Source organism: Clostridia bacterium (assembly GCA_036654455.1).
Lineage (GTDB): Bacteria > Bacillota > Clostridia > Christensenellales > CAG-314 > JAVVRZ01.
This window is the reverse complement of sequence record JAVVRZ010000003.1, coordinates 57,672-115,342: the sequence shown is the minus strand read 5'-3', so window position 1 is coordinate 115,342 and position 57,671 is coordinate 57,672. Positions and strand designations below refer to the sequence as shown.

At 37.7% G+C, this 57,671-nt stretch carries 49 protein-coding genes, 1 tRNA gene and 1 other RNA gene (2 of these 51 cut by a window edge); 34 read left to right on the top strand and 17 right to left on the bottom strand.

What is annotated here, in order from left to right; all coding sequences use genetic code 11:
- On the top strand, positions 1 to 448 hold the end of the coding sequence (locus RR062_04365; GenBank protein MEG2026942.1) for a YafY family protein. Its footprint begins 500 nt before the window's first position; only the last 448 of its 948 coding nucleotides appear in the window; its start codon lies off the left edge, out of view; it ends in the stop codon at positions 446 to 448.
- 164 nt (positions 449 to 612) lie between these two features.
- Here the strand turns inward: RR062_04365 and RR062_04360 are convergent, their stop codons facing one another.
- Together RR062_04360 and ffs are read right to left on the bottom strand one after the other, a co-directional pair.
- Positions 613 to 1,986, bottom strand: coding sequence for an aldehyde dehydrogenase (locus RR062_04360; GenBank protein ID MEG2026941.1), 1,374 nt, complete (start codon positions 1,984 to 1,986; stop codon positions 613 to 615).
- A 194-nt stretch (positions 1,987 to 2,180) separates the two neighbouring features.
- Positions 2,181 to 2,445: signal recognition particle sRNA large type (gene ffs / locus RR062_04355), an RNA gene on the bottom strand.
- A 633-nt stretch (positions 2,446 to 3,078) separates the two neighbouring features.
- On the opposite strand from ffs, the gene ileS reads away from it, so the two are divergent.
- Genes ileS through RR062_04340 form a run of 3 tightly spaced genes read left to right on the top strand, consistent with a single transcriptional unit; the run spans position 3,079 to position 7,753 of the window.
- Positions 3,079 to 6,180 carry an isoleucine--tRNA ligase gene (gene ileS / locus RR062_04350; GenBank protein ID MEG2026940.1) on the top strand — a complete coding sequence of 1,034 codons (3,102 nt, stop codon included), beginning with the start codon at positions 3,079 to 3,081 and terminating at the stop codon, positions 6,178 to 6,180.
- On the top strand, positions 6,177 to 7,025 hold the full coding sequence (locus RR062_04345) for a class I SAM-dependent methyltransferase (GenBank protein MEG2026939.1): 849 nt from the start codon (positions 6,177 to 6,179) through the stop codon (positions 7,023 to 7,025). The genes ileS and RR062_04345 overlap by 4 nt, the downstream gene beginning before the upstream one ends.
- Positions 7,026 to 7,027: 2 nt before the next feature.
- Positions 7,028 to 7,753 carry a pseudouridine synthase gene (locus tag RR062_04340; protein ID MEG2026938.1) on the top strand — a complete coding sequence of 242 codons (726 nt, stop codon included), beginning with the start codon at positions 7,028 to 7,030 and terminating at the stop codon, positions 7,751 to 7,753.
- Between the two features lie 223 nt (positions 7,754 to 7,976).
- Here RR062_04340 and RR062_04335 read toward each other — a convergent pair whose 3' ends face one another.
- Both RR062_04335 and RR062_04330 read right to left on the bottom strand, forming a co-directional pair.
- The gene (locus tag RR062_04335) at positions 7,977 to 8,975 is read right to left on the bottom strand and encodes a GGGtGRT protein (protein ID MEG2026937.1); all 999 of its coding nucleotides are present in this window, start codon (positions 8,973 to 8,975) and stop codon (positions 7,977 to 7,979) included.
- A gap of 4 nt (positions 8,976 to 8,979) precedes the next feature.
- Positions 8,980 to 9,675 (bottom strand): hypothetical protein, encoded by a 696-nt coding sequence (locus RR062_04330; protein MEG2026936.1) that lies wholly within the window; start codon positions 9,673 to 9,675, stop codon positions 8,980 to 8,982.
- A gap of 115 nt (positions 9,676 to 9,790) precedes the next feature.
- Between RR062_04330 and RR062_04325 the strand changes: the two genes are divergently transcribed.
- From RR062_04325 to RR062_04290, 8 genes are all read left to right on the top strand, one after another.
- The gene (locus RR062_04325; GenBank protein MEG2026935.1) at positions 9,791 to 10,609 is read left to right on the top strand and encodes a PHP domain-containing protein; all 819 of its coding nucleotides are present in this window, start codon (positions 9,791 to 9,793) and stop codon (positions 10,607 to 10,609) included.
- Positions 10,610 to 11,905, top strand: coding sequence for a VanW family protein (locus RR062_04320; GenBank protein ID MEG2026934.1), 1,296 nt, complete (start codon positions 10,610 to 10,612; stop codon positions 11,903 to 11,905).
- A 141-nt stretch (positions 11,906 to 12,046) separates the two neighbouring features.
- The gene (locus RR062_04315; GenBank protein MEG2026933.1) at positions 12,047 to 12,940 is read left to right on the top strand and encodes a DUF6273 domain-containing protein; all 894 of its coding nucleotides are present in this window, start codon (positions 12,047 to 12,049) and stop codon (positions 12,938 to 12,940) included.
- A 214-nt stretch (positions 12,941 to 13,154) separates the two neighbouring features.
- The gene (gene dnaB, locus RR062_04310) at positions 13,155 to 14,747 is read left to right on the top strand and encodes a replicative DNA helicase (protein MEG2026932.1); all 1,593 of its coding nucleotides are present in this window, start codon (positions 13,155 to 13,157) and stop codon (positions 14,745 to 14,747) included.
- Between the two features lie 63 nt (positions 14,748 to 14,810).
- Positions 14,811 to 16,439 (top strand): glutamine--tRNA ligase/YqeY domain fusion protein, encoded by a 1,629-nt coding sequence (locus RR062_04305; GenBank protein ID MEG2026931.1) that lies wholly within the window; start codon positions 14,811 to 14,813, stop codon positions 16,437 to 16,439.
- A 63-nt stretch (positions 16,440 to 16,502) separates the two neighbouring features.
- Positions 16,503 to 17,417: a zinc ribbon domain-containing protein gene (locus tag RR062_04300; protein MEG2026930.1), complete on the top strand. Its 915-nt coding sequence runs from the start codon at positions 16,503 to 16,505 to the stop codon at positions 17,415 to 17,417.
- A 12-nt stretch (positions 17,418 to 17,429) separates the two neighbouring features.
- Positions 17,430 to 18,371 carry a zinc ribbon domain-containing protein gene (locus tag RR062_04295; GenBank protein ID MEG2026929.1) on the top strand — a complete coding sequence of 314 codons (942 nt, stop codon included), beginning with the start codon at positions 17,430 to 17,432 and terminating at the stop codon, positions 18,369 to 18,371.
- Positions 18,372 to 18,436: 65 nt separating this feature from the next.
- Positions 18,437 to 20,224 carry an alanine--tRNA ligase gene (locus RR062_04290; GenBank protein ID MEG2026928.1) on the top strand — a complete coding sequence of 596 codons (1,788 nt, stop codon included), beginning with the start codon at positions 18,437 to 18,439 and terminating at the stop codon, positions 20,222 to 20,224.
- A gap of 117 nt (positions 20,225 to 20,341) precedes the next feature.
- Here RR062_04290 and RR062_04285 read toward each other — a convergent pair whose 3' ends face one another.
- On the bottom strand, positions 20,342 to 21,547 hold the full coding sequence (locus RR062_04285; protein ID MEG2026927.1) for a hypothetical protein: 1,206 nt from the start codon (positions 21,545 to 21,547) through the stop codon (positions 20,342 to 20,344).
- Positions 21,548 to 21,792: 245 nt separating this feature from the next.
- On the opposite strand from RR062_04285, the gene udk reads away from it, so the two are divergent.
- The 12 genes from udk to RR062_04225 all read left to right on the top strand — a co-directional run bounded on the left by udk (position 21,793) and on the right by RR062_04225 (position 35,107).
- On the top strand, positions 21,793 to 22,425 hold the full coding sequence (gene udk, locus RR062_04280) for a uridine kinase (protein ID MEG2026926.1): 633 nt from the start codon (positions 21,793 to 21,795) through the stop codon (positions 22,423 to 22,425).
- Positions 22,426 to 22,489: 64 nt separating this feature from the next.
- A complete protein-coding gene (locus tag RR062_04275) occupies positions 22,490 to 23,605 on the top strand; it encodes an EamA family transporter (GenBank protein ID MEG2026925.1) in 1,116 nt (371 codons plus the stop codon).
- 116 nt (positions 23,606 to 23,721) lie between these two features.
- Positions 23,722 to 24,216 carry a hypothetical protein gene (locus RR062_04270; GenBank protein MEG2026924.1) on the top strand — a complete coding sequence of 165 codons (495 nt, stop codon included), beginning with the start codon at positions 23,722 to 23,724 and terminating at the stop codon, positions 24,214 to 24,216.
- Between the two features lie 177 nt (positions 24,217 to 24,393).
- Positions 24,394 to 24,636: a Veg family protein gene (locus RR062_04265; protein ID MEG2026923.1), complete on the top strand. Its 243-nt coding sequence runs from the start codon at positions 24,394 to 24,396 to the stop codon at positions 24,634 to 24,636.
- 178 nt (positions 24,637 to 24,814) lie between these two features.
- Positions 24,815 to 26,317, top strand: a complete 1,503-nt coding sequence (locus RR062_04260) for a hypothetical protein (protein MEG2026922.1) — start codon at positions 24,815 to 24,817, stop codon at positions 26,315 to 26,317.
- A 117-nt stretch (positions 26,318 to 26,434) separates the two neighbouring features.
- A complete protein-coding gene (locus RR062_04255; protein MEG2026921.1) occupies positions 26,435 to 27,295 on the top strand; it encodes a hypothetical protein in 861 nt (286 codons plus the stop codon).
- 136 nt (positions 27,296 to 27,431) lie between these two features.
- Complete coding sequence (locus tag RR062_04250) at positions 27,432 to 27,956, top strand: stage II sporulation protein R (protein ID MEG2026920.1); 525 nt, start codon at positions 27,432 to 27,434, stop codon at positions 27,954 to 27,956.
- A 256-nt stretch (positions 27,957 to 28,212) separates the two neighbouring features.
- On the top strand, positions 28,213 to 28,881 hold the full coding sequence (gene sleB / locus RR062_04245) for a spore cortex-lytic enzyme (protein ID MEG2026919.1): 669 nt from the start codon (positions 28,213 to 28,215) through the stop codon (positions 28,879 to 28,881).
- A 9-nt stretch (positions 28,882 to 28,890) separates the two neighbouring features.
- Positions 28,891 to 30,528, top strand: coding sequence for a germination protein YpeB (locus tag RR062_04240; protein ID MEG2026918.1), 1,638 nt, complete (start codon positions 28,891 to 28,893; stop codon positions 30,526 to 30,528).
- A 286-nt stretch (positions 30,529 to 30,814) separates the two neighbouring features.
- Positions 30,815 to 32,314 (top strand): transcription termination factor Rho, encoded by a 1,500-nt coding sequence (gene rho / locus RR062_04235; GenBank protein ID MEG2026917.1) that lies wholly within the window; start codon positions 30,815 to 30,817, stop codon positions 32,312 to 32,314.
- 3 nt (positions 32,315 to 32,317) lie between these two features.
- Positions 32,318 to 33,394, top strand: a complete 1,077-nt coding sequence (gene mnmA / locus RR062_04230) for a tRNA 2-thiouridine(34) synthase MnmA (GenBank protein MEG2026916.1) — start codon at positions 32,318 to 32,320, stop codon at positions 33,392 to 33,394.
- Positions 33,395 to 33,457: 63 nt separating this feature from the next.
- Positions 33,458 to 35,107, top strand: a complete 1,650-nt coding sequence (locus RR062_04225) for a hypothetical protein (protein ID MEG2026915.1) — start codon at positions 33,458 to 33,460, stop codon at positions 35,105 to 35,107.
- 214 nt (positions 35,108 to 35,321) lie between these two features.
- On the opposite strand, the gene RR062_04220 is transcribed toward RR062_04225, so the two are convergent.
- On the bottom strand, positions 35,322 to 36,548 hold the full coding sequence (locus RR062_04220; GenBank protein ID MEG2026914.1) for an aminopeptidase: 1,227 nt from the start codon (positions 36,546 to 36,548) through the stop codon (positions 35,322 to 35,324).
- 278 nt (positions 36,549 to 36,826) lie between these two features.
- Between RR062_04220 and RR062_04215 the strand changes: the two genes are divergently transcribed.
- Both RR062_04215 and RR062_04210 read left to right on the top strand, forming a co-directional pair.
- On the top strand, positions 36,827 to 38,326 hold the full coding sequence (locus RR062_04215) for a cation:proton antiporter (GenBank protein MEG2026913.1): 1,500 nt from the start codon (positions 36,827 to 36,829) through the stop codon (positions 38,324 to 38,326).
- A gap of 58 nt (positions 38,327 to 38,384) precedes the next feature.
- Complete coding sequence (locus RR062_04210; GenBank protein ID MEG2026912.1) at positions 38,385 to 38,633, top strand: cysteine-rich small domain-containing protein; 249 nt, start codon at positions 38,385 to 38,387, stop codon at positions 38,631 to 38,633.
- A 175-nt stretch (positions 38,634 to 38,808) separates the two neighbouring features.
- Here RR062_04210 and RR062_04205 read toward each other — a convergent pair whose 3' ends face one another.
- The 4 genes from RR062_04205 to RR062_04190 all read right to left on the bottom strand — a co-directional run bounded on the left by RR062_04205 (position 38,809) and on the right by RR062_04190 (position 42,332).
- Positions 38,809 to 40,224, bottom strand: coding sequence for an NAD(P)(+) transhydrogenase (Re/Si-specific) subunit beta (locus RR062_04205; GenBank protein ID MEG2026911.1), 1,416 nt, complete (start codon positions 40,222 to 40,224; stop codon positions 38,809 to 38,811).
- Between the two features lie 2 nt (positions 40,225 to 40,226).
- Positions 40,227 to 40,526: an NAD(P) transhydrogenase subunit alpha gene (locus RR062_04200; protein MEG2026910.1), complete on the bottom strand. Its 300-nt coding sequence runs from the start codon at positions 40,524 to 40,526 to the stop codon at positions 40,227 to 40,229.
- Between the two features lie 90 nt (positions 40,527 to 40,616).
- The gene (locus RR062_04195; GenBank protein ID MEG2026909.1) at positions 40,617 to 41,780 is read right to left on the bottom strand and encodes an NAD(P) transhydrogenase subunit alpha; all 1,164 of its coding nucleotides are present in this window, start codon (positions 41,778 to 41,780) and stop codon (positions 40,617 to 40,619) included.
- A gap of 57 nt (positions 41,781 to 41,837) precedes the next feature.
- The gene (locus tag RR062_04190; protein MEG2026908.1) at positions 41,838 to 42,332 is read right to left on the bottom strand and encodes an Lrp/AsnC family transcriptional regulator; all 495 of its coding nucleotides are present in this window, start codon (positions 42,330 to 42,332) and stop codon (positions 41,838 to 41,840) included.
- A gap of 270 nt (positions 42,333 to 42,602) precedes the next feature.
- On the opposite strand from RR062_04190, the gene RR062_04185 reads away from it, so the two are divergent.
- The gene (locus RR062_04185; protein ID MEG2026907.1) at positions 42,603 to 44,531 is read left to right on the top strand and encodes a cation-translocating P-type ATPase; all 1,929 of its coding nucleotides are present in this window, start codon (positions 42,603 to 42,605) and stop codon (positions 44,529 to 44,531) included.
- Between the two features lie 156 nt (positions 44,532 to 44,687).
- On the opposite strand, the gene RR062_04180 is transcribed toward RR062_04185, so the two are convergent.
- From RR062_04180 to RR062_04165, 4 genes are all read right to left on the bottom strand, one after another.
- The gene (locus RR062_04180; GenBank protein ID MEG2026906.1) at positions 44,688 to 46,067 is read right to left on the bottom strand and encodes an NAD(P)H-dependent oxidoreductase; all 1,380 of its coding nucleotides are present in this window, start codon (positions 46,065 to 46,067) and stop codon (positions 44,688 to 44,690) included.
- A 162-nt stretch (positions 46,068 to 46,229) separates the two neighbouring features.
- Complete coding sequence (locus RR062_04175; GenBank protein MEG2026905.1) at positions 46,230 to 46,523, bottom strand: hypothetical protein; 294 nt, start codon at positions 46,521 to 46,523, stop codon at positions 46,230 to 46,232.
- A gap of 36 nt (positions 46,524 to 46,559) precedes the next feature.
- Positions 46,560 to 47,912 (bottom strand): carboxypeptidase-like regulatory domain-containing protein, encoded by a 1,353-nt coding sequence (locus RR062_04170; protein ID MEG2026904.1) that lies wholly within the window; start codon positions 47,910 to 47,912, stop codon positions 46,560 to 46,562.
- Positions 47,913 to 48,041: 129 nt separating this feature from the next.
- Positions 48,042 to 49,331, bottom strand: coding sequence for a glycosyltransferase (locus RR062_04165; protein ID MEG2026903.1), 1,290 nt, complete (start codon positions 49,329 to 49,331; stop codon positions 48,042 to 48,044).
- Between the two features lie 85 nt (positions 49,332 to 49,416).
- On the opposite strand from RR062_04165, the gene RR062_04160 reads away from it, so the two are divergent.
- The gene (locus tag RR062_04160) at positions 49,417 to 50,571 is read left to right on the top strand and encodes a choice-of-anchor A family protein (GenBank protein MEG2026902.1); all 1,155 of its coding nucleotides are present in this window, start codon (positions 49,417 to 49,419) and stop codon (positions 50,569 to 50,571) included.
- Positions 50,572 to 50,685: 114 nt separating this feature from the next.
- Here RR062_04160 and RR062_04155 read toward each other — a convergent pair whose 3' ends face one another.
- The gene (locus RR062_04155; GenBank protein ID MEG2026901.1) at positions 50,686 to 52,068 is read right to left on the bottom strand and encodes a glycine--tRNA ligase; all 1,383 of its coding nucleotides are present in this window, start codon (positions 52,066 to 52,068) and stop codon (positions 50,686 to 50,688) included.
- Between the two features lie 172 nt (positions 52,069 to 52,240).
- Here RR062_04155 and RR062_04150 point away from each other — a divergent pair, with 172 nt between their 5' ends.
- The gene (locus tag RR062_04150) at positions 52,241 to 53,680 is read left to right on the top strand and encodes an MFS transporter (GenBank protein MEG2026900.1); all 1,440 of its coding nucleotides are present in this window, start codon (positions 52,241 to 52,243) and stop codon (positions 53,678 to 53,680) included.
- Positions 53,681 to 53,872: 192 nt separating this feature from the next.
- Here RR062_04150 and RR062_04145 read toward each other — a convergent pair whose 3' ends face one another.
- Positions 53,873 to 54,685 (bottom strand): SDR family NAD(P)-dependent oxidoreductase, encoded by an 813-nt coding sequence (locus RR062_04145; protein ID MEG2026899.1) that lies wholly within the window; start codon positions 54,683 to 54,685, stop codon positions 53,873 to 53,875.
- A gap of 133 nt (positions 54,686 to 54,818) precedes the next feature.
- Here RR062_04145 and RR062_04140 point away from each other — a divergent pair, with 133 nt between their 5' ends.
- The 4 genes from RR062_04140 to RR062_04125 all read left to right on the top strand — a co-directional run bounded on the left by RR062_04140 (position 54,819) and on the right by RR062_04125 (position 56,466).
- Positions 54,819 to 55,316: a helix-turn-helix transcriptional regulator gene (locus tag RR062_04140; GenBank protein MEG2026898.1), complete on the top strand. Its 498-nt coding sequence runs from the start codon at positions 54,819 to 54,821 to the stop codon at positions 55,314 to 55,316.
- Complete coding sequence (locus RR062_04135; GenBank protein MEG2026897.1) at positions 55,313 to 55,471, top strand: hypothetical protein; 159 nt, start codon at positions 55,313 to 55,315, stop codon at positions 55,469 to 55,471. The genes RR062_04140 and RR062_04135 overlap by 4 nt, the downstream gene beginning before the upstream one ends.
- Positions 55,461 to 55,955: a hypothetical protein gene (locus RR062_04130; protein MEG2026896.1), complete on the top strand. Its 495-nt coding sequence runs from the start codon at positions 55,461 to 55,463 to the stop codon at positions 55,953 to 55,955. The genes RR062_04135 and RR062_04130 overlap by 11 nt, the downstream gene beginning before the upstream one ends.
- Before the next feature lie 437 nt (positions 55,956 to 56,392).
- Positions 56,393 to 56,466: transfer RNA gene (locus RR062_04125), tRNA-Gly, on the top strand.
- An 81-nt stretch (positions 56,467 to 56,547) separates the two neighbouring features.
- Here RR062_04125 and RR062_04120 read toward each other — a convergent pair.
- Complete coding sequence (locus tag RR062_04120) at positions 56,548 to 57,063, bottom strand: DUF2871 family protein (GenBank protein ID MEG2026895.1); 516 nt, start codon at positions 57,061 to 57,063, stop codon at positions 56,548 to 56,550.
- A 198-nt stretch (positions 57,064 to 57,261) separates the two neighbouring features.
- Here RR062_04120 and RR062_04115 point away from each other — a divergent pair, with 198 nt between their 5' ends.
- Positions 57,262 to 57,671, top strand: partial view of a YbaK/EbsC family protein gene (locus RR062_04115; GenBank protein ID MEG2026894.1) — the 5' portion only. Its footprint extends 64 nt past the window's final position; only the first 410 of its 474 coding nucleotides appear in the window; its start codon is at positions 57,262 to 57,264; the stop codon falls past the right edge of the window.

The window sequence follows — 57,671 nt, the reverse complement described above, 5'->3', positions numbered from 1 at the left end:
CCTACTTCTTAAAGGCGGTTTGTGGTACATTTATGCTTTTTGTCTTCTTAGGCAAGATTTTAGATTTTTTAAGATTACCCGCATCGCCGAATTGACTATTAGTAATCTCGAATTTAAACCAATCGAATATGATATTTCTAAGGCAAGCCAGTTGCATACTCCTACTATCGAGCCGGATATAGAGTTTTCATTTGATTTTAAGGCTATTATTAAGACTAAGGTTGAAGAGTGGCTAGGAATTGAGGCGGTAACAAGCACAGACAAGGGCTATACGGCAAGCGCAAAATTACCCTTTGACGATTTATTACTGTCAAAATTAGTTAGTTTTACAAGTAATATTAGCAACGTTTTTCCAGAGCAACTTGCCTATAAACTTAAAGCCATTATGATTGACGCTTTGAGAAATTATAGCTTTAAGGTCATTTCAAGAAACGACGCTAAAAATTAGATAATTTGACTAAATTAGTTAAGTTCTATGCGTTGGTAAATTAACCTAATTTTACAAAAAAATATTAAATTTTTACAAAAAAATAAAGACTTAGTTACAAGTCTTTATTTTAATTTATACAAACGCTTACTTAATTTTACTTAGTTAAAATTACTTAAAAAATATTAAAGTAATTTTTTAATTATCTTTTCGCCCTTTGTCATACTGTCTTTATTTGGATAACGAATAGTAATATCTAGGTAATTTTTCTTGTTAAGTATGCTCTTGTAGTGGGTAAACAAGTCAAAACCCGCTTTGCCGTGATAACTTCCCATACCGCTTTGCCCAACTCCGCCGAAGGCGAGGTGGTCGGTTGAGAGGTGAACTATGGTGTCGTTGATACAGCCACCGCCAAACGCTACCCTTGAAAGGACTTGCTTTTGAGTATTTTTATCGCAAGAGAACAAATATAACGCAAGCGGGTGAGTGTTTTGTTCTATTATTTTGTAAATTTCTTCAATATTATCAAATGGAATAATCGGCATAATCGGGCCAAAAATTTCTTCCTGCATAACTGCGTCTTGAATAGAAACATTGTCCATTATAGTGGGACATATTTTACGTTTTGTCGGTTCGCCATAACCGCCGTAGACTACTTTTTGGGGATTTATTAGACCAATCAAACGTTCATAATGTTTATCGTTAATAATTTTGCATAAGTTAGGGTTATCAATCGGCTTTTGACCATAGAAAAGTTCGATATAATATTTACAGCGTTCAATAAACTTATCTTTAATTGTCTTGTCTACTAAGATATAGTCGGGCGCAACGCAAGTTTGACCAGCATTAATAAATTTGCCCCAGCTTATTCTTCTTGCCGTCAACTCAATATTAGCCGTTTTATCAACTATGCAAGGACTTTTTCCGCCAAGTTCAAGCGTTACTGGGGTTAAATTTACGCTTGCTTTTTCCATTACAAGTTTGCCAACGGATTTACTGCCGGTAAAGAAAATATAGTCCCATTTTTGTTCGAGTAGCGCCGAATTTACCTCTCTACCGCCCGTAGTCACCGCAACAAATTCGGGTGGAAAAATCGATTCTATCAATTCTTTAATCAATGCGCTAGTATTTGCCGAATAATTGCTCGGCTTAATTACTGCGGTGTTTCCGCTTGCAATTACCGACACAAGCGGTTCGATTGTAAGCATAAAGGGGTAGTTCCAAGGACTCATAATTAGAACTTGTCCATAAGGTTGGGGATAAATATAACTTTTTGCAGGAAATTGCGCTAGTGGCGTAGGAACACGTTTAATGCGAGCTAATTTGTTAAGATGTTTGAGCATATAGCGTATTTCGCCAAGCACAAGTCCCATTTCTGTCATATAGCAGTCTTTGCTACCTTTGGATAAGTCGGCATATATTGCAGACTTAATTTTGTCTTCCATTAATATAATCTGGTCACGTAGCTTTATTAAAGACGAACGTCTAAACGCTAGACTCTTAGTTGCTCCTGAGGCGAAAAACTCTGCTTGTTTAGCAATTACTGATTGATAATCCATATATTTTTCCTCCAAGACGAATAAATTTGCATATTTAATATTTTTGAGTATAGCACAAATTATTTAATTAGTCAATATCACTAAAAAGTCAATTTGCCTGATTTGCGTATAGGCATAAAGATTATTGTTAAAGTAAACACAGCTTATTTATATAGAAATTTATATAATTTAATTAAAAAAGCGTAAAAAAAATACTGTGCAATCTAGGTTGACTAGACAACGCCGAACAGGTATTTAAGTAGGTAATTACTCCAAAGTTTCCTTATAACACACAAAACAATCTGCTTAATGCTGCTACTTCCGTCCTGACATATTTCACAGCGTCCTGTTGTACAAGACCTTGTTATCAACACCCCTTGCTTAATCCACACTTCCCACATTGTAGCCGTCCAAAGACATTCGGCCTCGCTGTAGTGGATTGCGAGTGACAGGGCACCACTAGCTCCCCGCCTAGCACAGTAGTGATATTATATAGTATAAATTATATAAACGCAAGAGTTTTATTTAAACATAAGATGAAAATTAGATAAATTAAATAAGATATTTGTAGAAAATTAAATATTTATATTAAAAATTAATACATATAAACAGTTGTAATGCTTACAAATCTTTTTAAAAGTAAAACAAATACAATTTTTAAGGTCTATTCGCTTTACAAATTATCAAAAATTGATTAAAATTAAAATAATATTTTTAAATGCGTCAAGAGTTAGGACAAGACTATTTGGTATCTTAGTATTAGAGAGCGGTAAGCGTGGTGAAATACCGACTAAGCGACCTTACAAGCTATCGCCTAACCAGCAGATTAGCCCAAACAACAGCTTTAAAAGCGTTGTAGTAAGCTAATACGGTTGCTACCCCGTTATAAGTGGGCGGTATAAATGTAAATTTGTACGGTTTGAAATGGTAACTTTGTTGTGTCAAGTTTTTCTAACCAACAGAGTTTTTTTGTTGTAAAAAATGTCTTAAACCGACTAATTTATACCAAAATAGATTTAGCTAGTTATAACAAAACAACCTCATAACAATAAATTAATAATTAATCAATAAAAGAAATATACGGCATTAGTAATCTTTTAAAGGAGAAAAAAGATGTACAAAAAAGTTGATAGTTCGCTTAACTTTGTAGAAAGGGAAAAGGAAACGCTTAAATATTGGCAAGATAATAACATTGTCGAGCAATCTTTTGCAAGAAACGCAGGGCAAAAGAGTTTTGCCTTCTACGACGGACCGCCAACGGCTAACGGTAAGCCTCACATAGGTCACGTCTTGACTAGGGTTATTAAAGACTTAATACCTCGTTATAGAGTTATGAAAGGCTACTCGGTGCTAAGAAAAGCCGGTTGGGACACACACGGTCTGCCCGTTGAGCTTGAAGTTGAAAAACAATTAGGTCTTGACGGCAAACAAGATATTGAAAAATTTGGCATCGAGCCTTTTATAAAAAAATGTAAAGAAAGCGTATGGAAATATAAGGGCGAGTGGGAAAATTTATCTCAACGGGTCGCCTACTGGGCGGATATGAAAAATCCTTATATTACTTACGACAACAACTATATTGAGTCGGAGTGGTGGGCTTTTAAAGAAATTGACAAAAAAGGACTACTTTACAAGGGGCATAAAATTGTGCCTTATTGTCCTCGTTGCGGTACGGCGCTATCTTCTCACGAAGTTGCGCAGGGTTACAAGGACGTTGAAGAAACTTCGGTAGTTGCAAGGTTTCTAAGCGTTGACCAACCTAACACCTATTACCTTGCTTGGACTACAACTCCTTGGACTTTGCCTAGTAACGTTGCGTTATGCGTCAATCCCGACGAGATATACGTAACAATTAAGCAAGACGATAAATACTACATTCTTGCAAGAGATTTAGTTATAAACTTCTTTGAAAATTGCGAAATTGTCAAAGAACAACGAGGCAAAGAGCTTGAAGGTAAGAAGTATATTCCTCTTTTTGCTTATCAAAAAGAAGTCAATGCTTACCGCATTGTTTGCGACGGTTATGTAACGCTTACCGACGGCACGGGTATTGTGCATATTGCGCCGGCTTTTGGCGAAGAAGACTCCCGAGTGGGCAAGAAATATGACCTTCCGCTAGTACAAATGGTGGATACAAGGGGTAAATTTGTTAAAGAAGCTACTGGTCTTGCCGACATATTTTGCAAAGACGCCGACAAACTTATAATTGCAGATTTACGTAAGCGTGGACTGCTCCACAAAGAATTACTATACAAACACAGCTATCCTTTTTGCTGGCGTTGCGATACTCCGCTAATCTATTACGCTCGCAAAAGTTGGTTTATCAAAGTTACCGATATTAAAAAGCAACTTATTGAGAGTAACAACTCGGTTAATTGGTTACCCGAGAGCATAAAAGAAGGCAGAATGGGCAACTTCCTTGAAAACGTTATAGACTGGGGCGTAAGTAGGGAAAGATATTGGGGTACGCCGTTGCCTATTTGGGTATGCGACAAATGCGGTAAAACTCATATTGTTGGCAGTAGGAAAGAGCTTGACGAATTGTCACACTGCGGACAAGTCGAACTTCACCGTCCCTATATAGATAAAGTTACTTGGAAATGCGATTGTGGCGGAAATTATGTAAGAACGCCCGAAGTTGCGGACTGTTGGTTTGACAGCGGTTCTATGCCTTATGCGCAGTTCCATTATCCCTTCGAAAATGTCGAACTTTTTGAAAAGAACTTTCCAGCCGACTTCATAAGCGAGGCAATCGACCAGACAAGAGGGTGGTTTTATACTCTACTTGCCGTATCGACTTTATTGTTCGGCAAGGCTAGTTTTAAAAATTGCGTCGTACTTGGGCTTGTTGGCGACAAAGACGGCGTAAAAATGAGCAAACACAAGGGCAACGTTGTCGACCCTTGGGTACCGCTAGAAAAACAAGGCACAGACGCCGTAAGGTGGTATTTCTATACGGCTTCGCAACCCTATTTGCCTAGTCGCTTCTATGACGAAGCGGTAAGCGAAGCGCAAAGAAAATTTTTAGGCACATTTTGGAACACTTACGCTTTCTTTGTTTTGTATGCCGATATAGATAAATTTAATCCTAGCAAATATAATATAGAAAATTGTAAACTTTCAGCAATGGACAAGTGGATACTTAGCAAAGTTAATTCGCTAGTTAGAGTTGTTGACGAAGGACTCGAACATTATCAAATAACCGACTCGGCAAGGGCGATTGAGGAATTTAGCGATTTGCTATCTAACTGGTATGTTCGTCGTTGTAGAGAAAGATACTGGGGCAGTAGTTGGACAGAGGATAAACAGTCGGCTTACGTAGTTTTGCATAAAGTTCTTGTAACGCTGTGCAAGGTTTCAGCGCCATTTGTACCCTTTATTACCGAAGAAATGTACTTAAATCTAGTACCCGAATTTTTTGCCGATGCGCCTAAATCAGTGCATCTATGCGACTTTCCCGCAGTAGAAGAAAAATATATTGATAAATCTCTTGAAAAAGGTATGGATATTGTTAGAGATATAGTAGCTCTCGGGCGAAATTGTAGAAACGCAAGCAATATAAAGAATCGTCAACCTTTAAGCAAAATGTATATTGTAAGCGACTATAAAATAGACAAATTTTTGCAAGACATTATTAGCGAAGAACTTAACGTTAAAGAAATTTTGACAGCCGAAGGGGGCGAACAATTTATTTCTTACGAGCTTAAACCGCAATTAAAGACGCTTGGACCAAAATATGGCAAACTTCTAGGTAGTATTAGACAATTTTTAACCACTTGTAACGCAATAGATGTTGTTGATACGGTAAGAAGCGGTAAGACCTATGTCGTAACCCTTCAAGGACAGCAAGTTGAGTTTACCGCCGACGACCTACTTATTACAACTCTTAGTAAAGTCGGTTACGCAACTGCAAATATTAGAGATATTACCGTCGCTCTTGATACGACGCTAAGTAAAGAGCTTGTCGAAGAAGGACTGCTAAGAGAACTTATTTCAAAAATACAAACTATGCGCAAAGAATGCGGTTTTGTAGTAACCGACCATATTGGCATCAGCCTTTCGGGCGACAAAGAAGTGGTCGAAATTGCAAACGCAAAGGCCGAAATTCTTAAAAAGGAAACGCTTGCCGACGCTATTGGCATAAACGACGGACAAATTAAAGAATTGGATATCAACGGACACAACGTTAAAGTATCCTTAGTGGTGATAAAGTGATAGCGCAAGATTGGAAAGATTATTTAGTGCTTACAACCGGCGAAGGGCAAAAAGTTGAAAAATGGGGCGACATTATTTTGTCACGCCCCGACCCACAAGTTATTTGGAAGAATTGCGGTGTTTCGATAAGTCCGCACGCAATATACCACCGAAGTTCAACCGGCGGAGGCGAATGGGAATATCTTAAACCTATGCCTGATAAATGGACGGTAGGGTGGAAAAATTTAAAATTTATAGTTAAACCTATGGGCTTTAAACATACCGGATTGTTCCCCGAACAAGCTGTAAATTGGCAAATTATGATTGACTTAATCAAAAATGCCAACCGTAAAATCAACGTGCTTAATTTGTTTGCCTATACGGGCGCAGCGACAGTTGCGTGTAGTTACGCAGGAGCTAACGTTTGCCACGTAGATAGCGCAAAAAATATGGTTGAACGTGCAAAAGAGAATGTTGCGCTCAATAAATTATCCAATATGCCTATAAGATATATTGTAGATGATTGCGCAAAATTTGTTAAACGAGAAATAAATAGAGGAGTTAAATACGACGCTATTATTATGGACCCGCCTAGCTACGGCAGGGGCGCAAATGGCGAAATATGGAAGCTTGAAGACAATTTATATGACTTTGTCAATTTGTGTTGTCAAGTTTTAAGCGACAAGCCTCTATTTGTTTTGATTAATTCCTATACGACAGGGCTTCAACCTATGGTGCTTGAAAACATTTTGAAACTAAATTTACAAAAATATAAAGGCAATATTACGGCGTACGAGGTAGGTTTACCTACGCAAGAGGGCATCAACCTTCCTTGCGGAGCGTCGGGATTATTTGTAGGGGTGTAATAATGAAAGAATTTACTATTGACGACGTTCCAATACTTTACGAAGATAACCATATTCTTGTTGTGGTCAAACCTCAAAATATACCTACCCAAGAAGACAAATCTGGCGATTTAGACCTACTCACCTTACTTAAAGGCTATATCAAACAAAAATATAATAAAGAGGGCGAAGCCTACTTAGGGCTTGTGCATAGACTTGACCGTCCAACAGGCGGAATTATGGTATTTGCCCGCACAAGTAAAGCCGCCGCAAGACTTAGCGCTACTTTTGTCACTCACGAAATTGAAAAGCGTTACTTAACCGTACTTTGTGGCGAATTGCATATTCCACAAGGCACACTAACCTCTTACCTTAAAAAGAACGCTCTAACTAACACCGTTTACGTTTCTAACGTCGGTACTGCGGGGGCAAAGAAAGCCACGCTAGATTATAAAGTTCTTGATTATGCCGAAAATCTTAGCTTGGTTGACGTCGTACTCGAAACGGGTAGAAGCCACCAAATAAGAGTTCAATTTGCTTCTCAGGGCAATGCGGTGTTTGGCGACGTTCGTTATGGCGGAGATAGGTTTGGCAAAGGTAACCTTGCTTTATTTGCTTATCAGCTTGTGCTAACGCACCCTGTTACAAATAAACGTATGGTGTTTGTATGCTATCCGCCCGAAGACTTTCCTTTCAATCTTTTTGACGTCAATAAATATATCGACTATTTCCATCAAGACGAATATTAAACGATGTCAATTAAATCAACAATTTAACATAAATTTCAAATAACTATTTTAATCAATAATTTAATAATTAAGGGAGAACATTTTTGTTCTCCCTTAATGAGTTAAAATACTAAAATATATAACTATTGTGTGGCTGAGATATCATAAGCTAAAATTAGGCGTTTGCTCATAGCCGAGCAAACGCCTAATACATACAAAATTGTTCTAGGGGGGGGCGTTTTTGTTACTTTTGGGCTACCGCTACCGCTACTGCGCAAGCGACTGTTGCGCCGACCATAGGATTGTTGCCCATACCAATAAGTCCCATCATTTCTACGTGGGCAGGCACGCTCGAACTACCTGCAAATTGCGCATCGCTGTGCATTCTGCCCATAGTGTCGGTCATACCATAGCTAGCAGGACCTGCCGCCATATTGTCGGGGTGAAGCGTTCTGCCTGTGCCACCACCGCTTGCAACCGAGAAGTATTTAATGTTGTTTTCAACCGTCCATTTTTTGTAAATACCTGCTACCGGGTGTTGGAAACGAGTGGGGTTTGTGCTGTTGCCCGTAATAGAAACGTCAACGTGTTCGTGTTGCATAATAGCTACGCCTTCGTTTACGTCGTCTGCTCCGTAACAACGAATATTAGCTCTTTCGCCCTTGCTAAACGGTATTGATTTAATTATTTGTAGTTTTTCCTCTTCGTGGTCAAAATATGTTTGAACATAGGTAAAGCCATTAATACGACTAATAATGTAAGCTGCGTCTTTGCCCAAACCGTTAAGAATAACTTGTAGAGGGGTCTTGCGCACTTTGTTTGCTGTTTTTGCAATGCCAATAGCGCCTTCGGCTGCGGCAAAACTCTCGTGTCCTGCAAGGAAGGCAAAACAAGAAACGTTTTCGCTAAGAAGCATAGCGCCAAGATTGCCGTGACCTAGTCCCACCTTGCGGTGGTCGGCAACGCTACCCTTAATGCAGAATGCTTGTAGCCCTACGCCTATTGCTTGCGCAGCGTCGGCGGCGGTTATACATTTAGAATTAATTGCAATAGCGCAACCTACCGTATAAGCCCAAACTGCGTTATCAAAGGCGATAGGTTGAATTGACTTAATTATTTCTTCGCAATTTATACCTTTATTTACGCAAATATCTTTTGCCTGTTGAAGGTCTTTAATGCCATATTGAGCTAAAACTTCGTTTATATGGTCTATTCTACGATTATAACTTTCAAATGTAATCATTTTTCTACTCCTTGCGTGGATTGATGACTTTTACAGCTTCATCAAATCTTCCGTATGTGCTTGTAGCCTTTGCCAATGCGTCTGTACCCGACATACCTTTTTGCACGTAATCCATCATTTTGCCAAGACTTACGTCCTCGTACCCGATAATCTCGCCGTTTGCGTCAAGCGCTAACTTAGTAATGTAGCCTTCGGTCATTTCTAGATATCTTACGCCTTTTGCTTTTGTAGAATAAATTGTGGCTATTTGACTACGTTGTCCTTTGCCTAAGTCTTCTAGTCCTGCGCCAATAGGTAGCCCTGCGTCCGAAAAAGCCGATTGCGAACGACCATAAACAATTTGCAAGAACAATTCTCTCATAGCTACGTTGATAGCGTCGCAAACAAGGTCGGTATTTAAGGCTTCAAGAATAGTTTTTCCGGGTAGAATTTCTCCTGCCATAGCTGCGGAGTGAGTCATTCCGGAACAACCCAACGTTTCGATTAAGGCTTCTTCAATTATGCCTTTTTTAATATTAAGCGTAAGTTTGCAAGCGCCTTGTTGAGGGGCGCATCTGCCAACACCGTGTGTAAGACCAGAAATTTGGCTAATCTCCTTGACTTGTGTCCACCCGCCCTCTTGTGGAATAGGTGCGGCGCCGTGGTCGCAACCCTTTGTCACGCAAGTCATATTTTCAACTTCGTGTGTGTAATTTGGCATAGTATTTCCTCCTAATTTATTTAATATCGTCATTATTATATAATTTTATAAGCGTTTGGGCAAGTGATTTTGTATTATATATTGACTTGACGATTTTTTATGATATAATCTAGCTATGATATGTGATTTACATCTTCACTCCGTCTATTCGGACGGAAAATTAACGCCCGAAAAATTAGTAAGAAGAGCCAAAGACCGAAATATCGACTGTATCTCGCTTACCGACCACGACACAATTAGCGGAGTTAGCCAAGCTATTAATTGCGGAGAAATGTTGGGCGTACAAGTTTTAAGCGGAATTGAAATATCTAGTTACGAGGAAATTGAAATTCATATTTTAGCGTACAATATTGACTACGCTAACCCTTGTCTTGCTCGTGAACTTGAAGAATTGCAAGATTTACGCAAAGTTCGCAATTACTGTATAGCTGAAAAGCTTGCTACTTTTGGTATTAACATAGATATGGACGAAATATATTCTCAAACGTCTAATAAGACTATCGGTAGACCCGACATAGCCGACGAGATGGTAAAACAAGGCGTAAGTCCAACTCGCAACGCCGTTTTTGACGAATATTTAGGCTTTGGCAAAAAGGCTTATGTTAGGTCAAAAAGGCTTACTCCAAGAGAAGCGATTGAGTTAGCCACAAGATACGGCGGTTCGCCTGTTCTTGCCCACCCCAAAAATCTCAAATTAGCCCAACACGTAGTAGCCGAACTTGTAGCCAATCTTAAAGGTTTTGGTTTGCAAGGTATTGAAGCCGATTATTATGCGCATACTGATTTTGAGCGTAAGTTTTACCGTTCGCTTGCCGACAAATACAAATTAATTGTAACTGGCGGTAGCGATTATCACGATAGCACTCACGGTGGGGACGGAGTATTTACCCCCAATAAATTGACAAGAAAGGTGCTAAATATTAAGGAAGTATAGATGAAAGAATTTACAAAAAAAATCGTAATTATTCTTATGCTCACAATTTGTTTTGTGAGTATTTTTTTGCCAAATTTTGCAAATGCGGAAATGACGTGGAATGTAGCCGTAAAGGTAATTTATAATGATAAAACGTGGAAATATAGTCTTAACCAACACTTAACTTCTTTAAGCGAATTTAGAATTAAAAACGCTCAAATTTATAGTTCGGTTAAGACTAAACGTAAAATAATTACCGAGTTAATCAATCAAGGCTACACCTGCGAACAAGCAGTATGCTATGTTTTGCCAAGTATAAGGGAATTTGTTTCTTCGATAGAAAAAGAAGTCAACTTTGCGCCAACAAACGCAACCGCTTCTTTTACTAGGCAAGGTAATTTCAATTATACTAAGGATAAAGACGGAATTAAAGTAGATAAGACAGCCTTTTTCCAAAATTTAATTGAAAATTTAGACAATTCTTTAACTTTATACCTTCCAACTATAAATATTGTCGCCGAAAAAACATATCAAGATATGTTAAACGCCACCACTTTAAGGGGTCAATTTAGCACGACTTTTTATAGTAGCGGACAAGCGAGAAGCGACAATATCGCCAGAGCCTTGTCAAACTTTAACGGTTTGATTATACCTAAAAATAAGACAATTTCTTTTAACGACATAGTTGGAGAACGCACCCAAAGAAACGGCTATAAGATGGCTAAAATAATCGTCGACGGCAAATATGTCGATGGCGTAGGCGGAGGAGTCTGTCAAGCCTCAACCACGCTTTATAACGCTCTTTTGCTTGCCGATATTACTGTAAACAAGCGTTCGCCACACTCTTTAACAAGTAGCTATGTCGCCCCAAGTTTTGATTGTATGGTAAGTTCTACGTCTAATTTAGTATTTGTCAACAATACGTCAAGCGATATTTATATCTACGCTTGCGTAAGCGATAAAAAGGCTACTATAAAAATTTTTGGCGAGAAGCTCGATTACGAGATTAAGCGAGTTAGCAAAATTTTTCAAAAAGAAAGCTGTAAAGAAAGCGTAATTATAGATAGAGAGGGCAAATATTTAGATAAAGTTAAATACGACGACGAGCGGTATATTTTGTCTTACGGTAGCGATGCGGTTACTTCAATAGGCGAATTACACTATTTTAAAAATGATAAGTTGGAGAAAATAAAATTTTTATCAAAAGATAAATATAGAGGTTGCGACCGAATAGTGGTAGTTGGGACGCAAAAACGACCGCTAAATATACCTAAAAATATTTTGCCAAATCAAATCGAACCAATACCAAACGAATAAATCAGTAATTATATCAATTAACAAACTAAATATGTCTAAACCTATATTTTTAAAAAATAAAATTTAAAATGTAAATTTTTAAAAAAGATTGTTCAACCTCGTGTTATTTGTGGTAGAATTATAAGTAGCGGAGGTTATCAAATGAAAAAATCAAGATTAATTACCAGCGTACTTCTAGTTATAATTTTATCGCTCACTGTTTTTGTCAGCGCTTGCGGAGTAGACGGAGAAGACATTGTCACTAAGGGCGAATATATGGAGTTTGGGCTGTATCCGCAAGCAATAAAAGCCGATAATGTCACAGTTGAGCAAACTGCCGGCGAAGACGGATATTTTTTAGGTAGCGACGGCTTCAAATATGCTAAGCGTACGGCAAAATTATATGATAAAGACAAGCAATATAAGTTTAGCGACGGAACAATAATTGTTGAAGGGCAAGATTACTATTTTAAAGTCGAGCCTATTAATTGGCGAATTCTTTCTAAGGGCAGTTCGATTATGTTACTTACCGACAAAGTTATAGATTGCGTAAGTTATAGCGACGACCAAAAAACAGGACAAAACCCTAACAATTATGAAAAAAGCTCATTAAGACATTGGCTTAACAATAGTTTTTATGGTCAGGCATTTGATTCTAGCCAGCAGGACAAATTACGTTTAACCGAATTAGATAACAAAAAGACGGCGTATAGAGGCGAAAACAACAAATATGCGATTTGTCAAGCTAATACTTTTGATGCAGTCTTTTTACTTAGTTTAGTAGACGTTCTTCAAACAAAATATGGTTTTTCTACGGCTATGCAAGTAGGCAAGGTTAGGGCAAAAGTTTCTAGCGACTTTGCAAGATGTAACGGATTATGGATTTCAACCGTTCAAGACACCTATGGAACTTGTTGGTGGTGGCTACGCTCGGCTGACCCCGACAGCGACAAACGTGTTTCGCACGTAGGCAATATGGGCGCTATTTCTAATTATTGCGACGTTATTGAAACAAGCGTGGGAGTTGCGCCGGCAATAGTAATTTCAAATTACTAATTAGCCTATGTAAACTAAATAATGTGCAAGGTAAACATTTTTGGCTATAAGTAAATCTTATAGCTTTTTTAATTAATTTAAACCGAATAAAAAAATATAAATTAATAAACTGTAAAATAGTTTGTCAAGTTAAATTGAGTTAAAGTTGAAAAATTCTTGTAAAATAAGTTGAGATGTTGTATAATAATCATTAACCTACTTAGGAGAAAATAAAATGGCAAAAGCTATCGCAAAAAAAGAAAACGACATAGAAGGACAAATAGCAAAAGGCAGAACGTTACCTCATAGCGTTGAAGCCGAGCAAAACTTACTAGGTTGTTTAATCAATGACAACGAAATAGCTACCGACGTTATGGGCGAAATATCCATTGACTGGTTCTACTTGCAGTCGCATAAAGATTTATTTAACGCAATGTATCAAATACACTTGTCAAATAATCCTATTGAGCTTGCAACGCTTACAGACGAACTAGAACGCAACGGCAAACTTGCTCAAATTGGCGGAATAGAATATTTATTGACTTTAACCGATAGTATGCCCAGTTCGGCAAATTATAAGGTATATAAGACCATAGTCGAACGATGTTTTATCTTGCGTAATTTAATTCGCACTTGCGCAGGCATAATCGAAGACGCCTATGTTTCTTCTAGCCACGAGGCTTCTACTGCAACCGCCGAACAAAAAATTTACGATATTAGTCGTGGCAAAGTAAATAAATCAATTATAAATATTGCCGACACAATTAGCGATGTTTTAGTCAAATTTGACCAAGCGCATAGAGATAAAGGCGCAATAAATGGTATTGCCAGCGGTATAATCGGGCTTGACTCTAAGACAAGAGGGTTTCAAAAAGGTAATTTAATTATTCTTGCCGCCCGTACGGGTATAGGTAAAACTTCCCTTGCTATGAATATGGCAGAACACGCCGGTCTTTTAGGCAAAAAAGTCGCTATCTTTTCGCTAGAAATGCCCAATACCGAGATTGCTCAAAGATTGCTTTGTTCGCTTTCGGGCGTATCAATGGAAAAAGCCTTAAAAGGTAGACTTAACGAGTTTGACTGGGCAAAAATTAATAAAGCAAGCGACTTACTTAACAAGATAAAAATATTCGTCGATGATTCCTCGGTTACTACTCCTAGCCAAATACTTGCAAAGTGCAGGCGATTAAAGGCAAGAGAAGGGCTTGACTTTGTAATAATCGACTATCTTCAACTTATGACTATGGACGCAGGCAGACCTGCCGAAAGTCGTCAAAGAGAAATTAGCGAAATATCTAGGTACCTCAAAATTATGGCAAAAGACCTAGAAGTTCCTGTACTTGCCTTGTCGCAACTGTCAAGAGAAGCGGACAAGCGTGAGAATAAAGAAGGCAAGAAGCCAATCTTGTCTGACCTAAGAGAATCAGGCTCGATTGAACAAGACGCCGATATGGTTCTATTTATTTATCGCAAACAAGGCGAAGAAGTCGTAGCTACCGATAGCGAACAAGACGCCGAAATAAATATAGCCAAGAATCGTAACGGAGCAACAGGCACAATTAACGTTAAGTGGCTACCGCAAATAGTACGATTTGTCAACGACGACGCCGAAGCAAAGCAAAAGTTAGACGGTTCAAGCAAAGAAATAGTAACCGATTATCAAGGCGAAGACGTAGCCTTGCCTAACGAAAACGACGCTCCTATCGAGCAAGACGACAATCAACCTATTCAAGTTAATCTCGAACAAGTCGAACTCGCAACCGACGCAAAAGTCCAACATAAGCCCGACCAAGACACAAAGGGTTCTAACGGCGGGCTAGACTATTAACAATTAAATTAACAAACACAAACAGTATAAAAAGTAAGAATAATTTTGGAGAATATTTAAACTATGTCAACAAATTACATCGAAGCAATCATTGAAAGCGATATAGAGAGTAAAAAGACCGAGCAAGTTCAAACACGTTTTCCGCCCGAGCCAAACGGTTACCTACACATAGGTCACGCTAAGTCGCTATGTATAAATTTTGGTATGGCGGACAAATATAACGGTACTTGCTACCTAAGATATGACGATACTAATCCAAGCAAAGAAGGCGAAGAATTTGTCAAGTCAATAGAAGAAGATATAGCGTGGTTAGGTTTTAAGTGGAAGGAGATTAGATTTGCTTCTAGCTATTTTGACATTACCTATGCCCTTGCCCTTGATTTAATAGACAAGGGTCTTGCCTATGTTTGCGACTACTCTGCCGAGCAAATAAAACAAACAAGGGGAAATTTAACCGAGGCAGGGCAAAATAGCATTTTCCGCAGTCGTAGCGTCGAAGAAAATCGTCAACTATTTATAGATATGAAGAACGGTAAATTTGCCGACGGCGAAAAATCGCTTAGAGCAAAAATTGATATGGCGTCGCCCAACCTAAATATGCGTGACCCTATAATTTACCGCATTTTAAGGGCAACCCACCACAATACAGGCGATAAATGGTGCATCTATCCAATGTACGACTTTGCCCATCCAATAGAAGACGCAGTCGAAGGCACGACACACTCGTTATGCACGCTGGAATTTGAAGACCATAGACCGCTGTATAACTGGGTAATCGAGAATTGTACTCACAAATACTTTAAATCTATTCCTCAACAAATTGAGTTTGCAAGGCTTAACCTAACCGATACAATTATGTCAAAGCGGTTTTTAAAAGCGCTTGTCGACAACAAAAAAGTTATGGGTTGGGACGATCCAAGACTACCCACATTATGCGGAATAAGAAGAAAAGGTTTTCCAAGTCAAGCCATTAAAGACTTTTGCAATCGTATCGGCGTAAGCAAGGCAAATAGCGAAGTCGAGTGGGGCTACTTAGAAAGTTGCGTAAGAGAACATCTCAATACGTCTTGCGACAGAGTTATGGCGGTTGCAAATCCAGTAAAAGTTACAATCATTGATTGCCAAGACGAGTTGCTTGATATTGAGAACAATCCTAACGAGCAAGTTCAAACTTACCGCAAAGTAAGCTTTGGCAGTCAAATATATATTGACGGCGCAGATTTTGCCCTTGTTCCTCCGCCAAAATATTACAGGCTTAAACCCGATGGTTACGTAAGGCTTAAAGGCGCTTACATTATCCATTGCGACAGCTATAAATTAGATAAAGAAGGCAACGTTATCGAAGTTATTTGTTCAAAAGTGCCAAATAGCAAGAGCGGTCAAGATACTAGCGGAGTTAAAGTAAAAGGCGTTATTCAATGGGTAGACGCTACAAATTGCTTAACCGCAACGGTTAGACACTTTGGAAAACTTCTTAGAGAGGGTAGCGAGGAATTACCTCTACTTGAAAGGCTTAGCGATAATTCGCTTACCGAAAATGAAATTTTAGTAGAAAATTCTTTGAAAAATTCTAAGGTAGGGCAGTCATATCAGTTTATTAGAAACGGATATTATTGTTTAGATAAAGACGCCTGCAAGGATAAATTAATCTTTAACGAAATTGTTCCGCTCAAAGATAATTTTAACAAATGATGTTGACATTATGTGCAAAGAAAGTTATAATATATAATATTACAGTTAACAAAAGGGAAAAATATGAAAAAATGTCTTAATTGTGGCGAGCTTAATACTAATGATTCTCTTTTCTGCGCTAATTGTGGCAATAAGGACTTTGACCTAACAAACCAAATTATGTGCCCAGTTTGCAAAGAGATGGTTAGCGACAGCTTCGATTATTGCACCCAATGTGGCGCAAAGTTAAGACCGCTAGAAGATAAGCCTGCAAGCGTAGACGCTAAGCCGTCCAACGTAGATTTAGGCGCTCTTCGTGGCAAAGTTAATACAAATATAGTTACAGCCATAGGTCAAGTAACGCCTTCTGTAATTTCGCCTAACACAAACGCAATCGACACAAAAAAGGACGCCGAAATAGCTAACTTTGAAGACCAAATTGTTTGCCCTCATTGTAACCAACCATTGACGCTTTCTAATGTTTACTGCACTCGTTGCGGTAAGGCGGTAGACAGCCTCAGTCAAGGCAAACTTGTAAAGAGAAAAATTTGTCCTCATTGCAAACGCCCGAATCAAATGTCAGCCGAGTTTTGCAGTTACTGTTTTACAGCCCTAGATAACGTTGATTTTGACGAATTTATGGTAAATTACAAGTCAAACGATAAGGAAGACGACATTAAACAATTAGTTCTTCAATCAAGTAGCAACAAGAAGTCTAAGGTTTGCCCCGAATGTGGGTCGCTTAACGACATAGACACTAAATATTGTTATAAATGCGCCACTAAGCTAATAGCTCAAACTCGCAAGAAGTATTGTTTTATCTGCGGAGCGGAGAACACTTATGACGCAGAATTTTGCACTAATTGTCAATATTCTTTTTCCAAAAAGACTGCAAATAGCGCCGAAGTCGGCGTTAGATGCGAATGTAACTATCTCAATGATTTAGGCAGTTTGTTTTGTACCAAATGCGGTAAAAAACTTATCGATAAGCAAAAGTAAAGGGAGGAAATTATGAGCAACCTTAACAACTTTAATACGTGTCCACGTTGCGGAACACCTAACCCGTTGGTTTCAAAGTTTTGTTTTCAATGTGGTTCTCAGTTAAAATCGCCGGATACGCCGATTGTATGCAACAAGTGTAATACAATCAATAGCGGTAGGGCTAGCTATTGCAAGACTTGTGGCAATAAACTAGTAGGCGGTAGTATTACTAAACCTTGCCCACGTTGCAATACCAGCGTTGACGCTAACGCTTCAATATGCAATAAATGCGGATTTATGTTCGCCTCAGTCGGTATGGTCAAGCCAACAGACCCTTCGGTCAAAGCCGGACTTATAGCAAAGAGCGAAAAGAAAGCAAAAGCCGTTAGCAAAGCATCGCCAAAAGCAAGATTTAGCGGAGTTATCACAACGCTACTTGCGCTTGCGTGGTTATATTTTATGCTTATGCCTTCGTTTATGGCTTTACCAATGTGGCAATCATTCCCCTTTATGGTAGTCGACGGCGTCGCAACGAGCGGATTTTCACTGATTGTTTTGCTTATTAAAAATATTTCTACAATATTTACTACATTTTCGCCATTTGACTATATCGTGCTTGCGGTATTTGCGATTATGCTAATATTTGCAGTCGTAGAGTTAATAGTCGGCATTGTCAAAATAGTAAAGGGCAATTTAGCTGTCAAGCCCAAGACATTTGTACTAATACTGGCAATTATAGTTGGACTTTTAGTTGCATTTATTACCATAGTACAATTTAGTTCGCAAATCAACATCGGTTTCTTGCAAGGTATCTTTAACTGGTTTACAAGTATGAATGTAAGCAGTTTTGGAACTGTTATTATGTCTTACCCGTTCTATACTGCGCCTGCATATTTGGGCATTGTTTGGTTATTGTCGCTGTGTTTTAGAATGAGCAAGAAAGAACTAGAAGTTAAACTAATAGAAAGATAAATTTAATAAAAATAAAATAGTAGGACAAAAAGACCGAACAATATCGGTCTTTTTGAGTAAAAAATATGAAATATACATCAAATCAACTTAGAAAAGCATTTTTAGACTTCTTTAAGAGCAAAGGTCATAGCATTATAAATAGCGCTAGTTTAATACCCGACAACGACCCTACGGTATTATTTACCACCGCTGGTATGCACCCGCTTATACCTTATTTAATGGGGCAAACTCACCCTTCGGGCAAACGCTTAGCCGACGTGCAAAAATGTGTGCGCACCGGCGATATTGACGAAGTTGGCGATGCGGGACATTTAACTTTTTTTGAGATGTTAGGTAACTGGTCGCTAGGGGACTATTTTAAGCAAGATGCCATAAATTATAGTTATGAGTTTTTAACTTCAAGTAAATATTTAAATATTGACAAAGAAAAACTTGCCGTATCGGTATTTGCCGGCGACGACGACTGTCCAAGAGACGAACTAAGCGCATCTATTTGGCGTCAATGCGGTATAGACCAAAGCAAAATTTTCTTTCTTCCCAAAAAGAACAACTGGTGGATAGCCGGCGTAAGCGGACCTTGCGGACCAGACACCGAGATATTTTTTGACACCGGCAAACCAAAATGTTGCGACGATTGTTCGCCTGCGTGCGACTGCGGTAAGTACTTAGAAATTTGGAATAACGTTTTTATGCAATATAACAAAACTGACGAGGGTAAGTACGAGCCATTGCCTCAATGCAACGTAGATACCGGTATGGGACTAGAAAGAACAGTATGCGTTCTCAACGGTTTTAAGTCGGTTTATGAGATAGACGGATTTACTCCCGCCATACAATTAATCGAGAAATTTTCCAACAAAAAATACGGAGAAACACCTGAAATTACACGGGCTATGCGTATTGTTGCCGACCATATACGAACCGCAACCTTCATTCTAGGCGACCAGATAGGCGTGACGCCGAGTAATGTCGACAAGGGTTATGTCCTAAGGCGTCTAATTAGACGTGCTGTACGGTACGCAAATAGTCTACAAATGGAGGCAATCGCCCTAAACGAACTAGCTAAATTATATGTCGAACAGTATAAGGATATCTACGCCGAACTTGAAGAAAATAAATCAAGAGTAATCGACGAACTTGCGCGTGAAGAAGAAAAATTTAGCAAAACGCTAGTTTTAGGCGAGAAGGAATTTAACAAAGTTATTCAATATGTCAAGGACGGAGTAATCGGCGGAGGTATCGCTTTTAAACTTTACGACACTTTTGGTTTCCCTATCGAAATGACAGTCGAACTTGCCAAAGAGAAAAATATGACAGTGGATATTGTCGGCTTTGAAGAAAAGTTTGCTAAGCACCAACAAGTCAGCAACGCTACTTCGTCGCAAGTTTTTAAGGGAGGGTTAGCCGACAACAGCGAAATGACTACCAACCTACACACGGCAACCCATCTAATGCTTAAATCGCTTAGGACAATTCTTAAAAGCGACATCAAACAGCGTGGTAGCAACATCACTCCCGAAAGACTTAGATTTGACTTCTCTTTTGACCGTCCGCTAACCGAACAAGAAATTGCCCAAGTGCAAGATATGGTAAACGACGCAATCAATAGACATCTACCTATTACTTGTCAAGAAATGCCTATCGAACAAGCACGTGAAAGCGGAGCAATCGGCACGTTTGGCGACAGATACGGCGAAATAGTCAAGGTCTATTCTATGGGTGATTTTAGCAAAGAGATTTGTGGCGGTCCGCACGCAAGCAATACCGGCGAACTAGGTAAATTTATAATTGTTAAGGAACAATCTAGTAGTAGCGGAGTAAGAAGAATTAGAGCTGAACTTCATAAAGACTAAGTTAGATTTAATATATCTCTCATAAAGACCAAGTTAAGATTAATTTTAATATAAAAATAGGCTTGTTACTAAAATGTAACAAGCCTATTTTATAATTATTTGTTTAATTTTGCTAGATTATTTTGCTTTGTTGTTTGCTATCATAGTGGCTTTAATCTCAGCAAGTCTGGTTTCAATAGCTGTAATTTGTTTGGTAAACTCAGTTTCAAATTTATCAAAGAAGTGGGTTTTTGTGTTATTAATTGCTTTTTCAATTTCAGCTGTCTTTGCGGTTAACTCTGCGGTAATTTCAGCTGGGAAAGTCTTTTCAAAGGCTACTAATTGTGTTTCGATTGATTTAAGCGTAGCTATTACGCCGTCAAATGTAGCGTTGATGACTGTTAAAATGCCTTCAAGAGTTTGTTTTGCAAAGTCATACGCCTTTTCTTTAACCATTAATTCGCCCTTAGCTATTTCTTTTGCAAGACCTTCTTCAAGTTGAGCGACAACGTTCTTTTGAGCGATTAGGTCGGCTTTCTTTTCAATTAAAGAATAGATTGCTTTTTGATAATCTGATTCGGGGTTTACAAAATAATCATATTTTGCTTTTTCAATTTGCTCAATACCTTTTTGGTAGCTGTCTAATAACTTAGAATAATTTTCAACTACGACCGTATAAGCATTGCCAAGACCATTGATTAGTTCCTTAGTTTGTTGCTTTTGAGAAAAACTTACTTCGTAATTTTTGGCTGTGTAGTAAGCGTCACGCATAGCTTGACTAATTAATTCGGCTGTTTCTTTGCGAGAAGTTGCGATTAAGGCAAGTAGTTCTTCTAGCGTCATAGCGTTAGCCTTAGCTTCTGTGATTGTTTGGTCGATTTGTTGAGCCATAACGGCAAGTTGTTCTTTGGTGTAAGCTACCGATTGTTCGATTGCGCCCTTAATATTGTTGTCGGCAAAAAACTTAGTAACTTTTGCATTAATCTTATTGTATAATTCTTCTGCGCCGACGCCGTTAATAGTTACGGTTACTTTATTTGACGAAGCTTCAACATTACCCTTTACAATATAACCTGTGTCAGTAGCGATTGACATATATAGTTGAATAGCTTCTTCTGCGGTCTTACCTATAAAGGCTTCGCCAACTACGATAATTTCGCCATCATTGTTTAGCCCGGTTACGCTAACAACTTTGTTTTTAGAATCTAGCATAAATTCTACGCTTGGGTTTGTGTCTACTTTCATCATCTTAAAGTCTTTTTCGGCTTCTCCGCAAGCAGAGAAAATTGAAAGCCCGCTAACTAACATAACAGTTACTAGTAAGATGCTTATTAATTTTTTCATTTTAGTTCTCCTTAACATATATTTCGCTTGAATTGTAAGTGATACTACGAGCTTTGTCAAGTGTCTTTTTGCCGAATTGGTCAAATTTCACCTAATCTTTTAATAATTAAGATTAATAGTCAACCAAAAGTATGTAAAGTTAGCTTGCAAACATCTTGACAAATATGTTAAATAATAATATCATTAAAAAGTATATTAATCTAATGCGTATTTATATACACTATACGTATATTTTAGGGGGAAAAATGAAAAAACTTACGATTGGTATAGCCGGCGGTACTGGTAGCGGTAAAACTACAATAGCTAAAAAATTAATTAAAGCCTTTGAAGGCGGAAGCGCAGTATTGTCGCACGACTTTTACTATAAAGACAACCAGTCTATGCCTTTTGAAGTTAGAGCCAAACAAAATTACGACCACCCCAATTCGCTTGACACTGATTTAATGATTGAACATCTAGAAAAGTTAAAGCGTGGCGAGTCAATAATGCACCCGACTTACGACTTTTCTACGCATCTACGCAAAACCGAGTGGAAGAAACTCGACAGCGCCGACATTATAATAGTAGAAGGCATATTGATATTTGAAAGCAAGGCGCTTTGTGATTTACTTGATATAAAAATTTATGTAGAAACCGACGACGATATAAGATTTATTCGCAGACTAAGCCGAGATGTAAACGAGCGTGGCAGAAGTATGCAGTCGGTAATCGAACAATGGATAACTACGGTTAAACCTATGCACGATAGATTTGTTTATCCTAGCAAGCGTAACGCCGATATAATAATACCCGAGGGCGGACATAACACGGTTGCCGTTGATATGGTAATTAATGGCATAAGACGAGCTAGCGAATTAAACGGTAAAGACCGTAAATAAAGAAAATTTTAATATTTTAACAAATTCAATCACAACAACCTTATTTTAAACTAGGCGGTAGAATATGAGCTTATTATATGCGATAGTTACATCTGTAATTTTATTTGGTCAAGGCGTCGGCTACAAAATATACGGCGTTAAGGGTTTGCCCTATGGCAAAAGTAACGACTATCTTTTTAATTCTATAAATTTTGCAGTAGGCGTAATTGTTGCGGGGCTACTCGCTTTAACCGAAACTTTTGATATTGTTTCTATTCTGTATGGTTTAGGTAGCGGAGCAATATTTTGCGTAATGATTCTTTGCTACAACAAAGCGTTAAAAGTCGGCAATATTGCCTTTGTTAACTTTATTATGGCGCTTGCCTTTTTTATACCTCTAATAGGTAGCGTAGTTTTCTTAGGCGAGACTATAAGCGTACTTGCTTACGTGGGAATAGCCCTAAGTATTGTAGCGTCATATATAGTTTGTTATGGACAAGGTAGGGGCAAGAAAGTTTCAAAAGATTTGGCAAAGGCAAAATCAACGCCCCAAGCAGTTAGCCTAGTCGAATCTACAATGGAAATTACTCAAACCGAGGTCAAGCCCGAAATATCGAATATCCAAGACTCTCAAACCGAGGTCAAGCCCGAAATATCGAATATCCAAGACTCTCAAACCGAGGTCAAGCCCGAAATAACAAGCGTTGAAGACGCTCAATCAGCAACGGTTAAATCGCAATCCGCCAAAGATAAAGCGAAGAAAAATTTAATCTATGCGATTATATTGATTACAGGCGCAGTTTTTAATGGTTTTCTATCGCTATATGTCAAGCTGACATATAAAGCTTATCCTTCTATGCAACAACTTCAATTTTTGCTAGGTACATTTTTGCTGTCGTTTATAGCAATGTTAGTAGTCAGTTGCATTACCACTAAGGGCTTTACCTTGGCAAAGCAATTTATACCCAACAAATGGTTTTTTATTTGCTCAATAGGCGTAGGCATTGTCACTGTGTTTGGCAACTGCTGTTTCCAAATTTTTTCAGTCAAAGCTGACGCAAGCATATTTTATCCTATAACAAGCGCTATACCTATGTTTTTAGCCGCAATTATTTCTCCGTTATTTAAAGAAAAATTATCAAAATTGACCTTACTAGGCATAGGAATTGGTATTTTGGCAATAGTTCTTGTAAACTTTTAAAAAAAATAATAAAAATAGAATAATTTAGCATAAATTTAGTTTACAATTATTAACTTTACATATACAATTATGCCGACAAAAAGATAAAGAAGGATTATAAAGAAGGATTATTTGGTATGAACAAAGTTAAATATGTTAAATGCCCTAGATGCGACTTAAACTATATTGACAGTAACGAAACAATGTGCGATATTTGCAAAGCCGAACTTGGGCTAATAAAGAGTCTAGATACAGACGACTTAGAAGAAGAACCAATATATTATTGTACTATTTGCAAACGTATTCCCGTAGACCACGAGGACGACATTTGCGAAACTTGCGCCGCAAAATTAGAAATTACTAAGGACGTTCTGGTAGACGACGACGAAAGTTGGCGCAAAGAGTATATTGACGACGAGCCTGTGCTTGACGAACCTATTGAAATTCCATTAGAAGAATTGCAAGACGAGGAGTTTGGCAATGTTTTCGACGACGAAGAAGAAGACGACACCGAAGACGACTACGAAAATACCGAAGATGACTTTGAAGAAATAGATATAGAAGATTTCGACGAGGACGAAGACGACGAGGACGAAGACGAGGACGACGAAGAAGATTTAAAGATTAAATAAACCAATCAGTATTTATTTAATAGCCTAAGACTGCTTAAACGGCAGTCTTTTTTATTTTGTAATTTTTGGGCATTTGTCAGTTGGGTTTTACGGCAATCTAAGTATTTTTAAGGTTTGTAACTCTAATTTGTTTATCGCTTATTTTTTTGTCAATACTTAATTAAAGAGGTAGAGAAATTGAAAAAAACATTATTAAATATTGACCAGATTCGAGATAGCGTTCAACAACTATTAGGCAAAGAAGTCGCAGTAAAATACAACAAAGGTCGAAATAAGATTGTAAATCTTAAAGGAAAAATTAGCGAAGCCTACGCTAACGTTTTTGTTTTGCTTGTTCACAATGAAATATTTGATAGGTTGAGTTGCTCTTATACCGATATAATGTGTGGAGAAATTAAGATAAAGGAATTAAAAACTTAAATCAAAATATTAAATTGAGAATTAAAAACTTAAATAAGCAAAGTTAAGAGTTTAAGTATAAAATTAATATAGTAATCTAAATAATATAATTAAAAAATAAATACCTTTAAATCAAACTGTCATAATAATAGACCTTATAAAATATATTATAAATGACATTTGTTTTGGAGGTTTTTTTATGCTTAACTTAGATTACAACACCATAAAAGCTGAGGCTATCATTCGTCTTAACCCCGTGCAAACTGCTGTTTCGGCAAAAATAGTTGCAAAAGACGAGATTGAGAAGATTATCACTGCTTACGCCGAAGCGGTTATCAATAACTATAACGTTGCGGGTAGTTACCTAGCGTTTAGCGGTAAAGTCAACTATAAGTTGCTAGCCTTGCTTACTGACGGGCAAGTTATAGGGCTTGCCTATAACGCCGATTTCAGCGACAAAGTATTACTGCCAACGGGAAGCGTTCAACCACAAGCGTATTTTGACTGTGTTGTGCTAAATAACGACTTTGAGCTAAGCGGAAGCACGGTCGCCCTTACTACTTTAATCGATACGTCTACAAATATGATTGTAGCTAAACAACATCAATGCTTAACTGCTAGCGACAACGCCTGCGTCAAGAAGAATTCTATTGATTTATGTAACGATACTACGATTAAAAAACTTAACGCAACTATCACTAGCGAAGTTGAGCTTCCAAGTAGCGTGACAAAAATGCTTTGCGCCGAAAGCTACATAAATATCACAGATTCTTTTATAGACGAAGCCGTACTTACTATCGTAGGCGAAACAACGCTTAATTTAACCTATCTTACAAAAGATAACGAATTGACTTCTTCGCTTGTAAGTTCGCCTTTTACCCAAGAGGTAGACGTTGACATTGACGCAAAAGACAGTTTAATTAGTTGCGTAAAGATTAAAGGCTCAAAAATACACTTAGATATTGTAGAAGAAGACGACAACAACGCTTTAACGGCAGAAATTCAAGCCGAATTTGTTTTAATGTCAAATAAGGTCGTTCAGCAAGAAGTAATCGAAGACATTTATAGCAAAAGCCATCAACTAACCATTGACAAAGAGCAAATTGTAAATACTATAATTCAAGGTCGATACGACTATGATTTTGTGGTTAACGAAGAAGTCGATTTACCCGAAGGCAACAGTCGAATTATTTCTTTAATTAATTGCCGAGTAGATATTGTTAAGTTATCTTCTCTTGAAGGCGAAATTGTGTTTGACGGTATTTTACAGGGTTGCTTATTGTATAAGGGCGAAAAAGTCGGCGGAGCTAACTTTGAACTGCCTTTTACCAAATCGGTTGCCGATACTAATCTATCTAGCCAAGTCAACTTGTCTTGTTGCGCAAATGTTGTCAACATTAAATACAACGCTTCACGCAAACTTGCAATCGAAGCCATAATCAAGGCGGAAGTCGTAGCTACCCAAGACAAAACGCAAAATATTATTTGTAAGGTAGAAGAGGGCGAAGAGATTACTATAAGCCAACACGCTTTTGAAGTTTGCCTTGCAAAAAAAGGCGACTCACTATGGAATACGGCAAAAAATCTTAATATGACCGAACAAGAAATTGCCGAAACCAACCCGGACTTAGAGTTCCCACTTAAAGAGGATCAACAAGTAGTAATTTACCACCAAATTAAAGCAATAAACAAAGCGTTATAAGCTAATACTTATTCTTATAATATTTTAAATAAGCTAGACTAAGTTTAGTCTAGCTTATTTATTTACAAATATTAATCTTTTATTGCTAAACAAGCAAAACAATGGTAATATATTAATATGAAAGTAATTATAAAAGCTTACGCAAAGCTTAACCTAACGTTATCATTATGCGGTATGTACGACAGAACTTACCACAAGCTAAACAGCCTCGTCACAACGGTAGACGTAAGCGACACTTTGACTATTGCAAAAAGGCAAGACAAGCAAGTTAATGTCACAATAGACGGGCGAAAAGATGTCTTTACTAATACAAGTAGCCTTGCTCGAACAATAATTGACAAGTTTTTGCTTACCGGCGTAGATATTGACATTACTAAGGGCATTGATATTATGGGCGGTATGGGCGGTTCTAGCGCCATTCTTTCGGCTGTAATCGTAGCTATGTCAACCTTATTTAATTTGCCGATTGAGCAAATGTTGCAGATAGCTAAGAGTTATGGAAGCGATATTGTTTATCTTATAAAAGGCGGACTTGCCTTGCTTAGTGGAAAAGGCGACGATTTAAAGTCTTTTGTATGCAAAAATAAGTTGTATTTCACCGTTCTTTCAGGCGTAAAACTTTCAACCGCCGATGTTTTTTGTCAATATGACTTGCTTAATGATAAGCAAAACTTCAATCACGCTTTATTGATTGATTGTTTGCAAAAAAACAATATTTTGCTAGCTCGTAAGCTCTTAGGCAACGATTTAGAGAATTCCGCTTGCGTGTTGAGCGGAGAACTTAGGCAAACAATCGACTTATGTAAGAGTTTAAATTTACCCAAACCTACTTTAACAGGTAGCGGAGGAAATTTATTTATTCTGTGTAAAAGTTTAAGTCAAGCCAAGCAGTACGCTAACGTTCTTGTTTCTAAGGGCATAAGGGCATATTCGGCAACTTCAACCGATTGCGGAAATCAATTAGTAGTTATTGATTAATTCGACAAACTATAACAATATCTTTATTTAGTCGTAAATTATTTGTTAATTTTTTAAATAATTTACAAGTTTTAAGTTTAAGTCGCCCTAGATACGCTAATAATCTTAGCGTATCTTTTTATTATGAGGTGTAACTATGAAGAAAGTATTAGCCGTTATAACAATTTTTATCGCCTTAGTCGTTTTAATTATTAGCTCAAACGAGCATAAAGAATATTTAAGAATACATATTAGAGCAAATAGCAATAGTCAAGCAGACCAAGATGTCAAATATCTTGTCAAAGACACCATAACTACCTTGCTTACTCCGTATTTAAGCCAAGTTCACACGAAAGACCAAGCAAGACAGGTCGTTACAAATAATCTTGACAGCATAGTTGCTTCGGCAAACAAAGTTTTAAAACAATGCGGATATGGCTATTCGGCGAAAGCGTATTTAGACAGTCAATCTTTCCCCACAAGGAAATACGAACAACTTATGCTAGAAGAAGGCATTTATGACGCTCTTATTATAGAGTTAGGCGATGCGTCAGGCGACAACTGGTGGTGCGTGGTTTATCCGCCGTTGTGCTTTGTAGCTACTAACTGCGACAAAGAAGGTTTTTATTATAAATCAAAAATACTCGAAATTATAAACGAATTTTTTAAGAATAATCCTTAGATTAAACTTACAATTTAAATAGTATAAAGATTTATATTAATATTTGCTCTTGTTACTCAATTTTGCCCTCCATTACTAAAAATACGCTATTTTGTCTTAGGACATTTAGCGTATTTTTTATTTAATTTTTCGCTAAGCGCCAATTAAGTTCTTTTAGGTCTTATAAACTATCGAGTCTTGTACCGTAGGCAAGTAATTACTATGTATATTTTTTTATTCCGCTAGACAAACTAAAATAAAAAAGGATTAAAAAGATATGAATTTAATTAAAAAAGTATGCCTTATTTTGTCTATATGCTTATGCCTTTCGGCAATTATACTAATACCTCAACAAGTATCCGCCGAAGTATATAAGTATGGCAGTAGGGGGACGACGGTTAAAACAATTCAAACCAAACTAAAAAACTGGGGATATCTTGCAGGAAGCGCCGACGGAGTGTTTGGTTACAAGACAGCTACTGCGGTAAAAAATTTCCAAAAGAAAAATTATCTTACCCCTGATGGTATTGCAGGCAGGGCGACTTTAAATGCGCTAGGCATTAACACGTCTAGCAACTCTAATTCTAGTAATTTAAGCGCCGATTTAAATATACTAGCTCGCTGTATTTATGGTGAAGCTAGGGGCGAAAGCTATATTGGTAAGGTCGCTGTTGCCGCAGTAATTATCAATAGGGTAGCTAGTAGCAAATTCCCCAACACTATTGCAGGCGTAATTTATCAACCCGGCGCATTTACCTGCGTAAGCGACGGACAAATAAATATAGGTATTAACGACGAATGTATTAAGGCGGCAGAGGACGCTCTAAACGGATGGGACCCAACGTACGGCTGTACATTCTACTACAACCCAAAAACTGCAACTTCTCAATGGATAAGAACCAAACCAATAATTACAACAATAGGCAAACACGTCTTTTGTGCATAGGAGGTAACAATGAGTACAAGAAAGAAAGCAAGCAAGCAAACACTAGGTTTTGCAATATTCTTTGGCGTAATGTGGACGCTTACGATTGCTCTAAGCATATTTTATGCGCTAGCTGGCAACGTTTACGGCAATACTAAGGTAGAAGGTAATCAACTTAATTCCTATACTTTAACAATCAAAAATGCCGACCCCGACATCGCCAAGAGCAAACTCAATAATCTTATTAGAATAAATGCGACATTGACCGCCCCAAAAAGCGACTTTACCGTAATTCCCGACAAGGTTATTGACAACAAAGGAAGCGCTAACAACGCTTCCTTAAACGACAACAATCAAAATTTAAATAAAGATACCAAAGATATTAAAGACACAACAAGCGATAAAACCTCAGGCGAGCTAATTCCCAGCCAACAGCAAGACGAGGGCAACTTAACCAAAAACGAACTTGCTAAGCAAAAATTAAATAATCTTTATCAACAATGCGTCTATCAATTAACCGACGATATGCGTAATGTTGCGGTTAGTTTAAGCAAACTTGCCGTTAGTAACGACACAATTAACGCCGGTAAATTGATTATGCAAACTATGGGCTATTTGTCTTCTTCTTCAACAAATATTTCGCTTTTGCCTATTAATTCTAGCGTAAAAGTAATTTCTAACGCAAATAAATTTATAAATCAAACCCAAGACCTACTGTCTTGTCTAGCGGGACATTCTTCTTTGGGCGATAAACTAACTCAAAGAGAAAGACAATATTTAAGCAAATTGCAAAAAGTAGCCGAAAACTTCTATCTTGTATTAGAAAATAACGCTATCGAAGGCGATATGACAAACTTTGATATGGAAGGTATTTCAAATAGCGACCAAGCCAAATCTTTGTTTAATTACCCAACTTTAATTTACGACGGACCTTATGCCGATTCCTTTGCGGAGAAGAAATTAGTTTTAGGCGAAGACATCACTAGCCAACAAGGACTAAATTATATTAAAAGAACATTTGCCGATTATGGCATAGCAAAACTTGATTATGTAGATACAATTACTAATAAAGCCAAAGCGTTAAGATATTCTATGACTACAAATAATGGCGCAGAATTTACGGTTATGCTAACTACCGATGGTAGACTGCTTCAATTTGACGGATATAACGCTCCTATTAGCGCTTCAAAACCCTATAACAAAGATAAATATATTAAAATAGCTGAAAATCTTGCAAAAAACTTAGGTTTTGACTGTAAAGCTATGTGGGCGTCTAAACCGATTGACGACCGAATCTATATCAACCTTGTCTATACGGTAGACGGCGTTAGAGTTTATCCGGATATGATTAAAATGGCAATCGATACAACAAGCGACCAAGTTGTGGGCATTGAAACGTTTGCATATTTAGTAAATCATAAAACAAGAACAATTCCGCAAGGTCACGATAAATTTTATCAAGCCAGCGCAAAATTAAGCTCGGGATTAAATGTTTCGAGCAAGAGTCTTGCAATTATTCCCGATGATTGCGGAAAAGAACACCTTTGTTACGAGTTGGTTTGCACGCAAGGCAAAGATAAATACTATGTTTATATAGATTGTCAAACATTAAGAGAAAGGGACATTTTAAAAGTAATCAACACACAACAAGGCTACTATGTAATGTAGCAATCTTACGCAATAAAAATAAAAAATAGCCTAAATGTTAATAACGCTTAGGCTATTTTTGTTATTATAGCAATATAATATGGTAATAATTTTTAATTAATAGAAATATAAGTAAAAACTTGACTTTATATTTGCAAATGGTATAATGACTATATAAGTAAGCATATAGATTATTGACTTAACAACACATAATTTTTTAACAATTTTATTTACTTTGTACCAAACACAACAATTTTATCATTTTTCAACAAATAACAAGTAGTCTACTTATTATTACGGAGGTTTTATGTCAGAAACAGTTTTTACTCAAAGCGCTTTGTCAGCTATGCTGATTCATCAACTGCGTACGCTTGCAAGAGATGTTGGAGTAGATAGACCAACAACACGTCCAAAGCAAGATTTAATCGACCAAATATTAGCAATCAAAGAGGGGCGAGCTAAACCTCAACCACAATCAAGGAGAGGCAGACCGCCTATAAAGCAAGTCGATATTACTTCGGTTGGACAAGAAACAGCCGTAAATCAACAAGACGTAGAAGTATTTAACGAACAAGTTCAAATAGACGAAGAGACGCCCGAAGAGACGCCCGAAGAGTTAATTCTACAAAAACCTCAACAGCCAGCAGACACTACTCCGCCGGCAGACACCGAAACAGCAAGCGCAAAAGACACCGTAGTGTCGGGTATTCTTGAAATATTACCCGAAGGATATGGTTTTTTACGAGTGGAAAATTTCCATAGTTCTTACGGCGACGTTTATGTTCCACCGGTACAAATTCGTCGTTTTGGACTAAAAACAGGCGACAAAATAGAATGTAAATCAAGAGCGTTTAACGAAAAGCAATCGCCCTCGCTTATATTTGTATTTAAGATTAACGACGTGCCTTGCGAAGAATACGTTCGCAAAGAACGCTTTGAAGATATGGTTTCTTGCTATCCTAACGAGCGTCTAACGCTAGAAATGGATAAAAACGAGTATTCTTTGCGTCTAATCGACCTAGTTGCGCCCATAGGCAAGGGGCAAAGGGGGCTAATTGTTGCCGCCCCTAAGACAGGCAAGACCATTTTACTCAAAAAGATTGCCCAAGCTATACGAGCAAATCACCCCGAAATGCACTTAATTGTGTTGTTGATTGACGAAAGACCCGAAGAAGTCACCGACTTTAAACAAAGCTTAGATTGCGACGTAGCTTACTCTACATTTGACCAATCTCCAATACATCATATACAAATAGCCGAGCTTGTAATTAGCAATGCAAAACGCAGGGTCGAACAAGGTCAGGACGTTATGATTTTATTAGACAGCATAACTCGTCTAGGCAGGGCTTATAACCAAACAGCCGAGCAAAGCGGTAGAACGCTTACCGGCGGACTGGATATTTCTGCGCTTCAAGAGCCTAAGCGTTTCTTTGGCGCAGGTCGCAACGTTGTCGGCAAAGGTAGCCTAACTATACTCGCAACGGCTTTAATCGATACCGGCAGTCGTCTAGACGACATAGTTTACGAAGAATTTAAAGGTACGGGCAATATGGAAATTCACCTTGACCGTAGAATGAGCGAGAAACGCATTTTCCCCGCAATCGACCTAGCTAAAAGCGGTACAAGGCGAGAAGAAATGTTACTTACTCAAAGTCAACTCGAAGGTATGTGGATGATTCGTAGGGCTCTTTCTCGTACCGACACAATAGACGCAACCGAACAATTAATAGACCTACTTATGACAACTAACAATAACGCCGAATTTATCAATCTACTAAAAGTGCTTAGTAAGAAGCCTAAGAAGTAATATATGAGAGTAGTGCTAGGCATCAGCGGAGGCGTCGACAGTTCAGTCGCAGCCTTATTGCTTAAACAACAAGGCTACGAAGTAATCGGGCTATTTATGAAGAATTGGGAAGAAACAGATTCTAACGGAGTATGTTGCGCAGAGGCAGATTTTGCCGACGCTAAGGCGGTATGCTCTTGTTTAGATATACCTTGTTATTCAATTAATTTTGCAAAACAGTATCAAGACAAAGTATTTAGTTATTTTTTAGAAGAATATGGCAAGGGACGCACCCCTAACCCCGATGTTTTGTGCAATAAGGAGATAAAATTTGGGTCTTTTTTAGATTTTGCCTTAACTTTTGACGCCGACTATATTGCAACCGGACATTATTGTGGTATCGAACATATTAACGGACTGCATTATCTGTCTAAGGCGGTAGACATAGATAAAGACCAAACATATTTTCTCAATCAACTAAATCAATTTCAGCTGTCAAAAGTACTGTTCCCTTTGCAAAATTATACCAAACCCCAAGTTAGACAGCTTGCAAAAGACAACAATATTCCAACCGCTTGTAAAAAAGACAGCACAGGAATTTGTTTTATCGGCGAACGCAACTTTCGCAAATTTATGCAGAATTATTTTCCCGCAAAAAGCGGACAAATAGTCACCATTGACGGTCAAGTCGTGGGCGAACATATAGGACTAATGTTTTATACCTTAGGTCAACGCAAAGGGCTTAACTTAGGCGGGGCAAAGGACGGGCAAGAGGGTAGATGGTTTGTTTGCGAAAAAGATTTGTCAACCAATAGACTTATAGTTTCTCACGGTAGCGAAGAACAGTTATATAGCAAGGCTTGTCTAGTTAGCGATGTAAACTTTATTCCGTCAAAACCAATTAATAAACAGTTTGATTGTTTTGCAAAATTTAGATATAGACAGCAAGAGCAACCCGTTACAATATGCATAAACGACGATAATTCTTGCCTAGTTACGTTTAGTCAACCTCAACGAGCAGTCACACAAGGGCAATACGCAGTTTTTTATGATGAAAAGTATTGTTTAGGCGGAGGAGTTATTGACAAAATATATAAATAAATGTTACTATATTGCAAATGCGTACATAACAAAAGAAAGTACTTATGTTAAGGAGTTAATATAATGAAAAAGGAGTATTCGCCAGAAATTTGGGATTCGCTCAGGGTCCTTTACTATGAAGGGCTAACGTATTGTTTTGTCAACGTTGCTAATCCAAGTAGCGCAAGAGCCGTTAAATGCTTAACCGACTCTGCTAAATTTTTCTATCCCGACAGCTTCTTTGCGCTGGGTGAAATTTATAGGCTAGGTTTTGACTGCGCTAAAAATATACCTATCGCAAAAGATTGGTACGAAAAAGGCAAAGAATCAGGTAGCGCTAAGTGCGCCTATGCGCTTGCAAAAGATAGCGACGACAATCAAATATATGCAGAAAATTTTCAAGAATTATTTTCGCAAGCTCACGATAGAGACGAAATAAGTCAATATATAATCTCTCAATATTTTAAATTTGGATTAGGCGACACCGAAAAAAATTTAAACGCCTACTTTTACTGGCTAACCGAATCTGCATTAGACGGCTATACTGTGGCTTGTTACGAGCTTGCAAATTGCTATAAGGACGGCTTTTGCGTAGATGCAAACGAAATAATCGCAAATGAATGGTACGCTAAGTGTTCGCAACCTCAAATTCCCGTAAGACAAGAATTACTATCTATTGTCGAACAATTTAATCAACAATCGACAAGCGCTAAGAATATTATTGAGCAAGCCCAAGAAGATTTGCAAAAAGAAACTGAGAATGCAGAAGGGCAAAACGAAGAAATAAAGCTTCAAGTTAAAGAAGAAATTAAACCCGAAATCGAAAAAATAGAACAGCAACCTCAGCTTAAAGTTGAAGAAACTAAACCCGAAATTGAAAAAGTCGAAGAATTAAAACCCGAAATTAAACCCGAAATTGAAAAAGTCGAAGAAATTAAACAAGAAACTAAGCCCGAAGTTGAAGAATTAGAACAAAAACCTCAGCTTAAAGTTGAAGAAATAAAACAAGAAGCTAAACCCGAAATTGAGGAATTAGAACAAAAACCTCAGCTCAAAGTTGAAGAAATTAAACAAGAAGTTAATTTGCAAGAAATTGTCAAACCTATTGTCGTAGCCGAGCAGGACGACGCAGGCGACATTGCAAGTAGCGATTTGCTTTCTTATAACGAGCTGAAAAAGCTGGCGTTAGGCGGTTCTGGCGAGGCGATGTTTAAGCTAGGGTTATTTTACGAGAAACGTCGCAATACCCCGCAGAACTTAACTAGGGGCGTCTACTGGTATCAAAAAGCAGTCGAGTGCGGAAACGCTATGGCGCAGAACAATCTAGGCATCTATTATCAAAAAGGAATTGGCGTAGAAAAAAATGAAGAAAAGGCGGTTGAACTTTACTGTCTTTCTTGTCAGCAAGACTATGCGCCCGCCCTATATAATTATGCAAATTGCTATATGAACCATATCGGCGTTAAGCGCAGTTACGTCGAGGCGGCAAGGCTACTCGAACGCTCGGCGACCTTAGGTTACGCTCCGGCGATGTGTCAAATAGGCTTGTTGTACCAAACAGGTAGAGGCGTTTCGCTTGACTATGAAAAAGCTTTTTATTGGTATGGCAAGGCTAGCCAACAAGGCATAAAAGAAATTGACGAAGAATTAGCATTTTGCAAACGCAAGCTTGAACAAATCGAGAAAGATAAACTTGACCAAATAGAGCGTTTTGGCATACCTAAAAAAGATTAATTATTTGCTACAATACCAAATTATATCAATTTAGCTTACATTTGTGTTTTGCTTATAGTTTATTGTAGTTTAGTCCTAGTCTTGTAGCCATTCTTTTGTTAGATATTTAAATTAATAATGACTTCTTAATTAATTAAGAAGTCATTATTTTTGTTTGTTAAGGCAATTAATTTACAATATATTTAACCTTTTATTAATGTAATTAAAGATTAATTTAGATTACCCATTCGCCGTCGACAAATAGTTGAGTTTCTTCGCCCGACCTAGTTACGCCAACAATGTTGATGTCTTTTGTGCCAATCATAAAGTCGCAATGTTCCATACTATCGTTTACGCCAACATCTGCAAGTTGTTGTTTAGTCATAGTCGTGCCGTCTTTAACTGTGCTAGGATATCCTTGACCTAAGGCAAGGTGGCAAGAAGCGTTTTCGTCAAACAAAGTGTTGAAGAATAGCAACCCGGATTTAGCGATAGGGCTATTTTTACCGATTAAAGCAACTTCGCCTAAGTAATGACTGCCGTCGTCGGTTTCAATAATATTGCTAAGGGCGTCATAACCTTTTTTAGCTTTAAAGTCAACTACTCTACCTGCCTTAAAGGTAATCGAGAAGTCTTCTATAATATTTCCTTGATTAACTAGCGGTAGCGCCGAAACAACCACGCCGTCAACTCTATCTTTATGCGGAGCGGTAAAAATTTCTTCGGTTGGCATATTAGCTGTAAATTTAATGCCATCTTTTGCAAGTTCTTGCGCTGCGCACCAAATATGTCCTTCGGCAAGCCCGACTTTAAGGTCAGTTCCGTGTTTATTAGTTAAGTGAACATGGTCGAAGTTTTTGCTATTCATAAATTCTGCTCGTCTTGTCAAAGTTTCAATATGTTTTTCCCACGCCCCAACAGGGTCTTTTTGGTCAAGTCGCATAGTCATAGCGATAGCGTCCCAAAGTTTATCAACCGAATTGTCGCATTTTGGGAATATTTTGTCTGCCCACGCCTTAGTAGGCACAGATATTACAAGCCATCTGCAAGCGTTGCTCATCATACCGTCACGATAATATTTGTTAGCTTTGCTGTATGCCGCCGCCGACTTTTGTAATTTTTCAGCCGAAACGCCGGTATAAATTGAAGGGTCGCCTGCCGCTATTGAGATATTTGCGCAATTATGGTCAATTAAGTAATTATTTTTTTCAATCGCCCAATTAGGAACGTCTTCAAGCGCCTCGATTGATTGATAGTCGAAGTCAATTCTTTTAAGTTTTTCGTCTAGGTAGTCAACCATTACTCGTCTTGCGCCAGCTTTATAAGCCGAAACGGCAATCATTCTTGCGATAGGGGCGCATTCGATTTGAGTTCTTATGTTGAGGTCTTGACCAACTTGTAAGTTAATGCCGATTTTTACGGCGAGGTCGGCAAATTTTTCTAATTGTTTTTCACTTAACATTTATATTTTTCTCCTTGTTTTTCTTTTATTCTACCTTTTTTTTAAATATTAGTCAATAGACTAACGCAAATTTAGGGCAAAATAATGTTAGCGAACAACTTTCAAGATATATTTTCTTCAAGGGCTAAGAGTATTATAAAAAATTATTATATCGATATTTATAAATTTTCAAGGGGGTGTAAAACACTTGCCTTTGTGGAATAAATAGGCTAAAATTTGCTAGAAAACAGTAAACAAACCTTTCTCTACTGCGTATTTTTAGGAGATATACCAAAATTATGAGCATTATTTTTATTTTATGTTTCGCCTTGCTCGCAGGACTAATTTTTACCCGTTTAATGAAGTTATTGCGTCTTCCCAATGTTACGGGTTACTTAATCGCAGGCGTTTTAATAGGACCTCACGTATTTAAATTAATTACGGCGCAGCATTTAGAGATGTTGGAAATTATTACTAACGTTGCGTTAGGTTTTATCGCTTTTTCTATCGGCACATCAATAAAATTATCTTTGCTTAAAAAATTAGGCAAGAATATTCTTGTAATTACGGCTATGCAGGCCTTGCTTGCTACAATTCTTGTCGACCTTGTTATGATACTTATAGGCGAGCCTTTGCCTTTCGCTTTAATTTTAGGCGCAGTAGCAACGGCAACCGCTCCGGCTGCGACGCTTATGATAGTGCGTCAGTACAAAGCCAAAGGGCCCGTGACGGAAACATTACTGCCGGTTGTTGCGCTTGACGATGCGTTAGGGCTAATGGTTTTTGCCATTTCGCTTGCCATAGGCAAAGTACTTCACGTAGGCGGTTCGCTTTCCTTTGTTTCGGCATTTTTAGTTCCTGTTTGCGAGATACTTTTAGCCCTTGTTATAGGTTCGGCTTTGGGCTTTATTTTAGCCCTTGTTTCAAGATTTTTTAAGTCCCGAGCAAATAGGCTTACGCTTATTATCACCTTTACGCTTGGCGGAATTGCGCTTGCGGAATTGCTAAATTTGTCAAGCTTGCTACTTTGTATGATGATAGGAACATTCTACGGCAACTTATTTAAAGAAAATGAAGTTCCGCTTGAAGTGCTTGAAAGGTGGACTTATCCATTATTTATGCTATTCTTTGTTATTTCGGGCGCTCAGCTTAACCTAGAAGTATTGCCAACGGTAGGCATAGTCGGTTTTGTATATATTGTAGTTAGGGCAATAGGTAAGTGGGGCGGAGCTTATTTAGGGGCGGTAATTACAAAGGCAAATCCCAACGTTCGCAAATATCTAGGAATAGCTTTGTTTCCACAAGCCGGCGTAGCTATCGGTATGGCGAGCGTTGTAATGGCGCAACTACCAGAAATTGGGCAACAAGTGACCACAGTCGTACTTTGCGCAACCCTAGTTTATGAAATTTTAGGGCCGTTACTCACTAAAATTGCCCTCACTAAGGCTGGCGAGATTGAAAAAACGCCCAAAAGAATTAAAAATTCTGCAACAAGCGCTCAAACTTCGGCAATAAGTCTAGGGCAAATTCCAACAATAGACAACGCAAATATTAAAGAACTTGCCGTAGGCGAACAAAACGATCAACCTCAAACCCAAAATGTAGAGCAGTCGCAACAAGACTTTGACACCAAAACTTTGTTTGAAAAGGCTCAACAGCAAATCAAAGACAACGAAAGTACTCAAACACCCTCAAAAGAAACCGTACAAAGTGAAAATATTAATGACGCTACGTTATTTGAAAAGGCTCAACAGCAAATTAAAGACAACGAAGACTCAAAAAATCTAACCAACAAATAGTACGGCGATAATTTTACAAGTAACTACGCTTAAATACTAATTTAAATGGAGTAAAAATATGAAAAAAAATAGTAGTCAATTCTTTTGTAACCGAGATTGCGAATATTTTCCTTGCCATAAGACGAGCAGAGAGGGCGAATTTAACTGCTTGTTCTGTTTTTGTCCGCTATATAGACTAGATTGCGGTGGCAATTACACCTTAATTGACGGCAAAATTAAAGATTGTTCGGCTTGCCTACTTCCTCATTATAATTACGACTACATTATCGCAAAGCTTGTGGAAGAAAATAAGTTAGAACTTAAATAGCCCTAATTAATTTTTACAGCTCTTAAAACTGTCGGCTCTAATCTAATTCTATGCCAAACGGGCAATTAAACAATAATAATTTATAATAAAAATAGACCTCATTACGAGGTCTATTTTTGGTCTAAGAATTTATAAATAATGGTTTAGGACTTTAACATATCGCTTAAAAATTCTATTAGTTGAGTTTATCGATAAAGTCTTTAAGGGTTACGCTTGCATTGCCTAGCAACAATTCTACGCCGTGTTTTCTTGTGTAAATTGGGTTAGGAACGCCTGCATAGCCGGGCTTTAAGTCATAGTTAAATATAAATATATGTTTACAGTTGATAACGTTAAGCACGGGCATACCATATATAGGCGTACCCTCAGCTGTGTTTGCCGCCGGATTGAGAACGTCGTTTGCGCCGATTACTATTGTAGCGTCAGCGTCGGCAAATTCGCCGTTAATTGCGTCCATTTCGTATAAGTCTTCGTAGTCTACGTTAGCTTCGCAAAGTAATACGTTCATGTGTCCGGGCATTCTGCCTGCTACTGGGTGAACGGCATATTTAACTTGAACACCGCAAGAAATTAGCTTGTCGGCAAGTTGCTTAACTAAGTGTTGAGCTTGCGCTATCGCCATACCGTATCCCGGAACGATAATAACTTTTTTTGCTTTTGTTAGTAATTCTTTAACGTCGACTTTTTCTTCTATGGTGTCGTCTTCGACTTCTTCCTTAACTTCTTCTTGTACGGCAACGTGTTTGCCTGCCGAACTTGTCTTTCCTAGAAGAATATCCATTAAGTGTCTGTTCATTGAACGACACATAATTTGTGTAAGTAGTAGTCCGGACGCTCCAACAATACCGCCTATTGCAACTAATAACGGGTCGGCTACGGCTAGTCCCGCAATAGCTCCGGCAACACCGCTAAGCGAGTTGAGCAAAGAAATAGTAATGGGCATATCAGCTCCGCCAACTCTAATTGAGAAGAAGAAACCAAATAGACTTGAAAATACGGCTATGCAAGAAGTAAGTATAATTACAGCTATTAATTCGTTGTAGAATATAGGCAGTAAAATTACCGAAGCAACAGTAAGTATTAAAGATATTATTGTGTATATTTGATGTCCTTTAAATATAATAGGGCGTTGAGTAATTACTTTGTGTAGTTTGCCTGCGGCTATTAAACTGCCAATAAGGGTTACGCAACCAATAAACAAGGCAATGCCTGCCGTTACGATTGCAAAAGCGTTGATTGTTGCAGGTTTACCCATGGTAAGACTAAATCCAAATATTGCTAGTCCGCCTACGATTGCGCTTGCCGCTCCGCCTAGACCGTTGAGCAAAGCTACCATTTGAGGCATTTGAATCATCTTTACTCTTAAAGCAAAGATTATTCCAATCGCTATACCTACTGCAAGGGCGATATATAATGCCCAAACAGGTAAAATTTCATTTGCAATTAAAGTTACAATTATTGCGCCAAGAGTACAAACAGCCGATATGCGATTGCCAAGAACAGAGGTCTTGACCTTACTCATTAGAAATATGCCAACAAGCACGCCAACCGAGAGAACTCCGCTTAAAATAAAATATAAATATTCTGGCATAATTACTCTCCTTTTTTAAACATTCTTAGCATTTTGTCAGTTACAACAAAACCGCCAACAACGTTAATCATAGCAAGTACGATTGCAATTCCGCCCAGAATACCTGCCGTTATAGATTTGCCTGCCGTTCCAAATGCGCTAGCCATAGCCGTAAGAGCGCCTAAAACCGTAATGCCCGAAAGAGCGTTCATACCCGACATAAGAGGAGTGTGAAGTAGAGAAGGCACATTATTAATTAGCTTGTAACCAATAATCGCCGTCAATATAAACACGCCTAAAAATACAATTTGTATAATTTCCATAATTTACCTCATTATTTTTTTTCACCCTCACCATTTTGATTGTGATGAGGGTGATTAAGTTGTTTATTTAAAAGTTAGGTAACAAAGTTGTTATCTAATACCCATAGCTTCTTTTGCGCCTTCGTGTACAAGTTCGCCATTGATTGTAACAAGGGTTGAAGCAACAATTTCGTCGTTGCGGTCAAGTACGACTTTGCCGTCTTTTACTAAGAAGTTAAGTAAGTTGTAAATGTTGTGAGCAAACATAAACGTTGAGCTTGTAGGCAACATTCCCGGAATATTCTTAATGCCTTCGATAATGACGTCGTGTTTAACATCTCTAATACCGGGCGTAGTTATAGCGCAGTTACCGCCTTGGTCGATAGAAATATCTACAATACAGCTACCCGGACGCATAGAAGCTACCATTTCGTCGGTTAGAAGTACAGGAGCAAGTTTGCCTTGTAGTAATGCCGAGCAGAATACAATGTCAGCGTTGCTTACGGCTTCGGCTAGATGGGCTCTTTCTTTTGCAAGCCATTCGTCGCTTAGGTGGTTAGCGTGTTTGCCATCTTTGCTTACTGCTATCTCTGCTGGAACGCCGGTGTCAACTATCTTTGCGCCTAAGCTCATTGCTTGTTCGTTTGCGTCTGGTCTAATATCAGCAGAATAAACTACTGCGCCCAAACTCTTTGCGGTTGCAACAGCACGTAGACCTGCAACGCCTGTGCCAAGCACAAGAACGTTTGAAGGCTTAATCATACCAACGGCGCTACCGATTAGAGGCATAAATTTAGCGATATTGCTTGCAGCCATAATTATTCCCTTGTAGCCTGCGCAAGTACTCATTGAAGACAAAGCGTCCATTGATTGCGCCCTAGAAATACGTGGAATACCGTCAAGAGTAATACTAATAACGCCTTGTTTTGCCATAGCCATTACCATTTTGTGGTTTACGGGAGCGGCTGGGTGAATAAATGTAATTAGATATTGACCTTTGTGCATCATATCTATTTCGTGGCAATTCTTTTCTTCGTTAAATAGGGGTTCTTTAACCTTTAAGATAACGTCGGCTTTTTTGTAAATTTCGATTGGGTCGTCAATTAATTTTGCGCCTACTTCTACGTAAGCTGCGTCGGGATAAAATGCGCCAAGACCTGCGCCCTTTTCAAACAAAACAGTCCAACCGTTTGCTACCATCTTTTTGACGGTTTCTGGGATAGAGGATACACGCCTCTCTCCGTGCATAATCTCTTTTGGAATACCTACTATCATTTTGTCTCCTTTTTGCGGGAATTACCCGCTGTAAATATTTTTTAATCCTTTTTTGGATTATTTGTTAGATTTATTGTCGCAACTATTGGGCAAATCGCTTTCGTCGGCAAACAATGGAGAAGTAAAATCGTCTTTTAGGGTAGAAAGCACGATATTTGTCTTAGTTTTGGCTACGCCTTGAATACTCTTAATTTCGTCTAATACTTTTTCAAGCGTGCGTGTATTTTGCGTTACAATTTTTAGTAAAAAGTCGTAGTCGCCGGCAATATAGTAGCATTGAATAATGTGCGAATGGTTGCTAACTATTTGTATAAATTTTTGATTGTACTTAGGGTGTTCGATAGATACCGACATTATGGCAATGACGTCTTTGTTAATTTTTTGAGGATTGATTAACGCAGTGTAGCCGTTGATTACTTCGGTATTTTCAAGTTTCTTTATCCTTTCAATTACCGCCGAAATAGATAAACTTACGCTTTCTGCAATTTCCGAAGCGCTCATTCTAGCGTTTTGCCTTAGACAATTAACAATTTTAACATCTATGTTATCCATCGCTTTCCTCCCATTCTTTTCTTAGACTATTCTACAACTATTTTATGCGTTTGTAAATAGTTTTTTCACAAAATAACAAAAGATTTTTTGGCAAGAACCGCCATTGTACAAAAAATTTAGTGTAATATGGTTATTTGACACTATATATTAGTTTTTGACTATATTGTAGTAAAAAATAATGCGTAAAAAACATTTGACAATATTGCAAGGTTGGGAGTATATTAGTAATATCCTCTTAGGGGGGATATTTTATCACTCAAAAGGAGCAATATGACTGACACAAAAAGAAGTTTTTTTAAAGTTTTGACAGATTTTTTTGCAAACGAAGTTAAACGCAACATTACGCTTGTATCGGTTTCGGCGGTAAGCTTAATTCTTAGTTTTATTTTTAAGCAAACCGGAATAAGCGACAACTTAGCTTTTGACATTGCCTGGGTTGCAATAGTTCTTTGTGGCGTTCCAATCGCCTATACTGCGCTTTTGTCTTTATTTACTAAGGGTAATATTAAGGCAGGGTTACTTGTTACAATAGCTATGGTTGCTTCGATTATTGTAAAAGAGTATTTTGCCGCAGGCGAAGTAGCCGCCATAATGTTACTAGGCGAATTGCTTGAAGAAGCTACGGTTGACAAAGCGTATAGCGGTATTCAAAAGTTAATTGACCTTACCCCTAAGACTGCTAGGCGTTTAGTTGACGGACAAGAAGAAATTGTTGCCGTTGAAGAAATAAAAGTCGGCGATATTGTGCGTGTTCTTGCCGGCGAAACAATAGCCGTCGACGGAATAATTATACAAGGCGACACCGCAGTTGACCAGTCGGTTATTACGGGCGAATCTATACCGATAGATAAGACCGTAGGCGACAACGTAACAAGCGGAACAATCAATCAATTTGGCGTATTTACTTTTCAAGCTACAAGTTCGGGAACAAATAGTTCTTTGCAACGTATGATTGCCTTAGCTAAACAAGTTGAAGATAATAAAGCGCCAATAGTTAAAAGAGCCGACAAAATTGCGACCTACCTAGTAATCGTAGCTTTGCTTACGGCAATTATTACAGGTATTGTTACCAAAGATTTGATAAGAGGGGTTACTATATTAATAGTGTTTTGTCCTTGCGCCTTTGCCCTTGCAGCTCCAACGGCAATTATAGCCGGTATAGGCAACGCTACAAAACACGGAATTATAATTAAATCCGGACAGAGTATGCAGAGGTTTTCTCAAATTAAGACCGTCGCTTTTGACAAGACCGGAACATTGACTTATGGCAAGCCCGAAGTAATAGGGGTAAAGTCGGCTAGGCTTGATATTACAGAACAAGACTTGCTTCAAATTTGCGCCCTTTGCGAACAAAAGTCCGAACACCCCTTGGGAAAAGCCATAGTTAAACATTATTTGGCTAGCGGAGGTAAAAGTCAAGAATGCGATAATTTCACGCTTGTTGCAGGCAAAGGCGTTTCGGCAACGATTGACAATAAACTGGTATTAGCCGGTAAAAAAGAATATTTAATTGAAAACAATATAGTCGTAGATGATTTAGCCGAAGTCGAACAGTATTTAGGTCTAGGGGCAACCGTAATTTATGTTTCGCAAGACGGGCTTTATCTAGGCGCAGTCGCTCTTGCCGACAAAGCTAGAACAAATGCAAAGTCTGTAATAGGCGAGCTTAAACAGCTAGGCGTTACACCTATTCTTCTAACGGGCGACAATGAGCAAACGGCTAACAATATAGGAACAAGCCTAGATATCCAACAAATTAGCTCTAATATGTTACCGCAAGAAAAAATGGAATATATTAAATCTTGCCAGAAAGATGGTTTGAAAGTATGTATGGTAGGCGATGGCGTAAACGATTCGTTGGCCTTGCGTTCTGCTTATGCAGGGCTAGCTATGGGCGGAATCGGTAGCGATATAGCAGTTGACGCAAGCGACGCCGTACTTGTTAACGATAATATCGAAACAATTCCATACTTATTGCGAATTTCTAAAAAGACTTTTTCTCGCATAAATTTCAACATAGCTTTTTCGATTGTTTGGAATATTGCCGCTGTTATCTTATCAATGTTTGGAATAATCAACCCCGTTATAGGCGCATTAGTACATAACGCTAGTTCGCTAATCGTAGTTATTAGCTCGGTTGAACTTTTATTTACCAAATTTAAACCTATCAAACAGCTTGAAGGTCAAATAAAAGCGTAATAGTTTATTAACAAAGAATTTATAAATTGTCAATAAGAATATAGTTTGTAAAAAAATAGAGAGGAACGTTTTTAATGTTACTCTCTATTCTTTTACATTATTGATATTATCGTAATTTACTTAGTTTTGCTAGATATTTTTACTATTTTAATAGGGTTAGACATTTTTATCGTCTTTATCTCGCAAGCTCTTTTCAATAGCCTTATCGTATGGTTTAAGAATAAATTCGTTCATTTTGCCTTTCATTTTTGTTCTTAGTTTTTTGTTACTCATAAGCGCTCCAACCATTTGCATTTTTAGTTTTGTACCAAGTTGCTTTTGAGGAAAGTCGTAGAAGTTATGTCGCTTGTAGAATTTGTGGTCGGCTTTCATAAGTCCGCCCATAACATAAATTAAATCTCTAAAAATTTTGTTTCCGCCAACTCCTAAGAAATTTTGACTAGGCTTAGAGTGATTAGCCAATGCAAAAGCTAAGTTATCGCTCAACGAACTAATCTCTTGCTTTGTGTCGTTTTGGTCGGTTGCAACCCCTGCGAAGTAATTTTGTCCTACGCTTGCTCGCCCTTCGATTACAAGTTTTAAGTTAGGCTCATAGTCGTAGTTTCCGCTAATTAGATATCCAACAGCCGACCCGATTGTCATAGGGCGGTGACCATTGCAAAATTGACGGTCGTCAAACTGTTTAAATTTACTTCCAAAAGAGTGGTCTTTAATTTCAAAGGCGTATATAAAGGCGTTTGCATTTTGGATAGTATTTCTTAAATAAGTATCAAAACCATCTTTGTATACGCATTTGCCGTCGGTTGCGCACATAAAACAGCCTAAGCAACCTCCGTCAAATTTGAAGTCGTTTATGTTTATTATTCGTGTTTTGTTAGGATATACGGCGCAAAATTCCTTAATCATTTCTAAAAGATTAGTTTGCGTTTCTTGGTAAGAAGTCAATATAACCGTGTCGTATGCGGTGTTCTTTTGGCAGGGCGTACTTGTAGTCGAGATGTATGGTTTGACGGTTTGAGGGGCTTCTCTCGGGCTAAAAAGGTGGTTATTATTTGTGACGCAGTGAACAAAGGTTGCAAAAAAACAGTCTAAGCCAGCTCGACCTTCAACTTTTAACAAGTCGTCCATATCGGCTGAAAGACCGCAAACGTAGTTTAATTTTAGGTCGTTGCAATTGTCTATTATAAAGTTATGCGCAGTGTAGTCGTAGAAATGTTTAGACGTTGTTAGCTGTGTAACATATTTGCCGGCAAATTCTTTTGCCCGAGCAGATTGTTTAAGTTGCTCGATAAATCGATGTAGCTGATAGGGTACAAGAAAAGTATATACGGGGTAAGCAAACATAATAGTATCGCAAAGTAGTATTTGCTCAATAACTTTGTCAAACTCTTGTTCGTTTTGCAACTTTTTAATTTGTTGACCTATGTTAAATATTACAAATTCGTGTTGTTTATTATGCGCTTGCAAATATAGCACGCTTTGTAGCGTTACGCTTTGTTTGCCCTTAGGGCTACCATTTAATACTGCTATTTTCATTATTTATACCTCTAAAAGAAGTATATTGTAAAACAGCGAATATGTCAACTTATCATTTTTTCTTATTTATAATTATTACGTATTGCTTTAACTTTTTGCTTTAACTATGCAAATAAAAAAAACAAGTCTGTAAAGACTTGTTTTTTATAATAAATTTAAGTATTAAGGCGTTACGACAGGCGGACATACGCAAGCGCAATCTTTAAATACTTCTAATTTCATTTGAAGCAACATTTCAAGCCTAGATATGGAATTTACCATATCGCTAACCGAAGCGTTAAGCGACAATAACTGGTCGTTAGTAACGCCTGCGAGGGCTATGCCCTTTTGTAGTTTTTCGCCTTCGGCGTTTAAGATGTGCGACAACGCTGTTTGTTCAAGCGCTACCGACTCGATAATATCGGTTATGGCTTGACACCTTTGGGTTGTGCTAGGTACGATTACTGGCATACTCATAAGATTTTTTCTCCTTACAATTTTATTTTTTATGAGCTAAATAGATAGCCCGAAACTATAACTGTGTAATTTAATTTTAATGTTACACACATAATTTTTATTAACTGGGTTATTCTCGACGTAGACGCTACTTCTTTGATTTTTACATTCGGCATAGACTGTAAATTGATTGCAAACTTTTAGATTGTTTATTTCATACTGTCCGCAGTCGTTTGTTCTTGTTTGTCGCTTGTCTAGTCCGTTTGCCGTAACAAGGGCATTACATAGTCTATTGCCGTAACAGTCGGTTACTATGCCCTTAATATTGACGTAATCGTTATAGCAACGTGTAAAACATACTTCTATGCTTACATTTGGATTATTTTGCGTTAGCGTTACAGTGCGAACTTGTTCGACTTGCGTTAAGGTGTCAAATAGTATAACTTTATACGTTTCAAGTGGTAATAACTGTGATTTAAATTGTCCGTTTGCGTCGGTCACGCCATAGTCGACAACGTTTGCGCCCTTAGTTATAGTTACTTTAATGCCGGCAAGGGGTTTGCAATTTGCGCATATAGTTGTTTTTACGGTAATTACGCCTAACAAAGTAGCGTTAGAAAAACATTCTTGTTTCTCTACATATTTATTGTTCTCGTTTATTTCGGCAAATTGTTCCTTAACTTCGCTAGTTGTGAGGTTGGTCATTTGAAGTTTGTAAATGTCGTGAGGCAAGCCTAGCTTAATATATTTGCCTGTTTCATCGGTAGTTTTTTGTTCGATTAGGTTATTTGAGCTGTCAAATAATTTGACAAGAATGTTTGACAAAGGTATTTTCTTTTGACATTCGTAAACATAAAGGCTGATACCGCTAATTGTTTGACTTTCAAAACATATTTGTTTAAACACGATTTTTTGTGTTTCGTCAATAGTAGCTGTAAAACTCTGTTCTTTTCCCGTAGTAATTTCTTTAACTACAACTGTATAGACGCCATTGTTAAGATTTCCTAAGAAATATATGCCGTTTGCATCGGTTACTCCGCTACCAACAAGGGTAGAACTTTGGTCATATACTTTTACGCTTACATTAGACAGCGGAAATTTGGTCTTGCACGAATAGACAAACACTCCAACTAAACCCTTATTTATTATCGGCGGACAGCCTCCGCAGTCGGCGTTTATTGCTAGTTTTAGTTTGTCGTATAAGATACACTCTAAATGGGTTATGTCTGTAATGGTACATTGTACCGAGCCGTTGACTCTAAGCAACTCGTCTATGCTAGTAGCTTTTTCAAGCGCTTTTTGTATTTTTTCGCCTTCGGCATTAAGAATATGTGAAAGGGCAGTTTCTTCTAGGGCTATCGACTCGATTATGTTGTTAATGGGTAGACAGCTAATTTTGCCACTTTTCATTGCGTTACCTCCTTTTCTCGCATAAAAATAGTACACAAGTTATCAAATTGTGACGAATTATGTAATATTTTGATTAAGAAAAGGTCTTGCCACTACTTTACAATATGTAGTTTGCAAATTTTATGTTAATTACTTCGTCAAACTAATCAGCAAAGGTTTAAGCTGGTCTAAATATATTCGCTTATCGCTATAACGCAGTCTTGTAAGCGTTTTTGCCCTTAAAACATCATTGTCTTGCATAGCGTTTAATATTTTTTGAGCATTTTCTATATAGTAACTTTTTTGCGAAGGGTGATAAGTTTCAATCGTGTCAAAGCCGTAATTTTTTGCCGACCACCGCATAAAATATGCGTTTAAGCTAAGTCCAAGTTCATATAGCGCCGGTACGGCTTGATTAAGCACAAGAAAATTTGCTCGGCTTGACGCTTCTAACACAGTTAATCCAAAAGATTCGCTATACGACGGACAAATAAATAAGTTGCTTAAAGTAAATAATTCTAGTACGGTTTGTCTGCTAACGCCATTTGTAAAGCCTAAGTTAGAGGTAAAAGTCAGTTCGTCTTTTTCTAGTCCGCCTAAATACGCATAGTCGGTAATTAAATGTTTATACATATTTGGGGGAATATCGCTACACGAAAAGTCGCAAAAGACAACGCCCACGCTTTTTCCAAAATATTTTTTGAAGTAACCTGCAAACTCGGCTACAACGTGAAATTTTTTGCTCATACACAGTCTAGCCGGATAAATTATCACTATGTCTTTGGAACATAAATCAAGGCTATTTACAATTTGTTTAGTTTGCTCGCTAAGACTTAGCGTGGGGGCAAGGGCATTGTTTATGTATGCGCAGTCGCTAACATCTACCGCATATTGCTTAGCAAGGTAAGGCAAACCGCATTTGGTAGGGTAGACGAAAGTGGTGTTGGGCATACCCGTAAACATACAGTTAATTGGGTAAGGAGCGTCAAGGTGTTCAACCGGCGCAGAATGGGTAAAGGCTACAAATTTTAGGTTAGGAAGAAATTGTTGAGCCAGTCTTATGGCTACGTTATGCAATAGATGCACGCCTTGATAAAGAATGTCGTGCATTATACATATATCTACGTCTTCTAGATATTTAATATAGTCATTTGAAATTAATCTTGCTTGGTCAAAAAAATCTTCTTCTATTACGTCGGTTGCCTTAGTGTAAGTCTTCCATCTAAATGTTTTTCCTTGGCTACTGTTGATTATTTTTACCCATTCGATACGTTTATCGGCAAATATACCCGTCCTGTCGCTGTCGGGACAATGTTGGCTTACTAACATCTTTACTGTAATATTATCGCTAAGTAACATTTTAAGCTGTTCTTCAACTACGTTTACAAGCGAATAAGTGTTTGACAGCCCGTTAAACATAGTCAATATAGCTATTTTCACATTATACCTCACTAACATAAATTCTTCTCGCAACATATTTTATACTAATAACATTAAATGTGTTACTTTGATATTGGAGGTTTTTATGGCGGTTAACTTTTGGCTTGCAAATGATTTCAACATTTTTGTAATGGGAAATCACAAACAAAGCAACGCTTATGCGACGGGCGCTGTTTGGGTGGGTAAGAATGCAACTTACAATAATTATAGTTTAGGTCAAGATTTGCCAATGGCGACGGGGGATTATGTACAATCGTTGCAAGTTCTAGGCGAAATGGATATTACAGGTGGCATAAACTACTCTCAAAACAGCGGTTTAGACGCCTTAGGCGTTCTTATTAAGTATACTATGGTCAATAATAACGGCGTAACTAAGCAACCTAAGCCGTTTACTTATAGACCTTACGATATCTATGCTTACAATTTTTTATGGTGTTCGACTGTGGGTTGGGCGGAAATGACGGCTAACGGCGTGGTCACTAAGAAGGATACTACACTTACTCTAAGCGGAACAAGCCCCGCTTTAAACAATTTTGTAATTGACGACGCTATCAACATTAGTACGATTACTAGCGTTGACATAGTAGCGCCTGCAAATTCTACAATACTAATTAGCGTGCTGGGAACAGCGGTAACTCTAAATAATTTTACCACTCTTGTAAACGGGGTAGCCATAACTAAGGCGCAAGCTCAATACGTGGTATGGAACTTCCCCGATTCGCAAAATTTAAAAATACACAGCGATATTTACGGGGCTATTCTCGCTCCATTTGGCGTAACTAGCGGTAGCAACGTAAAATTATTTGGTACGGTTATTGTCAACGATTTAGAGGGCAATGTTAACGGTATAAAAAACAAATTTTTAGGCGAACTACCCGACCTATACGACCCTTCGACTACGGGTACGTGTAGTTCAAGCACAACTACGACTACGACAACTACAACAACGACCACGACTACAAGTTCGACTACTACTAGCTCGTTTACAATACCGCCGTCTCCGCCTCGCAAACAAGCTATAACCGATTTGATAGAGTCGGTAGCTCTTGAACAAACCGCTATCGCACACATATTAAACGCCGAGGGGGAGAAACTTCAAGTTGCAATCGCTATGGATTTAACCGTTGAAGAATTGACAAATATAAATAAGTCGGTGGAGAGAATGACTAGGTCTATTGCTAAGTTAGAGATGATTTTGCACGGGAAATTGCGTGTATTTAAGTGTGATTTATGCAAATAAAGTCTAAAAAGACTAAATAAAAGTTTAAATTGTAAGCGTAAATAAAAAGTTATGGACTTGACAAAAGCTGTCAAGTCCATAATAAACAGTAGTAAATATAGTTAAAGTAATAAATTAAAACTCAATAAATTTGGCGACGTAATCTTTAAGTTGAGATATTTCTAATCTAATTTGTTGCATAGTGTCACGGTTTCTTAGCGTTACTGTATTGTCTTCTTGGCTGTCAAAGTCAACGGTTATACATAATGGAGTGCCAATTTCGTCTTGTCTACGATAGCGTTTGCCAATACTGCCTGCGTCGTCGTAGTCGCACGCAAAATATTTAGATAGCGAGGTATATATTTCAATAGCTTTTTCGCCGAGCTTTTTTGATAGGGGAAGAATTGCAACTTTTATCGGCGCAAGGGCGGGGTGCAAATGTAGCACTACTCTTGTGTCGGCGTCGCTAATATTCTCTTCTTCGTATGCGTTACATAAAAAGGCAAGCGTTACACGGTCTGCGCCAAGCGAAGGTTCAACGCAATAGGGTACGTATTTTTCGTTGGTAAAGGGGTCGATATATTCCATACTTTCTCCGCTTGTAGTTTGGTGGCATTTAAGGTCGAAGTCGGTTCTATCGGCAACTCCCCACAATTCGCCCCAACCAAAAGGAAAAGCAAATTCAAAGTCGGTCGTAGCCTTAGCGTAGTGACTTAGCTCGGCTTTTTCGTGATTTCTAAGTCTAAGATTTTGTTCGAGTATGCCTAAGTCAAGTAGCCATTGATGACAAAAATTCTTCCAATATTCAAACCATTCTAGGTCTGTATCGGGTTTGCAGAAAAATTCTAATTCCATTTGTTCGAATTCTCTTGTGCGGAAGGTAAAGTTGCCCGGCGTAATTTCATTTCTAAAAGATTTGCCTATTTGACCAACGCCAAAAGGTATTTTTTTACGAGTAGTGCGGGCTACGTTTTTGAAATTTACAAATATGCCTTGCGCTGTTTCGGGGCGAAGATAGATTGTATTTGCGCTGTCCTCGTTTACGCCTTGAAAAGTCTTAAACATCATATTAAACTGTCTAATATTTGTGTAATTGCAATTACCGCAGACCGGGCAAGGAATATTATATTGTTTAATAATTTCTTCCATTTCGGCAAATGTTTTTCCAACAAGACTTATGTTTAGGTTGTGTTTATTAGAATAATTTTCGATTAATTCGTCGGCTCTATGGCGAGATTTGCAAGATTTGCAGTCCATTAAGGGGTCGTTAAAGTTGCCTAAGTGACCGCTTGCTTGCCACGTTGTTGGGTTCATAAGTATAGCGCAATCAACGCCCACATTATAAGGCGATTCTTGTATAAATTTTTTCCACCAAACTTTTTTAACGTTGTTTTTTAGCTCTACGCCTAACGGACCGTAGTCCCAGGTATTTGCTAGACCGCCATAAATTTCGCTACCTGCGTATATAAAGCCTCTACCTTTGCAAAGAGAAACCAACTTGTCCATTGTTAATGCCATTAAAATGTACTTCCTTTATTTTGTTAATTTAATTGTAGATTTTTTACCTAATTTTGTCAAGGAAATATTATCTTTATGCTAAATAGCTTATTTTTTAAATGTCTATTGACATTTGCTTGTTTTGTGACTAAACTATAAATATATTACATTAAAGGAGCTAACAGATAAATTTATGACAGTTTTACCTAAACAAAAAGTTGGAGCTAAAAATTGGTTTCTTATTTGGGCGCTAGGTCTTGCAGGACAGCTTTGTTGGTGTGTCGAGAATACTTGGTTTGCCAACTATTTATATGCAGACTTTGGTTTTTATGTAGGCATAGTTACGGCAATGACGATTTTTTCCGCCCTAGCTACTACTTTTGCTACTTTTTTATTTGGTACGCTTGCCGACCGACTAGGCACACGCAAACCTTTTATAGCCTTTGGCTACATAGCTTGGGGCATATTTACAATAGTTTATGGCTTGACGCACTTATATAGGGGCGCAATTAGCGACAATATCGCAGTAATTGCAATTATAATCGTAGCGACCGACACTATTATGAGTTTCTTTGGTTCTGCCGGCAATGACAGCGGTTTTAACGCTTGGTGTTCGGATATGTTAGACGACTCTAATCGTGGTCAAATAGGTATGGCGCTTGCAGCTCAGCCCGTAATCGGCACGCTTGTCGGCACGCTAATTGGCGGTGTTATTATAGATTACTTTGGCGCAAGCGATAGAGGCGCAGGTTATATGGCATTCTTTATAATTATGGGTGTATTTGTAATTATCTTTGGTCTTATCGCTTTGTTTGCCGTAAAAGATTCGCCCACGCTCAAACCTTATAAAAACGGCAGTTTTTGGAAGCAATTTATTTCTGTATTTAATTTTAAGGAATTTTTCAAACGCAAAGAGCTAGTTTGGGTAAACCTAACCGTAACGGTGTTTTTCATAGGTTTTAACTGCTATTTTGTGCATATTATGAACTGGCTTTGCTATACTCTTAACTTTGGCGCAGGCAACGGCGGATTATTGCTTGGCATACCCCTTGTCCTTTCGGTGCTTATTACAATTCCGTTTATATTTTTAATTAATCACAATAAATCTCCTTTAATTGCAATAGGTTCGATTATAATTACCGTTATAGGGTGCATTGTTATTTTCTTTGGCGTAGGCGAAGGCAATTCGCTTGCCACAGTTCCTTCGGGAGAGACTTACCGAGCTTGGCTTTCGCTTGACAATCTTCCTCTTTATTTAGGTATACTTTGCGTAGGCATAGGCTATGTCGCAAGCATACAAACTTATATGGTTTGGATGAAGAAACTTTATCCCGAAGAACAAAAAGGGCAATTTGAGGGTATTCGCATATTGTTCTTTGTCTTATTCCCAATGGTTGCAGGCCCGCTTATCGCTAATCCTATTATCAAAGCGACGGGCGAAGTCACCGATATGATTATCGAAGGTATTAAGGTCGAAGGGCAGTATTTGCCTACAAAGTGGCTATTTTTAGCAAGTTTAATTATAACTATTCTTGCAATAGTTCCGCTTATATTTGCAATTAAACACCATAATTTGCGAATTAAAGCTGAGAAACAGGACTTGCAAGAAATTGAGAATTTGCCAAACTCTTAAAGTCTAAGTTTGCCAATAGTAACGAAGTTGTTATAAGGATTAACTGTAACAACCAAAATTTTAATATTTTAAAAAGACGGCTAAATCAAATACGCCCCAAAAAGTTAGATACTTTAAAGAGGCGATATGATTTAGCCGTACGTTTTGTTTAATTTTTACAAAAACTTAACAATATTTAATTTTTATAAAAATTTATTTGTTTTTATTTTTAAGAAAATATAGCTTAAATATTTTATCTTGTAGTTTTGCCGGTAGGACGCTAAGCAACTTCATTTTTAGGCTATTACCCACATTATAGTATATTTTGGGGTGTTTGCTAAATAAGGCTTTGCGCATAGTTTTAAGAAAAATTTCGGGGTGTTTAGCACGTTTTAGTTCGTTTTCCATCATCTTTTTCATTTTTAACAATGGGGTTACGTAATAATTTGTAGTGAGCAAAAGAGTATCGAATTGATTTACAATCGAACCTTGCATAGCCGTTGCAAATGCTCCGGGTCGAATAGCTATTACGGGAATATTAAAGAATTGTAGCTCTCGTCGCAGTCCGTCATTATATACTTCAACACCGTGTTTCGCAAGCGTGTAATAGGTGTGAAAAGGTACGGCGTCAAGCTTGCCGTATTCGCTAGAAATATTAATATATCTACCTTTTGCATTTCTAACTAATTCAAACAAAGCTTTATTTACTAGATACATTCCAACTACGTTTATGTTGAGTATTTGCGTCAATTTATCTGCGTTTTCTATAAGCGAACCTAGCCTAACAATGCCTGCAAAGTTTATCACAATGTCAAGTTTGTCGGTAAATTGTTTGCAATATTGCACGCACTGTTCAATATTTGTTTGGTCGGTCACGTCAAGAGGAATATCGTGCCTATTGCCGTTTATGGTGTCGGTTTGATTTAGTTTGTCGCCTGCAAACACCGTATAACCGCAACGCAACAGTTCTTGTATAGTTATGTCGGCTAGTCCTCCGCAACTGCCGGTAACAAAAGCGTATTTCATAAGTTAACCTCCGCAATATAATTTTAGCACAAGGTATTTTATGTTTCAAGTGTTTTATCAAAATAGGCAATTACTAATTGCTTGAAGTGTAATTTATGTTGTGATACAATACAATCACAACAAGGAGAAATAAATGCTTAACTTAGTCGAGATAGGAACGAATATACGACATCTTAGAACTTCGCTCAACATTACGCAAGACGAATTAGCCACAACTCTGCTTGTGTCTAGACAAGCTATAAGCCGTTGGGAACAAGGTTTAGCCTTGCCTACCATTGATAATATCTGTTGTCTTGTCGAATTATTTGGCGTTAATGTAGAAACTTTGCTTTGCCTTGACAACCCTAAACAGCTCAGCGAAGACGACTTATTTGCAGATTGTTCGCATAACTATGTTATCGGGCAAATCGTACAGGGCAAAACGAATATAAATCTTGCAAATTGCATAGACCAATTTAACTTAGAAGAACGTATGCTTATACTAAAAAGCATTAAAAAAAATAGAGAAAGATATCTAAATACTGATATGGAAGCTCTTTGGAATATGCTAACTGGCTTAGAAAAGCAATTTTTTAATTCAAAATTATATAAAGAAGAAATAAAAACTAATAAATTTAGGAGGAGAATATGAAAGTAGATTTTACAAATTTTAGCTGTATTTTAGATAATTACAATTTTAGCGTAAAAAATCAAGAAACAGGCTTGTGTCACAACAAAAAATACTATCGTATACCAATAAAAAAACAAGAAAATAAAAATAAGGAAGGTTACGCAAATGAAAATTAGCAACCTACTTCCATTTATGGATGAAGAAGACGTTGATTTGTATCTAAACAAACTAGTTGAAAAGGATAATTTGGCTATGTCAAAAGTAGTTTCAGTACTTCCTTTTGCAAGCGAAAAGGCAATAGATCAAGCTTTTGTTAAACTTTACAATCAGCCCGACGCAAATTATGGTTTATCGGGGTTTTATCCGTTTATTTCAAGTAAAGCCATGCACCAAATTGTGCTAGCGTATATTAACGATAACGGTAAGCCAATTACGCAAAGTATGCTCCCTTTTATGGACGACAAAGACATTAAATTGTTGATGCACTACGAGGTTTCTAAGGAAGATTTAGACAAAGACGATTTAGACGACGACGACGAAGAAGACGAAGACGACGACGAAGAAGAAGACGAAGACGACGACGAAGACGACGACGAAGAAGAAGACGAAGAAGAAGACGAAGAAGAAGAAGACGAAGACGAAGACGACGAAGACGAATAAAAGTCAAATTTATTCAAATGTTCGTATGAACATATAAACACGTGTAGTTTCTTAAAACATAGACAACATTTATTTGCCTCTACTTAGCATATATTAAGTAGGGGCAAATTTGTCTATCTTATGTTTACGGCAAAAAAGTCGGCTGGGGCATACATAACATTTTAGAAAGTATAAAATATTTTAACTAGGTTAAACATATAATCAAAGTAAAGCTATGTTTATAAAAATACCGAACAAACAAGAGAAAAATATTGATTTTTTGTCAAGGTTGTGTTAAAATCAACACAGTCAAAAACAGTAGAGTATGCAGATATGTTCAAATGTTCACTTGTCAAATATGAACATATATAAATATTTGCCTATATACAAATTTTGTTTTTGGACTTACAGACTTTTTATATTTGCGTTACTTGCAAAGTTTACAATATTTTATATTTGCGGATGTAGTTTAGTGGCAAAACGAAAGCTTCCCAAGCTTTAGTTGAGGGTTCGATTCCCTTCATCCGCTCCAAAAAAACACTAAGGGCTTTTTAGCCTTCTTAGTGTTTTTTGTTTGTACTAGACAGTTGACGTTTGTTTGTAATTTTTTTATTTATTTTGTATTTGACTGGTCGTTGTTTGAGCTAAGAACATAAGGTTGTTCTTTATTTAGCAACGGTTTTTCTTTGCAAGCATCTTTAAGTACGGCGCAAAACATAAACAAACTTACAAACATAGTGATGTGAGCAAGACCTGCGCCGGCTTGCAGTAGCCCGTTAATGATTGTTGCGTCAAGTAGTTGAACAAATCCTTTGTATAATATAAAGGCAAGTAGCAAGCTAAATCCTACAAGATAGGTAATAAAGAAAGGTTTAAATAATTTAGTCTTAGTAATCGAATAACTTTTGTCAAGTAGCATCATTATAAGGGTAAAGAAAGCTCCAAGCACCATAATATGTACGTGCGCCGAGACTACCCAGGGTCTACCCATAATTGACGGTTGCCAACCCACAAGTTTTGTTGTCACAAGAATTGCTACTTCTACAACTAGGGCAAGAGTAATAAAGGCAATAAAAGTAGAAATTAATTCCTTAATCGATAAATTTTTGTTCGTCTTACTATTTTTCATATTTCCTCCAATATTTTTAGCTGTCGTATTTTGTAAATTAAGGCTAACTTGCATTATATTTTAATTATACCACAGTTACGTAATAATTGTTTGTTTATTCTCTTTCGCTAACTTGCTTGATTTTTATCTTAAACTTAGGTACAATTAAATAAAATTAAATGCTCCCATATACATAAACTGTTACTTTGGAGAAAAATTATGTCGCTTGAAAATGCTAAACTCTATTTACAAAAATTCGGCTTTGACAAAAAAATTATGTTATTTGACATTAGTTCGGCAACTGTTGCGTTAGCAAGCCTTGCCGTAGGTGTATCTCCCGCTCAAATTGCTAAGTCGCTTACGTTTTTGCTTGACGGCAAATGTATAATGATACTTGTCGCCGGCGATTGCAAGGTCGACAATCGTCTTTATAAAGATTACTTTGGCAAAAAAGCGACCATGCTTACAAGCCAACAAGTTGTGGAATTTACCAATCACGAGATAGGCGGAGTTTGCCCTTTTGGCATACCTAGCCAAATTTCGGTCTATCTTGATGTTTCTTTAAAAGCAAATCAATATGTTTACCCTTCTTGCGGAACAGATAATTCGGCGATAAAATTAACAATAGA

Coding starts and splice junctions, on each gene's coding strand:
- RR062_04240 (MEG2026918.1), top strand. CDS start 28,891: ATGAGTACAAGAAAGAAAGCAAGCAAGCAAACACTAGGTTTTGCAATA.
- RR062_04215 (MEG2026913.1), top strand. CDS start 36,827: ATGAGCATTATTTTTATTTTATGTTTCGCCTTGCTCGCAGGACTAATT.
- RR062_04160 (MEG2026902.1), top strand. CDS start 49,417: ATGGCGGTTAACTTTTGGCTTGCAAATGATTTCAACATTTTTGTAATG.
- RR062_04295 (MEG2026929.1), top strand. CDS start 17,430: ATGAGCAACCTTAACAACTTTAATACGTGTCCACGTTGCGGAACACCT.
- mnmA (MEG2026916.1), top strand. CDS start 32,318: ATGAGAGTAGTGCTAGGCATCAGCGGAGGCGTCGACAGTTCAGTCGCA.
- RR062_04175 (MEG2026905.1), bottom strand. CDS start 46,523: ATGAGTATGCCAGTAATCGTACCTAGCACAACCCAAAGGTGTCAAGCC.
- RR062_04325 (MEG2026935.1), top strand. CDS start 9,791: ATGATATGTGATTTACATCTTCACTCCGTCTATTCGGACGGAAAATTA.
- ileS (MEG2026940.1), top strand. CDS start 3,079: ATGTACAAAAAAGTTGATAGTTCGCTTAACTTTGTAGAAAGGGAAAAG.
- RR062_04205 (MEG2026911.1), bottom strand. CDS start 40,224: ATGCCAGAATATTTATATTTTATTTTAAGCGGAGTTCTCTCGGTTGGC.
- udk (MEG2026926.1), top strand. CDS start 21,793: ATGAAAAAACTTACGATTGGTATAGCCGGCGGTACTGGTAGCGGTAAA.
- RR062_04135 (MEG2026897.1), top strand. CDS start 55,313: ATGAAAGTAGATTTTACAAATTTTAGCTGTATTTTAGATAATTACAAT.
- RR062_04120 (MEG2026895.1), bottom strand. CDS start 57,063: ATGAAAAATAGTAAGACGAACAAAAATTTATCGATTAAGGAATTAATT.
- sleB (MEG2026919.1), top strand. CDS start 28,213: ATGAATTTAATTAAAAAAGTATGCCTTATTTTGTCTATATGCTTATGC.
- RR062_04290 (MEG2026928.1), top strand. CDS start 18,437: ATGAAATATACATCAAATCAACTTAGAAAAGCATTTTTAGACTTCTTT.
- RR062_04340 (MEG2026938.1), top strand. CDS start 7,028: ATGAAAGAATTTACTATTGACGACGTTCCAATACTTTACGAAGATAAC.
- RR062_04140 (MEG2026898.1), top strand. CDS start 54,819: ATGCTTAACTTAGTCGAGATAGGAACGAATATACGACATCTTAGAACT.
- RR062_04315 (MEG2026933.1), top strand. CDS start 12,047: ATGAAAAAATCAAGATTAATTACCAGCGTACTTCTAGTTATAATTTTA.
- RR062_04330 (MEG2026936.1), bottom strand. CDS start 9,675: ATGCCAAATTACACACACGAAGTTGAAAATATGACTTGCGTGACAAAG.
- RR062_04185 (MEG2026907.1), top strand. CDS start 42,603: ATGACTGACACAAAAAGAAGTTTTTTTAAAGTTTTGACAGATTTTTTT.
- RR062_04220 (MEG2026914.1), bottom strand. CDS start 36,548: ATGTTAAGTGAAAAACAATTAGAAAAATTTGCCGACCTCGCCGTAAAA.
- rho (MEG2026917.1), top strand. CDS start 30,815: ATGTCAGAAACAGTTTTTACTCAAAGCGCTTTGTCAGCTATGCTGATT.
- RR062_04320 (MEG2026934.1), top strand. CDS start 10,610: ATGAAAGAATTTACAAAAAAAATCGTAATTATTCTTATGCTCACAATT.
- RR062_04150 (MEG2026900.1), top strand. CDS start 52,241: ATGACAGTTTTACCTAAACAAAAAGTTGGAGCTAAAAATTGGTTTCTT.
- RR062_04170 (MEG2026904.1), bottom strand. CDS start 47,912: ATGAAAAGTGGCAAAATTAGCTGTCTACCCATTAACAACATAATCGAG.
- RR062_04260 (MEG2026922.1), top strand. CDS start 24,815: ATGCTTAACTTAGATTACAACACCATAAAAGCTGAGGCTATCATTCGT.
- RR062_04145 (MEG2026899.1), bottom strand. CDS start 54,685: ATGAAATACGCTTTTGTTACCGGCAGTTGCGGAGGACTAGCCGACATA.
- RR062_04360 (MEG2026941.1), bottom strand. CDS start 1,986: ATGGATTATCAATCAGTAATTGCTAAACAAGCAGAGTTTTTCGCCTCA.
- RR062_04210 (MEG2026912.1), top strand. CDS start 38,385: ATGAAAAAAAATAGTAGTCAATTCTTTTGTAACCGAGATTGCGAATAT.
- RR062_04305 (MEG2026931.1), top strand. CDS start 14,811: ATGTCAACAAATTACATCGAAGCAATCATTGAAAGCGATATAGAGAGT.
- dnaB (MEG2026932.1), top strand. CDS start 13,155: ATGGCAAAAGCTATCGCAAAAAAAGAAAACGACATAGAAGGACAAATA.
- RR062_04155 (MEG2026901.1), bottom strand. CDS start 52,068: ATGGCATTAACAATGGACAAGTTGGTTTCTCTTTGCAAAGGTAGAGGC.
- RR062_04275 (MEG2026925.1), top strand. CDS start 22,490: ATGAGCTTATTATATGCGATAGTTACATCTGTAATTTTATTTGGTCAA.
- RR062_04300 (MEG2026930.1), top strand. CDS start 16,503: ATGAAAAAATGTCTTAATTGTGGCGAGCTTAATACTAATGATTCTCTT.
- RR062_04130 (MEG2026896.1), top strand. CDS start 55,461: ATGAAAATTAGCAACCTACTTCCATTTATGGATGAAGAAGACGTTGAT.
- RR062_04335 (MEG2026937.1), bottom strand. CDS start 8,975: ATGATTACATTTGAAAGTTATAATCGTAGAATAGACCATATAAACGAA.
- RR062_04200 (MEG2026910.1), bottom strand. CDS start 40,526: ATGGAAATTATACAAATTGTATTTTTAGGCGTGTTTATATTGACGGCG.
- RR062_04285 (MEG2026927.1), bottom strand. CDS start 21,547: ATGAAAAAATTAATAAGCATCTTACTAGTAACTGTTATGTTAGTTAGC.
- RR062_04180 (MEG2026906.1), bottom strand. CDS start 46,067: ATGAAAATAGCAGTATTAAATGGTAGCCCTAAGGGCAAACAAAGCGTA.
- RR062_04225 (MEG2026915.1), top strand. CDS start 33,458: ATGAAAAAGGAGTATTCGCCAGAAATTTGGGATTCGCTCAGGGTCCTT.
- RR062_04250 (MEG2026920.1), top strand. CDS start 27,432: ATGAAGAAAGTATTAGCCGTTATAACAATTTTTATCGCCTTAGTCGTT.
- RR062_04190 (MEG2026908.1), bottom strand. CDS start 42,332: ATGGATAACATAGATGTTAAAATTGTTAATTGTCTAAGGCAAAACGCT.
- RR062_04195 (MEG2026909.1), bottom strand. CDS start 41,780: ATGATAGTAGGTATTCCAAAAGAGATTATGCACGGAGAGAGGCGTGTA.
- RR062_04255 (MEG2026921.1), top strand. CDS start 26,435: ATGAAAGTAATTATAAAAGCTTACGCAAAGCTTAACCTAACGTTATCA.
- RR062_04270 (MEG2026924.1), top strand. CDS start 23,722: ATGAACAAAGTTAAATATGTTAAATGCCCTAGATGCGACTTAAACTAT.